The 56041-nt window shown below is 71.8% G+C and carries 54 protein-coding genes (2 of these 54 only partly in view); 22 read left to right on the forward strand and 32 right to left on the reverse strand.

The annotated features are described in order from the left end of the window. A protein-coding gene (locus WFJ17_RS09065) for a glycogen/starch/alpha-glucan phosphorylase (RefSeq protein WP_336648223.1) crosses the window boundary here: on the reverse strand, positions 1–1634 show its 5' portion. It extends 826 nt beyond the left edge of the window; only the first 1634 of its 2460 coding nucleotides appear in the window; it begins with the start codon at positions 1632–1634; the stop codon falls past the left edge of the window. Between the two features lie 104 nt (positions 1635–1738). Between WFJ17_RS09065 and WFJ17_RS09070 the strand changes: the two genes are divergently transcribed. Together WFJ17_RS09070 and WFJ17_RS09075 are read left to right on the forward strand one after the other, a co-directional pair. Continuing rightward, on the forward strand, positions 1739–2593 hold the full coding sequence (locus WFJ17_RS09070) for a MerR family transcriptional regulator (RefSeq protein ID WP_336648224.1): 855 nt from the start codon (positions 1739–1741) through the stop codon (positions 2591–2593). 181 nt (positions 2594–2774) lie between these two features. Then, on the forward strand, positions 2775–4160 hold the full coding sequence (locus tag WFJ17_RS09075) for a flavin monoamine oxidase family protein (protein ID WP_336648225.1): 1386 nt from the start codon (positions 2775–2777) through the stop codon (positions 4158–4160). A gap of 2 nt (positions 4161–4162) precedes the next feature. Here the strand turns inward: WFJ17_RS09075 and WFJ17_RS09080 are convergent, their stop codons facing one another. Then, on the reverse strand, positions 4163–4843 hold the full coding sequence (locus WFJ17_RS09080; protein ID WP_251447514.1) for a Pr6Pr family membrane protein: 681 nt from the start codon (positions 4841–4843) through the stop codon (positions 4163–4165). Between the two features lie 151 nt (positions 4844–4994). On the opposite strand from WFJ17_RS09080, the gene WFJ17_RS09085 reads away from it, so the two are divergent. Together WFJ17_RS09085 and WFJ17_RS09090 are read left to right on the forward strand one after the other, a co-directional pair. After that, on the forward strand, positions 4995–5402 hold the full coding sequence (locus WFJ17_RS09085) for a fluoride efflux transporter FluC (RefSeq protein ID WP_336648226.1): 408 nt from the start codon (positions 4995–4997) through the stop codon (positions 5400–5402). Then, complete coding sequence (locus tag WFJ17_RS09090) at positions 5399–5764, forward strand: fluoride efflux transporter FluC (RefSeq protein WP_251447510.1); 366 nt, start codon at positions 5399–5401, stop codon at positions 5762–5764. Before WFJ17_RS09085 ends, WFJ17_RS09090 begins: the two co-directional genes overlap by 4 nt. Positions 5765–5818: 54 nt before the next feature. Here the strand turns inward: WFJ17_RS09090 and WFJ17_RS09095 are convergent, their stop codons facing one another. Both WFJ17_RS09095 and ddaH read right to left on the reverse strand, forming a co-directional pair. After that, the gene (locus tag WFJ17_RS09095) at positions 5819–6301 is read right to left on the reverse strand and encodes a nucleoside deaminase (protein ID WP_251447508.1); all 483 of its coding nucleotides are present in this window, start codon (positions 6299–6301) and stop codon (positions 5819–5821) included. Between the two features lie 54 nt (positions 6302–6355). Further along, the gene (ddaH, locus tag WFJ17_RS09100) at positions 6356–7117 is read right to left on the reverse strand and encodes a dimethylargininase (protein ID WP_251447506.1); all 762 of its coding nucleotides are present in this window, start codon (positions 7115–7117) and stop codon (positions 6356–6358) included. Between the two features lie 134 nt (positions 7118–7251). On the opposite strand from ddaH, the gene WFJ17_RS09105 reads away from it, so the two are divergent. Then, complete coding sequence (locus WFJ17_RS09105; protein ID WP_336648227.1) at positions 7252–10812, forward strand: efflux RND transporter permease subunit; 3561 nt, start codon at positions 7252–7254, stop codon at positions 10810–10812. 86 nt (positions 10813–10898) lie between these two features. Here the strand turns inward: WFJ17_RS09105 and WFJ17_RS09110 are convergent, their stop codons facing one another. From WFJ17_RS09110 to WFJ17_RS09130, 5 genes are all read right to left on the reverse strand, one after another. Next, positions 10899–12557, reverse strand: a complete 1659-nt coding sequence (locus WFJ17_RS09110) for an HNH endonuclease signature motif containing protein (RefSeq protein WP_336648228.1) — start codon at positions 12555–12557, stop codon at positions 10899–10901. A 90-nt stretch (positions 12558–12647) separates the two neighbouring features. After that, positions 12648–13187, reverse strand: coding sequence for a YaeQ family protein (locus WFJ17_RS09115; RefSeq protein WP_251447500.1), 540 nt, complete (start codon positions 13185–13187; stop codon positions 12648–12650). A 75-nt stretch (positions 13188–13262) separates the two neighbouring features. Next, positions 13263–13757 carry a MogA/MoaB family molybdenum cofactor biosynthesis protein gene (locus tag WFJ17_RS09120; protein WP_336648229.1) on the reverse strand — a complete coding sequence of 165 codons (495 nt, stop codon included), beginning with the start codon at positions 13755–13757 and terminating at the stop codon, positions 13263–13265. Continuing rightward, on the reverse strand, positions 13754–14257 hold the full coding sequence (gene moaC / locus WFJ17_RS09125) for a cyclic pyranopterin monophosphate synthase MoaC (protein WP_336648230.1): 504 nt from the start codon (positions 14255–14257) through the stop codon (positions 13754–13756). The genes WFJ17_RS09120 and moaC overlap by 4 nt, the downstream gene beginning before the upstream one ends. Positions 14258–14265: 8 nt before the next feature. Further along, a complete protein-coding gene (locus WFJ17_RS09130) occupies positions 14266–14523 on the reverse strand; it encodes a MoaD/ThiS family protein (RefSeq protein WP_251447492.1) in 258 nt (85 codons plus the stop codon). 91 nt (positions 14524–14614) lie between these two features. Between WFJ17_RS09130 and WFJ17_RS09135 the strand changes: the two genes are divergently transcribed. Beyond that, complete coding sequence (locus WFJ17_RS09135) at positions 14615–15784, forward strand: ThiF family adenylyltransferase (RefSeq protein ID WP_336648231.1); 1170 nt, start codon at positions 14615–14617, stop codon at positions 15782–15784. After that, complete coding sequence (locus tag WFJ17_RS09140) at positions 15781–16191, forward strand: molybdenum cofactor biosynthesis protein MoaE (RefSeq protein WP_336648232.1); 411 nt, start codon at positions 15781–15783, stop codon at positions 16189–16191. The genes WFJ17_RS09135 and WFJ17_RS09140 overlap by 4 nt, the downstream gene beginning before the upstream one ends. Positions 16192–16344: 153 nt before the next feature. On the opposite strand, the gene moaA is transcribed toward WFJ17_RS09140, so the two are convergent. The 5 genes from moaA to WFJ17_RS09165 all read right to left on the reverse strand — a co-directional run bounded on the left by moaA (position 16345) and on the right by WFJ17_RS09165 (position 20695). Beyond that, entirely contained in the window at positions 16345–17397 is a 1053-nt protein-coding gene (gene moaA / locus WFJ17_RS09145; RefSeq protein ID WP_336648233.1) for a GTP 3',8-cyclase MoaA, read from the reverse strand. 63 nt (positions 17398–17460) lie between these two features. Then, the gene (locus WFJ17_RS09150) at positions 17461–18603 is read right to left on the reverse strand and encodes a sulfate/molybdate ABC transporter ATP-binding protein (protein WP_251447484.1); all 1143 of its coding nucleotides are present in this window, start codon (positions 18601–18603) and stop codon (positions 17461–17463) included. After that, on the reverse strand, positions 18600–19451 hold the full coding sequence (locus WFJ17_RS09155) for an ABC transporter permease (RefSeq protein ID WP_374208791.1): 852 nt from the start codon (positions 19449–19451) through the stop codon (positions 18600–18602). The genes WFJ17_RS09150 and WFJ17_RS09155 overlap by 4 nt, the downstream gene beginning before the upstream one ends. Before the next feature lie 26 nt (positions 19452–19477). Beyond that, entirely contained in the window at positions 19478–20290 is an 813-nt protein-coding gene (gene modA, locus WFJ17_RS09160) for a molybdate ABC transporter substrate-binding protein (RefSeq protein WP_251447464.1), read from the reverse strand. Between the two features lie 6 nt (positions 20291–20296). Beyond that, complete coding sequence (locus WFJ17_RS09165) at positions 20297–20695, reverse strand: TOBE domain-containing protein (protein ID WP_251447462.1); 399 nt, start codon at positions 20693–20695, stop codon at positions 20297–20299. A 244-nt stretch (positions 20696–20939) separates the two neighbouring features. Here WFJ17_RS09165 and WFJ17_RS09170 point away from each other — a divergent pair, with 244 nt between their 5' ends. Further along, positions 20940–21470, forward strand: a complete 531-nt coding sequence (locus tag WFJ17_RS09170) for a nucleoside deaminase (protein ID WP_251447459.1) — start codon at positions 20940–20942, stop codon at positions 21468–21470. A gap of 28 nt (positions 21471–21498) precedes the next feature. Next, positions 21499–23037: an NCS2 family permease gene (locus tag WFJ17_RS09175; RefSeq protein ID WP_251447456.1), complete on the forward strand. Its 1539-nt coding sequence runs from the start codon at positions 21499–21501 to the stop codon at positions 23035–23037. Between the two features lie 228 nt (positions 23038–23265). On the opposite strand, the gene WFJ17_RS09180 is transcribed toward WFJ17_RS09175, so the two are convergent. The 4 genes from WFJ17_RS09180 to WFJ17_RS09195 all read right to left on the reverse strand — a co-directional run bounded on the left by WFJ17_RS09180 (position 23266) and on the right by WFJ17_RS09195 (position 29148). Next, positions 23266–23883, reverse strand: coding sequence for a nucleotidyltransferase family protein (locus tag WFJ17_RS09180; protein ID WP_251447453.1), 618 nt, complete (start codon positions 23881–23883; stop codon positions 23266–23268). Next, on the reverse strand, positions 23880–26822 hold the full coding sequence (locus WFJ17_RS09185) for a molybdopterin-dependent oxidoreductase (RefSeq protein ID WP_442927983.1): 2943 nt from the start codon (positions 26820–26822) through the stop codon (positions 23880–23882). Before WFJ17_RS09185 ends, WFJ17_RS09180 begins: the two co-directional genes overlap by 4 nt. Before the next feature lie 77 nt (positions 26823–26899). Then, on the reverse strand, positions 26900–27862 hold the full coding sequence (locus tag WFJ17_RS09190; RefSeq protein WP_336648235.1) for an FAD binding domain-containing protein: 963 nt from the start codon (positions 27860–27862) through the stop codon (positions 26900–26902). Next, a complete protein-coding gene (locus WFJ17_RS09195) occupies positions 27853–29148 on the reverse strand; it encodes an XdhC family protein (protein WP_336648236.1) in 1296 nt (431 codons plus the stop codon). The genes WFJ17_RS09190 and WFJ17_RS09195 overlap by 10 nt, the downstream gene beginning before the upstream one ends. Positions 29149–29498: 350 nt before the next feature. On the opposite strand from WFJ17_RS09195, the gene WFJ17_RS09200 reads away from it, so the two are divergent. Next, on the forward strand, positions 29499–30002 hold the full coding sequence (locus tag WFJ17_RS09200; protein WP_336648237.1) for a tetratricopeptide repeat protein: 504 nt from the start codon (positions 29499–29501) through the stop codon (positions 30000–30002). Positions 30003–30063: 61 nt separating this feature from the next. Here the strand turns inward: WFJ17_RS09200 and WFJ17_RS09205 are convergent, their stop codons facing one another. The 7 genes from WFJ17_RS09205 to WFJ17_RS09235 form a co-directional block, all read right to left on the reverse strand. Next, positions 30064–30822 (reverse strand): class I SAM-dependent methyltransferase, encoded by a 759-nt coding sequence (locus WFJ17_RS09205; protein WP_336648238.1) that lies wholly within the window; start codon positions 30820–30822, stop codon positions 30064–30066. Between the two features lie 76 nt (positions 30823–30898). Beyond that, positions 30899–31726, reverse strand: a complete 828-nt coding sequence (xdhC, locus tag WFJ17_RS09210; protein WP_251447435.1) for a xanthine dehydrogenase accessory protein XdhC — start codon at positions 31724–31726, stop codon at positions 30899–30901. Between the two features lie 103 nt (positions 31727–31829). Then, a complete protein-coding gene (gene xdhB / locus WFJ17_RS09215) occupies positions 31830–34217 on the reverse strand; it encodes a xanthine dehydrogenase molybdopterin binding subunit (protein WP_336648239.1) in 2388 nt (795 codons plus the stop codon). Then, positions 34214–35698 carry a xanthine dehydrogenase small subunit gene (locus WFJ17_RS09220; RefSeq protein WP_292887759.1) on the reverse strand — a complete coding sequence of 495 codons (1485 nt, stop codon included), beginning with the start codon at positions 35696–35698 and terminating at the stop codon, positions 34214–34216. The genes xdhB and WFJ17_RS09220 overlap by 4 nt, the downstream gene beginning before the upstream one ends. A 266-nt stretch (positions 35699–35964) precedes the next feature. Next, a complete protein-coding gene (locus tag WFJ17_RS09225; RefSeq protein WP_336648240.1) occupies positions 35965–36720 on the reverse strand; it encodes an IclR family transcriptional regulator in 756 nt (251 codons plus the stop codon). 202 nt (positions 36721–36922) lie between these two features. Further along, positions 36923–37171 (reverse strand): hypothetical protein, encoded by a 249-nt coding sequence (locus tag WFJ17_RS09230; RefSeq protein WP_251447428.1) that lies wholly within the window; start codon positions 37169–37171, stop codon positions 36923–36925. A 131-nt stretch (positions 37172–37302) separates the two neighbouring features. Further along, a complete protein-coding gene (locus WFJ17_RS09235; protein ID WP_336648242.1) occupies positions 37303–38205 on the reverse strand; it encodes an aldose 1-epimerase family protein in 903 nt (300 codons plus the stop codon). Positions 38206–38518: 313 nt separating this feature from the next. Between WFJ17_RS09235 and WFJ17_RS09240 the strand changes: the two genes are divergently transcribed. Then, positions 38519–40606, forward strand: coding sequence for a DEAD/DEAH box helicase (locus WFJ17_RS09240; RefSeq protein WP_336648243.1), 2088 nt, complete (start codon positions 38519–38521; stop codon positions 40604–40606). Positions 40607–40682: 76 nt separating this feature from the next. Here WFJ17_RS09240 and WFJ17_RS09245 read toward each other — a convergent pair whose 3' ends face one another. Next, on the reverse strand, positions 40683–41159 hold the full coding sequence (locus WFJ17_RS09245) for a GNAT family N-acetyltransferase (RefSeq protein WP_251447422.1): 477 nt from the start codon (positions 41157–41159) through the stop codon (positions 40683–40685). 231 nt (positions 41160–41390) lie between these two features. On the opposite strand from WFJ17_RS09245, the gene WFJ17_RS09250 reads away from it, so the two are divergent. Continuing rightward, positions 41391–42224, forward strand: coding sequence for a phospholipase (locus WFJ17_RS09250; protein ID WP_251447420.1), 834 nt, complete (start codon positions 41391–41393; stop codon positions 42222–42224). 35 nt (positions 42225–42259) lie between these two features. Here WFJ17_RS09250 and WFJ17_RS09255 read toward each other — a convergent pair whose 3' ends face one another. After that, the gene (locus tag WFJ17_RS09255) at positions 42260–43300 is read right to left on the reverse strand and encodes an Rv2578c family radical SAM protein (RefSeq protein WP_251447417.1); all 1041 of its coding nucleotides are present in this window, start codon (positions 43298–43300) and stop codon (positions 42260–42262) included. Positions 43301–43746: 446 nt separating this feature from the next. Between WFJ17_RS09255 and WFJ17_RS09260 the strand changes: the two genes are divergently transcribed. From WFJ17_RS09260 to WFJ17_RS09300, 9 genes are all read left to right on the forward strand, one after another. After that, entirely contained in the window at positions 43747–44367 is a 621-nt protein-coding gene (locus WFJ17_RS09260) for a M15 family metallopeptidase (RefSeq protein ID WP_336648244.1), read from the forward strand. Between the two features lie 163 nt (positions 44368–44530). Then, positions 44531–45694, forward strand: coding sequence for an acyl-CoA dehydrogenase family protein (locus tag WFJ17_RS09265; RefSeq protein WP_251447412.1), 1164 nt, complete (start codon positions 44531–44533; stop codon positions 45692–45694). 158 nt (positions 45695–45852) lie between these two features. Beyond that, the gene (locus WFJ17_RS09270) at positions 45853–46302 is read left to right on the forward strand and encodes a hypothetical protein (RefSeq protein ID WP_251447409.1); all 450 of its coding nucleotides are present in this window, start codon (positions 45853–45855) and stop codon (positions 46300–46302) included. 59 nt (positions 46303–46361) lie between these two features. Continuing rightward, complete coding sequence (locus WFJ17_RS09275) at positions 46362–46589, forward strand: ribbon-helix-helix domain-containing protein (protein ID WP_251447406.1); 228 nt, start codon at positions 46362–46364, stop codon at positions 46587–46589. Then, positions 46586–46951 carry a type II toxin-antitoxin system PemK/MazF family toxin gene (locus tag WFJ17_RS09280; RefSeq protein WP_336648245.1) on the forward strand — a complete coding sequence of 122 codons (366 nt, stop codon included), beginning with the start codon at positions 46586–46588 and terminating at the stop codon, positions 46949–46951. Before WFJ17_RS09275 ends, WFJ17_RS09280 begins: the two co-directional genes overlap by 4 nt. 222 nt (positions 46952–47173) lie before the next feature. Beyond that, complete coding sequence (locus WFJ17_RS09285; protein ID WP_292887975.1) at positions 47174–47533, forward strand: PadR family transcriptional regulator; 360 nt, start codon at positions 47174–47176, stop codon at positions 47531–47533. 1 nt (position 47534) lies between these two features. Further along, positions 47535–47906, forward strand: a complete 372-nt coding sequence (locus tag WFJ17_RS09290) for a DUF1048 domain-containing protein (RefSeq protein ID WP_251447398.1) — start codon at positions 47535–47537, stop codon at positions 47904–47906. Beyond that, on the forward strand, positions 47903–48700 hold the full coding sequence (locus tag WFJ17_RS09295) for an ABC transporter ATP-binding protein (protein ID WP_336648246.1): 798 nt from the start codon (positions 47903–47905) through the stop codon (positions 48698–48700). Before WFJ17_RS09290 ends, WFJ17_RS09295 begins: the two co-directional genes overlap by 4 nt. After that, positions 48697–49461 carry an ABC transporter permease gene (locus WFJ17_RS09300; protein WP_336648247.1) on the forward strand — a complete coding sequence of 255 codons (765 nt, stop codon included), beginning with the start codon at positions 48697–48699 and terminating at the stop codon, positions 49459–49461. Before WFJ17_RS09295 ends, WFJ17_RS09300 begins: the two co-directional genes overlap by 4 nt. Before the next feature lie 91 nt (positions 49462–49552). On the opposite strand, the gene WFJ17_RS09305 is transcribed toward WFJ17_RS09300, so the two are convergent. The 5 genes from WFJ17_RS09305 to WFJ17_RS09330 all read right to left on the reverse strand — a co-directional run bounded on the left by WFJ17_RS09305 (position 49553) and on the right by WFJ17_RS09330 (position 55133). Beyond that, positions 49553–50428, reverse strand: coding sequence for a siderophore-interacting protein (locus tag WFJ17_RS09305; protein ID WP_336648248.1), 876 nt, complete (start codon positions 50426–50428; stop codon positions 49553–49555). Between the two features lie 21 nt (positions 50429–50449). Beyond that, positions 50450–53182 (reverse strand): ATP-binding cassette domain-containing protein, encoded by a 2733-nt coding sequence (locus tag WFJ17_RS18700; RefSeq protein WP_442927977.1) that lies wholly within the window; start codon positions 53180–53182, stop codon positions 50450–50452. A gap of 76 nt (positions 53183–53258) precedes the next feature. Continuing rightward, positions 53259–53804 carry an ECF transporter S component gene (locus WFJ17_RS09320; RefSeq protein ID WP_251447385.1) on the reverse strand — a complete coding sequence of 182 codons (546 nt, stop codon included), beginning with the start codon at positions 53802–53804 and terminating at the stop codon, positions 53259–53261. Positions 53805–53880: 76 nt separating this feature from the next. Further along, entirely contained in the window at positions 53881–54822 is a 942-nt protein-coding gene (locus WFJ17_RS09325; RefSeq protein WP_336648249.1) for a pirin family protein, read from the reverse strand. Beyond that, on the reverse strand, positions 54819–55133 hold the full coding sequence (locus WFJ17_RS09330) for a GNAT family N-acetyltransferase (RefSeq protein WP_336648250.1): 315 nt from the start codon (positions 55131–55133) through the stop codon (positions 54819–54821). The genes WFJ17_RS09325 and WFJ17_RS09330 overlap by 4 nt, the downstream gene beginning before the upstream one ends. 242 nt (positions 55134–55375) lie before the next feature. On the opposite strand from WFJ17_RS09330, the gene recQ reads away from it, so the two are divergent. Beyond that, positions 55376–56041, forward strand: the 5' portion of a protein-coding gene (gene recQ, locus WFJ17_RS09335) for a DNA helicase RecQ (RefSeq protein WP_251447376.1). It continues 1380 nt past the right edge of the window; the window shows 666 of its 2046 coding nt (coding positions 1–666); the start codon lies at positions 55376–55378; its stop codon lies beyond the right edge, outside the window.

Consider the following 56041-nt stretch of genomic DNA (forward strand, 5'->3'; position numbering starts at 1 on the left):
TCGCCGACCCGCATGCCGTCCCGCGCCTGCAGCACGTCGTTCAGCCGCGCCTTGTTCGCGGCCTTCACGGCGGCGAACGAGGCGCGGAAGCCGGCGTCCTCGGCGAGCGGCTCGAGTGCGCGCAGGCGCTCCAGGTCCGTGATCCAGCCATCTCCGATCGCCTCGGTGATGAGCCCCGACAGCCCGGGATTCGCGAGCCGCAGGAAACGGCGCGGGGTGACGCCGTTGGTGACGTTGGTGAACTTCTGCGGGAAGAACTCGGCGAAGGCGGGGAGCACCTTGTCGCGCAGCAGCTGCGAGTGCAGCTCGGCGACGCCGTTGACCTTCGCACCCGCGACGGTCGCGAGATAGGCCATCCGCACGGCGCGCACCGGGAACTCGGCGATGATCGACATGTCGCGGATCCGCATCTCGTCGTCGCCGAAGCGGGCGCGCACGGCGTCGAGGAACTCCTCGTTGATGCGGTAGACGATCTCCAGATGCCGCGGCAGCAGGCGGCCCAGCAGCTCCACCGGCCAGACCTCGAGCGCCTCGGGCAGCAGGGTGTGGCAGGTGTACGCGAAGCACTGCTGCGCGACCGCCCACGCGGCGTCCCACTCCAGACCGCGCTCGTCGACCAGCACCCGCATCAGCTCGGGGACGGCGATCACCGGATGCGTGTCGTTGAGCTGGAAGATCACCCGCTCGGGCAGCCGCGCGAGGTCGAACCCCTCGGGCAGCCGCGCGAGGAAGTCACGGATCGAGGCGGCCACGAAGAAGTACTGCTGCTGCAGACGCAGCTCCTTCCCCTGCGGGGTGGAGTCCTCGGGATAGAGCACTTTGGAGATGTTCTCCGCGAAGGTCTGCGCGCGCACCGCCTGCTCGTAGTCGCCCGAGTTGAAGATGCGCAGATCGAAGGCGTCGGTCGCCTTGGCGCGCCACAGCCGCAGGGTGTTCACACGGTCGTTCCCGAATCCCGGGACGAGGTAGTCGTAGGGCACGGCGCTGACGTTCCAGCCCGGGATCCACCGGCTCGCGCCCGCCGCATCGGTCTCGGTGCGTCCACCGAACGAGACGGTCTGCGCGGCCTCGGGGCGCGGCTGCTCCCACGGAGCGCCGAGCGTGAGCCAGGCGTCCGGCTGCTCGACCTGCTGGCCGTCCTCGAAGGTCTGCCGGAAGATCCCGTACTCGTAGCGGATCCCGTAGCCGATGCTGGGCACGCCGAGCGTCGCGAGCGAGTCGATGAAGCAGGCGGCCAGGCGGCCCAGGCCGCCGTTGCCGAGCCCGGGCTCGATCTCGTGCCGGCGCAGCTCGTCGAGGTCGATGCCGCAGGCGGCCATCGCCCCCTCCGCCGCCTCCGTCAGACCCCCGGCGAGGAGGTCGTTGTCGAGCTGGTCGCCGAGCAGGTACTCCGCGGAGAGGTAGCAGACCGTCTTCGGCTGCTCCTCGGCCTGGCGGTGCTGGTCGTGCAGCCAGTGCACCATGAGGAAGTCGCGCACGGTCCGGGCGAGCGCGAGGTAGCGGTCGTTGACGCTGGCCTCGTCCAGCGTCACACCGCCGGAGAAGCTCAGGTTGCGCAGGAACTGCGCGCGGAAGCCCTCGACGGTCGCGGGCAGCTCGAGTGCGGGGACGGGCGCGGTGGCGGAGGTGGTCACGGGACGACCGTACCGCAGGGGCTCCGGCCGTCATCCGACCTCTTCTTGACATTGACGCAACGTCAACTTCTACGCTGATCAGAGGACGACGGAAGGAGGATCCCATGGCGCACCGGGACTGGTCGATCCAGGAGATCGCACGGCTGACCGGCACCACGAGCCGCACCCTGCGGCACTACGACGACATCGGCCTGCTGCCCCCGACGCGGATCGCGTCGAACGGCTACCGGCACTACGACGAGGGCGCGCTCGTGCGCCTGCAGCGCATCCTGCTGCTGCGGGAGCTCGGGCTGGGCCTGCCCGCCATCGCCGGCGTCGTCGGCGCGGATCCGATCCCGTCGACGCGGCGGGAGGCCTCCGGCGCATCCCGGGGATCCCGGGGAGCCGAGGCCGAGGCCGCCGCGCTCGACACGCTCCTCGTGCAGCTGCGCACGGAGCAGGCCAGGCTGGCGCGGCAGATCGCGTCGGTCGAGCACACCATCACCACACTGAGAGAAGGAGAGGAACTCATGCCAGAGAACATGTTCGACGGCTTCGATCACACCCGGTACCAGGAAGAGGTCGAGTCCCGCTGGGGCAAGAAGGCCTACGCCGACGGCGACCGCTGGTGGCGCGGGCTGAGCGCCGACGAGAAGGCGGCGTGGAAGCAGCGCGTCGCCGACCTCGGCGCCGACTGGATCGCGCTCGCCGAGGCGGGCGCCGACCCGGCATCGCCCGAGGCTCAGGACGTGGCGCGCCGCCACGTCGAATGGCTCACCGGCGTCCCCGGCACCCCTGCGTACGGCGCCGGGGGAGACCGCAAGGCGTACGTGATCGGCCTGGGTGAGATGTACGTGGCGGATCCGCGCTTCGGCGCGAACTACGCCACCGATGCCGACCGCGCCGGAACGGAGCAGGGCACGGCGGGCGCGGAGTTCGTCCGCGACGCCCTGCGCGTCTACGCCGAGGGGAACCTGTAGCCCCGCAGGAGGGGAGTGTCGCGGTGCGCACGTTCCCGCCGGCGAAAGAAGGAGACGTCGCCTCGATGCCCGTCGAGGCGACGTCTCCCCTCGTCGAGGTGGATCCTGCTCCGCCGGGGCGGGATCCCTCCGGCCCGGATCCGCACGGCGCCTTCGACGCCCGGGATAGGCTGGCACCACGATGGGCATCTCGCGGCGAACCCTGCTCGTCGGCGCCGGAGCCGGTGCCGTCGCAGTGGTCCTCGCGGCCTGCACCCCCGAACCGCAGCCCACGACGTCGCCCACGAGCGCTCCGCCCTCGCCGACTCCGAGCGTGCCGCCCGGCGCCGCACCGGAGCCGACCGCCTGGATGCGCAGCACCTGGTCGACGGACGCGTACTCCCGCGGCGCGATGAGCTATTTGCCGGCCGGGGCGACGCCTCAGCTGCGCAAGGACCTCGCGGAGCCTGTCGGCGACCGGGTGCTCCTGGCCGGCGAGACGACGGACCCGGATCATCCCGGAACGGTTCCGGGGGCGATCGACGCGGGCCGGCGGGCCGCCGCACTGCTCATCGCCGCCTCGGCGAGCGGCGAGCGCGTCGCGGTGGTCGGAGCCGGTGCCGCCGGCGCCGCCGCCGCGCGCGCTCTCACGGACGCGGGGCGCGTGGTGACCGTGTTCGAGGCGCGTGAGCGCACGGGCGGGCGGATCCACTCGGTCGCCGACAAGAAATGGCCGATCCCGGTGCAGTTGGGCGCGTGGCTCTCCGCGGGCGACGATGCGGGGAGCCTGGGCGGCGAACTCGCGGCGCAGGGCGTCCATCAGCTGACGTTCGACACCCCCACGGGCTGGTCGAAGGACGGTGCGGCGCCCGCGATCGACCCGGGGCCGCTGCGGCGCGCGATCGAGCAGGCGGCGAACGCGCCGGCCGACATGCCGGTCGACGCCGCGCTCAAGGCCGCCGGGGCCGATACCGCCGATCCGGCGCTCGCCGCGGCACTCGCCTGGCTGCAGGCGACCACGGGCGTCGACGCGGAGAAGGCATCGAGCTGGTTCCCGCCGGCCTTCGCCCCCGACGCGCTCAAGGGCGCCGACGGCGACGTCGGCGTGCTCGTGAACACGCCTCTGGACGGCATCAAGGTCACGCTCGCGTCGCCGGTGACGCGCATCGCCTACGACGACTCGGGGGTGAGCCTGCGCCTGGGCACCGGGGAGTCGCTGTCGTTCGATCGGGTGATCGTGACGGTGCCCCTCGGCGTGCTGCAGCACCGGGCGATCGAGTTCGCCCCGCCGCTGCCGTTCGCGCACCGGGGTGCGATCGCAGCGCTCGCCTCGGGATACGTGGAGACGGTGTGGGTGCAGTTCGACGAGGCGTTCTGGAACGTCGACGCCGACCTGTGGAACGTGGTGGGTGGCGACGCCCCCCTGCGCACCTGGTTGAACCTCCAGCCGGTGACCGGCAGGCCCGTGCTCGTGGGTCTCGTGGGCGGGCCCGAGGCCGAGGCCTTCGCGAAGCTCGGGGACGGCGAAGCGGAGGCCGTGGTCCGCGAGTCCCTGCGGGTCTTCATGGCGGCGACGCCGACGCCCTGATCTCAGGCCGGATCCGACCGTTCGACATGTGTCCGGTCAGGTCTCGCCAGATCCGTCCGCGCCATGGTGGGCAGCCGGCTCAGCGCGACGAGACCGCACGCGACCGCAGCGAAGATCGCCAGCGCGATCACGCACGTGACGATCATCTCCGGCAGTCCCGACACCTGCCGCGGGTCGAGGAAGTAGTACGGATACCAGCCGACCAGGCTGCCCCGCCAGATCGTGAACACTCCCCAGACGACGGGGTAGAGCAGCACGTACGGCACGATCCGCCACGAGGCCGCCCGTCGTCCGGGGCCGAAGACCCAGGCGACGACGGTCCAGGCCGGCAGCACGAAGTGCAGCACGACGTCCGACCACGGGACCCAGATCGGGATGCCGTGCAGGCCCGCCTGCCAGACGATGAGCGCGAACGCGATGCCCGCCGTGATGGTCCAGCTGAGCACGACCGCGCGGGCGGTGGTGAGCCAGGCGGGATCCTCGGTCGTGCGCAGCGCGACGATCCCCGCGATCAGGGCGAGCACGGCGAACACGATGTTCGACTCGATCGTGAGATACGCGAGGAAGTTCTGGCCGGCGATGGTCTGCGAGCCCAGGCCCCAGAGCAGGCGGTCCACGAGGGCGAGTCCGCACATGGCCGCGGTCAGCAGACGCGACCAGCCGAAGGCCGTCCTCACAGTCACGCGTGCATCGTCCTCCTCGGCCGCATCGGGGGAGCGGATCCGTCGGGAAGGGCCGCCGCCACGCGGCCGAGTCTACGGAATCGACGTGGGAGCGGGGCCATCGTGCGCCGCTCGAAGGGCGCGCCGAGGCGCGAGGTCTAGGCTGGCGGGCGTGAACTCGCCCGTCCCGCTCCGCCTCGCACTCGTCGTGGCGGGGGGTGTGATCGGCACGGCCGCGCGTCTGGGGCTCGGGCTCGCCCTGCCCGCTCCGAGCGGCCACGGGCTGGCCGCGGTGCCGTGGGCCACGCTCATCGCCAACGTGGTCGGCGCCTTCCTCATCGGCGTGCTCGCCGCGCGGCTGCCCTCCTCCAGCGCCGTGCGCGTCTTCCTCGGAACCGGCGTGCTGGGCGGATTCACCACCTACAGCGCCTTCGCCGTGGGCAGCGTCACCCTGTGGCACGCGCAGCCCGCGCTGGCGGCGGCCTACGCCGTCGGCAGCGTCGTGCTCGGCGTCGCCGCGGCGGCGCTCGGGCTCGACCTCGCCCGTCCCCGCTCCACGCACACGCAGGCGCACGGATGAGTCCCCTCGTCTTCCTGTTCGCCGCGCTCGCCGGGGGCCTGGGTGCGGCGCTCCGCTATCTCGTCGACCTCGGGGTCGCGCGGCTCGCCGGCACCCGGTATCCGTGGGGCGTGCTCGTGATCAACCTCACCGGCTCCTTCGCGCTCGGCGTGATCACCGGCGGGTTCCCGGGCGCCGCGTTCATCGTGGGCGCGGGTCTGCTCGGCGGGTACACCACCTTCAGCACGGCGATGCTGGACACGGTCGCGCTCTGGCGGGACGGATCCTCCCGGGCGGCCGCCTTCAACGCCGCCGGCATGCTTCTGCTGGGGATCCTCGCCGCCGTCGGCGGGCTCGCCCTCGGCGCGGCGCTCGCGGGCTGACCGCGGGAGAGCGACGGCAGCGATCGTCGCGAAGAGGGACGGCGGCGCCGGCGCTCAGCCCCGGGAGCGGAGGTCGTGCGGATCGACGCCGATGTCCTCGGCCCACAGCTCGGGACGCTCGCTCATCATCCGTTCCATGAGCGCGATGCAGTCGGCGTCATCGGCGACCACGAGCTCCTTCCCGTGCGAGCGCAGCCACGCCTCGGACTCCTGGAAGCTGCGGTTCTCGCCGATCACGATGCGCGGGATCTCGTAGAGCATCGCCGTGCCGGCGCACATGTAGCAGGGGGAGAGGGTCGTGTAGAGCACGCTCTCCCGGTAGACCCGGGCGGGCAGCCGGCCGGCGTTCTCCAGGCAGTCGGTCTCGCCGTGCCGGATCACGCTGCCCAGCTGCACGCGACGGTTGCGGCCCACGGCCAGCACCTCGCCGTCGTGCACGAGCACGGCGCCGATCGGGATGCCGCCCTCGTCCCACCCGATCCGGGCCTGGTCGACGGCGAGGTCCAGGAAGCGACGGTCCTGCGCGTTCAGCTGCATGCCGTCATCGTAGTCACGCGGGCCGGTCGGGCGGATCCGCCGTCCCGCGCCGGTTCAGTCGCGCACCCGCACCGAAAGGCAGGTCACGCAGCCCTCGAGCTTCTCGAACTCGCTGATCGGCGTCTCGATCACGGTGAGCCCGCGGTCGCGGAACAGCTGAGCGCTCTGCGGGGCGTCCGACGACATCAGCACGGTGTCCTCGTCGAGGACGACGACGGCGGTGCCGTGCTCCTCGGGCACGGCGAGGAACTGCGGGTAGATCGAAGGGTCGTCGACGAGCGGCGGGTAGCCGATCACGGTCCCGTCGGGGAGCGCCGTGACCCCACTCTTCAGGTGCAGCACCTTGGTGACCTCGACGGGGACGACCGTCCAGCCGCGGGGCGCGAGCAGCGCGTCCATCTGGCGGATGCCCTCGGGGTTCGTGCGCAGGGTCTGCCCGACGTAGACGGTGCGGCCGACCTTGAGCACGTCGCCACCGTCGAGCGTGCCCGGTGCCTCGATCGCGGCGAAGCCGATCCCGGCCTTCTCGAGGGCCGCGCGGGTCGTGTCGATCTCGCCGCGCCGCGAGTCCGCGCCGGGGCGGGTGAGCAGGGCGAGGTCGCCGAACATGACCACGGTGTCCTCGACGAACACCCCGTCGGCGTGCGCGTCGTCGGGCTCGATGTCGATCACGTCCCAGCCGAGGGAGCGGTACACGTCGACGTACGCCTCCCACTGACGCTGCGCGAGGGCCGGATCCACCGGGACGCGCTCGAGATGGGTGAGCTCGCCCTCGGCGAGGCGGGGCGACGGGCGACGGACGAGAAGGCGCGACATCGTCCCAGCGTAGACGCCGGGGGCGGGTGCCCGCCTTCGATACACGAACGCATCTAGACTCGTCACGTATCCGGGCCCGCCCGTGCCGCCGCGTGCGCGCCGGAGGTCCGCGTGCACCGATCGAGAGGTCTGACGTGTCCACACTCGCCGTCCTGAGCCTGCGCAACCGCGCCCTCATCGCCCTCATCACGATCGTGGCCGCCGTGTTCGGCGGGCTCGCCCTGACGAACCTCAAGCAGGAGCTGATCCCGTCGATCGAGTTCCCGCAGCTCGCGATCGTCGCCAGCTACCCCGGCGCCTCGCCCGAGGTCGTCGAGCACGACGTGTCGACCCCGATCGAGACGGCGATCCAGGGCGTGCCGGGCCTGGACACCTCGACCGCGACGAGCACGACGAACTCCTCCGTGATCCAGGCGTCCTTCACCTACGGGACGAACCTGGCGACGGCCGAGCAGAAGATCAACCAGGCGATCGGCCGGATCAAGTCCCAGCTGCCCGACGGGGTGGATCCGCAGGTCATCACGGCGTCGATCGACGACTTCCCCGTGATCCAGGTCGCGGTCACCGGCTTCTCCGACGCGGAGGCGGCGCAGCAGCGCCTCACCACCACGATCATCCCGAAGATCGAGCGGCTCAAGGGCGTGAACGCGGCCTCGCTCGTCGGCGGCCAGGGCAAGCGCCTCACGATCACGCCCGACACCACCGCGCTGCTCGCGGCGGGGCTCTCCTCGAGCGCGATCAAGGACGCGCTGCAGCAGAACGGCACGCTGTTCCCGGGCGGATCCATCACCGAGGACGACAACACGCTCACGGTGCAGACCGGCGAGAAGCTCACCAGCGTCGAGCAGGTGCAGGCGATCCCGCTGATCGGCGCGACGGCGCCCGGCACCACGGTCGGATCCGTCGCGAAGGTCGAGATCGACGGGGATCCGGTCACCTCGCTCTCCCGGGTGGACGGCAAGACCGCTCTGACGATCGCGGTGACCAAGCTCCCGTCGGCGAACACGGTCGACGTGTCCAAGGCCGTCACCGCGCTCATCCCGCAGCTCAAGAAGGACCTGCCCGGCGCGACGTTCACGACCGTGTTCGATCAGGCGCCGTTCATCCAGCAGTCGATCGAGTCGCTCGCGCAGGAGGGCCTGCTGGGCCTCCTCTTCGCGGTGGTCATCATCCTCATCTTCCTGCTCTCGGTGCGCTCGACCCTGGTCACCGCGATCTCGATCCCGACCAGCGTGCTCATCACGTTCATCGGCATCCAGGCCTTCGGGTACTCGCTCAACATCCTCACGCTCGGCGCGCTCACGATCGCGATCGGCCGCGTCGTCGACGACTCGATCGTCGTGATCGAGAACATCAAGCGGCACTACGTGCAGGGCGCGGACAAGAAGACCGCGATCCTCAGCGCCGTCCGCGAGGTCGCGATGGCCGTCACCGCCTCGACGATCACCACGGTCGCGGTGTTCCTGCCGATCGCCTTCGTCGGCGACATGACGGGCGAGCTGTTCCGTCCGTTCGCGCTCACCGTGACGATCGCGATGGCGGCGTCGCTGCTCGTCGCGCTCACGATCGTGCCGGTGCTCGCCTACTGGTTCCTGCGTCCCGGCAAGCCGCTGCTCGGCCCCGACGGGCACGCGATCGACCCCGAGCACGAGGACGCCCCGCCGACCCGTCTGCAGCGCGCCTATCTCCCGATCCTGCGCTGGACCCTGCGGCACTCCTGGACCACGCTCGTGCTCGCCGTCGTGGTGCTCATCGGCACGATGGCCGCGGCTCCGCTCATGAAGGTGAACTTCCTCGGGTCGAGCGGGCAGAACACCTTCACGATGACGCAGTCCCTGGGCCAGGCGCCGAGCCTCGACGCCGAGGACAAGGCCGCGCAGAAGGTCGAGGAGGCGATCAAGGACATCCACGGCATCAAGACCGTGCAGGTCTCGATCGGCTCGAGCGGATCCGCTCTGCGGGACGCGTTCTCCGGCGGCGGATCCGGCATCACCTACTCGATCACGACGGATCCTTCGGCGAACCAGGAGACGGTGCAGGCCGACGTCCGCGCCGCCGTCAAGAAGCTCGACGGCGTGGGGGACATCACGATCGCCGCCTCGGAGGGCTTCGGATCCAGCGACATCCAGGTGAAGATCACGGCGCCGGACGACAAGACGCTCGCGACGGCGACCGACGCCCTGGTGAAGGAGCTCAAGGGCTCGTCCGGCGTGAACCAGGTCACGAGCAACCTCTCGGCCTCGCTCCCGTTCATCTCTGTGGAGGTCGACCGCGCGGCCGCCGCGCAGCACGGTCTCAGCGAGGTCGCGGTCGGCGGCATCGTCTCGCAGGCGATGCGTCCGCAGCAGATCGGATCCGTGGAGATCGACGGCTCCTCGCTCACCGTGTACCTGCAGAGCGCGAACCCGCCGAGCACGGTCGACGAGCTCAAGGCGCTGACGATCCCGAGTCGCACCGGCCTGCTCCGGCTCGACCAGATCGCGACCGTGCAGCAGAGCGAGAGCCCGGCGTCGGTCACGACCCAGCGCGGGCAGCGCACCGCGACCGTCTCGGTGTCGCCTGCGGGCAACGATCTCGCGAGCGCCTCGGCCTCGGTGTCGAAGGGGATCGCGAACGCGAAGCTCCCGGCGGGGGCCGACGCGTCGCTCGGCGGTGTGGTGACGCAGCAGCAGGACGCGTTCGGTCAGCTCGGGCTCGCGATGCTCGCGGCGATCCTCATCGTCTACATCGTGATGGTCGCGACGTTCAAGTCGCTGCGTCAGCCGATCCTGCTGCTGAGCTCGGTGCCGTTCGCGGCGACGGGCGCGATCCTGCTGCAGATCGCCACCGGCGTGCCCCTGGGCGTGGCGTCCCTCATCGGCGTTCTCATGCTCATCGGCATCGTGGTGACGAACGCGATCGTGCTCGTCGACCTGGTGAACCAGTACCGCGAGAAGGGCATGAACGCGCACGACGCCACCATCGCGGGCGGATCCCGGCGTCTGCGGCCGATCCTGATGACGGCGCTCGCGACGATCTTCGCGCTGACCCCGATGGCCCTCGGCATCACGGGCCATGGCGGCTTCATCTCGCAGCCGCTCGCGATCGTCGTGATCGGCGGCCTCGTGTCGTCGACCGTGCTGACCCTGCTCGTGCTGCCGACGCTCTACAACCTCGTCGAGGGCGCGAAGGAGCGGCGGGCCGCCCGGCGTGCGGCGAAGCGCGGAGAGGGTCCGGATGCGGCGGGCGGCTCGGGCGCCGGCGGGACGCCCGAGGCGCCGGGTGGTCCTGCGGCCGCTGCGGCCGGTGCGGCAGCGCTTCCGGGGGCGGATCCGGTGGATTCGGCGGCTGCGGAGTCCGGCGCCGTCGATGCGGCGGCCGCGGCTCCGTCGGGAGCGCAGCCTGATCCGGAACCCTCGGATCGCGGGCTCTCGGATCGCGGGCCATCGGATCTCGGGCTCTCGGATCGCGGGCCTGCGGATCTCGGGCCCTCGGATGTCGGGCCCTCGGATGTCGGGCCCGCGGATCCGGGACTCACCGGGTCGGCATCCGTCGGGGCCGAGTCTGTCGAGACGGCTTCCGAACCGTCGACGTCCACGAGCAAGCTCGCGGCGATCGCCGCTGCATATGTGGATGGCACGGACGCGCCGGCGCACCACCCGACCCGCCGTGAGCTGCGTGAGAGCGGTCAGCCGGACGGTTCATCGGGTCGATGACGGGTCATTGACGGGTATTGACCGAAGGCATCGCTGGCGGCTGAGGCGACACGCGGCGCCCTGGAGGAGACGGCCTGCGCGGGGCGTCAGGCCACCCGGCGGAACCGTTGCGGCGGCGGGTCGATGCCCCGGAAGAGATACCGCAGGGCCGGCCGCTGCGGCAGCGGGATCTGCTCGCCGTCGCGGCGATGCAGCACGAACTCCTGTTTCCCGTTCCGGGTGATCCGCCATCGTCCGTGGTGCAGGTTCATGTGGTGGAACCGGCAGAGCAGGATCCCCCGGTCGACATCGGTGTTCCCGAGGTCTCGGTGCCATTCGTCGATGTGGTGCGCTTCGCAATACGATGCGGGTGTGTCGCAGCCGGACCAGCGGCAGCCGCCGTCCCGGATGGCGAGTCCGATCCGCTGCCGTGACGTGAACAGGCGCGATTCGCGCCCGACGTCGAGCGGGTTTCCGCACGAATCCACCGTCACCGCGACCGACCCCGCTTCGCACCGTCGCCGCTCGGCGACTCCGGAGGGCGGCGCGGTCAGACCGTCCTCGGTCATGACCACCGCACCGGCGGCGCCGTCGACGTCCACGGTCTGCACGAGTCGGAGTCCGGGCTGCCTGGTGCCGAGCACCGCCTTCGCTTCGGCGAGGACCCCGGCACGGACCAGATCCAGGAACAGGTCGTACACGAGCTGGTCGTTACGACGAGGATCGGCGGTCAGTTCAGCGGCCGCGGCCTTCTCCTCGGGATCGACGAAGCGGGGCCCGCCGCGGCGTGGGCGCATGGCGGCCGCGACGATCGCGTCGAAGAACGCGCCGCCTTCGTCGTCGAAAGAGATCGACGCCCGCCTCGCGCCGTCCTGATCCGTCCAGGTCCGCAGTGCTCGCCGCTCGTACCTGGCCAGGAATCGCGCCTCGGCACCTTCAGGATCCAGGATGTCGCGGATCGCGCGAGCGGCGCCCGCCAGCTGCTCCGGCGAATCGTGTCCCGCAGCGGCGATGAGCTGCTCCGCCGCCGTCGCCCATGCCTGGCATGCGGCGTCGTCCCCGGCGCCTTCGCCTCGGCCGACGTCCGCGGCGTCTTCGCCTCGGCCGACGTCGACAGGGCCTCCCCGCGCGTCCGCAGGCGCACCTCCGGGGGCCGCGCGCGGTGCGGGCGGCTCGCCGAGCCCGCGTCGGATCGCATCGTGCTGCGCCGTCGTGATCGCACCCGACAGCACAGCCAGGCCCAGAGCGGCATGCCACGGCATGCCGCGCCCCGGCGGCGCACCCGCACAGACGGAAGCACCCTCCTCGGCTCCCCGCCCGTCGGCTCCCCGCCCGCCGACCGCCGCGTCGCCGACCGCCGCGCCGCCCGGATCCGTCCCGCGCCCCGTCTCGTCGGCGCCGAGCCGGACCGCGTCCGCCTGCGCGATCTCGCGCAGCGCCTCGCCCCCCCTCACCTGCCGGGCCGCCTCCGCCTGGGAAGACCCGGTCAGGTCCTGCACGAGCGCGATGGCGTTGCGATGACCGCGCGACTGCGCGAGCCCGCCGTGCCCGGCATCCCGGGGTGAACGCGCCGCAAGCGTTCCGGCTCCGACCGCGCGGAGCCGTTCGCTGAACCGCGCGAGCGCATCCGCGGCCGTGATCGCCCGCACGCAGTGGTCATCGTCGAGACGGTCCATCGCCGACACGAGATCCGCCGGCTCGAGCGCGTCACCGAGCAGCCCGCGCAGCAGAGCCAGCTGCGTGTCCGCCTCGGTGAAAAGTCCCATGCCTGATTCTCTCGGCCGTCACCATCGTTGCGAGAGGCGTTCGAGGATCTGTGCACAACTTCCCGATGCCGTGGCCTGTGCAGGCCGGGGTCAGCCGAGTTCGTGCTCGTGCACGGTCGTCGTGAGCGTCGTGCCGTTGAGGTCGAGGTAGAGCACCTGCTCGGTGACGGTCATGGTCACCGTGTTGCGGCGTTCCAGCAGCGGTACCGCCGAGTCGATGAACCCCGGGTCGAAGCTGTAGACCCGGATCTCGTCCGCCCGGTGGATCCGCTTGCCCTCCCACGGCGCCATGACCTTGGCCGGGTCGCGGTGGGTGTAGACGACGGTGCGCTCGGCCAGCCGGGATCCGTAGTGCAGACGCTCGGCGTCAGGTGCGCCGACCTCGATCCAGCCGGTGGTGCGCCCGGTCAGGTCGCGCACCACCACCGCGGGCTCCTCCGTGCTGGAGAGCCCCTCGCTGAACGTGATCCCCTCGGTGAACTCCAGGCCGTACGCGAGCAGCCGGGTCAGCATGTACGCGTCGGTCTCGGAGGGGTGCCGCGCGACGCGCAGCGAGTAGTCCTCGTACACGCCGCGGTCGGTGTCCGCCAGCTGCACGTCGAAGGTGTGGATCGTCGCCCCGATAGCCATAGGGGTCAACTTTACGGGGTGAGGAGGCCGCGTCCCCGTGTGGTCGCCACAGCGGAGAAGATCGCCTCGCCGATGTCAGCGGTGGTCGCCGCGGCCGCTCAGCTGGGCGAGGAGGTGATCGAGGATCGGATCCAGCACCGCGAGGCCGTCGCGCACCCCGCCGCGCGACCCGGGCAGGTTCATCACGACGGTGCGCCCGGCGACCCCGGCCACCCCGCGGGTGAGCAGGGCCATCGGGGTCGCGACGAGGCCGCGGCGGCGCAGCTCCTCCATGAGCCCCGGGATCTCCCGGTCGAGCAGGGCGGCGGTCGCCTCGGGGGTGCGGTCGTCGGGGGAGAGCCCGGTGCCTCCCGTCGTGAGCAGCAGGTCCGGAGCGCCGGCGAGCGCGGTGGCGAGGGCTTCCGCGATGCCGGCGTCGGCGACGACGACCGGGTCGCCGACCGCGAACCCGCGCTCGGCCAGCCATGCGCGGATGACGGGCCCGGTCTCGTCGGCATAGACGCCCGCCGAGGCGCGGGTCGACGCCACGAGCACGGTCGCGGATCGGGCGGACGCGGGCGCTTCGGTCATTCCGCGGTCCAGTCGCCGCTCTTGCCGCCGGACTTCGCGAGCACGCGGATGTCGCCGATCACGGCGTGCTTGTCGACGGCCTTGATCATGTCGTAGAGGGTGAGCGCGGCCACGCTCGCGGCCGTGAGCGCCTCCATCTCGACCCCGGTGACGCCCTTCGTGACGGCGGTGGCGATGATGCGCACGCGGTCCCCTTCCGGCACGAGGTCGATCTCGACCCGGCTCAGCGGCAGCGGGTGGCAGAGCGGGATGAGGGCCGACGTCTGCTTGGCGCCCATGATCCCGGCGACGCGCGCGGTGCCGAGCGCCTCGCCCTTGGGGAGCGACCCGTCGGCGATCCGGGCGACCACCGCGGCGGTCGTCTGCAGCACGGCCTGCGCGTGCGCCTCGCGGCGGGTCACGGCCTTGTCGGTCACATCCACCATGTGCGCGGACCCATCGGCCCGCAGGTGCGTCAGCTCGCTCATCACGTCTCCATACTCGGGCACGCCCGTGCTCATGCGGATGCTCAGCCGCCGGCGAAGGGCGGCAGGATGTCGACGGTCTCGCCGAGAGTCCGGGAGTCGTCGCGGCTGACGGTGCCGTCGACGAGGAAGGATCCGGACTTCAGCACCTTCGCCATCGGGGCGCCGTAGCGCGCGAGCAGCTCGGCGCGCAGGGCGCCCACCGTCGACGCGGCATCCGGGTCGTCGAGGGTCAGTCTTTCCTGATCGCGTCCGGCGGCCTCGGCTGCTGCGGCGAAGTACCGCACGGTGATGGTGGCCATGTCCTCAATCTAACCCGTATCGCGGAAAACTGGATCCGCATCATGGAAAGTAGACCGTCCCGCGAGGAGTTCCCCGCGTACACTCGATCCTATGATCGCGCTCGTCGAGCCGGGGCCGGAACTGCCGCCCGAACACATCGTCCGGTACAGCCGCCAGCTCATGCTGCCCGGCTTCGGCGAGACGGCGCAGCGGCGCCTCCGTGCGGCCCGGGTGCTGGTGATCGGGGCGGGCGGCCTCGGCAGCGCGCTCGTCCCCGCGCTCGCCGGCAGCGGCGTCGGCACGATCGGAGTGATCGACGACGACGTCGTGGAGCTGTCCAATCTGCACCGCCAGCTCAGCCACGGCATGGACGACATCGGCCGGTCCAAGGTCGGGTCCCTCGCCGACACCGTGCGCGACATCGATCCCGGGATCCTGGTGCGCCCGTACCGCGAACGCGCGACCGCCGAGACGCTGCCAGGGATCCTCGCCGAGTACGACCTCCTCGTCGACGGCAGCGACAACTTCCCGACCCGCTACCTCGCGGACGACGCCGCGCGCCTCGCGGGCAAGCCCCTGGTGTGGGGATCCATCCTGCGCTTCCAGGGTCAGGTCGGCGTCGCCGTGCCCGAGGTCGGCTTCCGCGATCTCTTCCCCGTGCCGCCGGCCGCGGACGAGGTGCTGTCCTGCGAGCTCGGCGGCGTGCTCGCGAGCCTGTGCACCGCGATCGGATCCTTCATGGCGACCGAGGTCGTGAAGCTCGTCACGGGCATCGGCGAGCCCCTCGTCGGCCGCGTGATGTTCTACGACGCGCTCACCGCGCGCACCAGGGAGATCGGGTTCCAGCGGGCCGAGGACGCGCCGGCGGTGAGCGAGCTCGTCGACTACGAGCTGTTCTGCGGCACCGGTCCCGCGGAGGACTCCGCGGCACTGTCGGCGGCGGAGGTGCTGCGACTGCGGCGCGAGGGAGGGGTGCGGCTGCTCGACGTGCGCGAGCCGCACGAGACGCTCGTGCAGGGGATCCCCGACGCCGGCGTGCTGCCGCTCGGAGCGCTCGAGGAAGGCGCCGCGGTCCCCGCGTTCCTCGCCTCGGGCGACGGCCCGCTCGTCGTGTTCTGCGAGAAGGATCCGCGCTCGCGGCGGGCGGTGCGGGTGCTGCGCGAGCGCGGCGTCGAGGCGCACTACCTCGCGGGCGGGATCAGGGCGTTCGCCGCCGTCGGAGGCGAGACCGAGGGCCCCGGTGCAGCACCGGCGCCGAACGATCGGAAGGATTCGGAGTGAGCGAACGCGCGGTCATCAGCGATCAGCCGCTGAACGAGGAGGCCATCCGCGCGGCGGTGGGCGATGCGGCTCACGGAGCGACGGTGATGTTCTGCGGCGTCGTCCGCGACCACGACGGGGGGCAGGCGGTGCGCTCGCTCGACTATCGGGCGCACCCGGACGCAGAACGATTCCTCGCGGAGATCGTCGAGCGCGTGGGGGCGGAGACGGGGCTGCTCGTCGCGGCCGCCCACCGCGTCGGCGACCTGCGGATCGGCGACGTCGCGCTGTTCGCGGCCGCCTCCGCGGGCCACCGCAAGGAGGCGTTCGAGGCCTGCGAGCGCCTGGTCGAGGAGATCAAGCGGGGCGTGCCCATCTGGAAGCGCCAGCACTACGCGGACGGCGTCTCGGAGTGGGTCGGGCTCTGAGCCGCCGGTAGCTCTGCCCGAACTCGCCCTTGCGTCGACGCCCCCTCGGGTGGCCGACGCCCCCTAGTGGGGACGTATCGCAGCGGAGGCGTGGATCGCCGGAGGGGGCGCCGACGCAGAGAGATGTTCTCGGGCCGCGCGGCGTGGCGCCGGTCAGCCGCCGATGTAGCTCATCTCGATGCGGTGCTGGTCGGCCCGCAGCTCGGGGGTCAGGCTCGAGCGGATTTCCGAGTACCGGTCGTCGCGCACGCCCCAGATGCGGGCGAGCGTCGCGGTGAGCTCGGCATCGTCGGCGCCCCCGCGCAGCAGCGCGCGCAGGTCGTGGCCCTCGGTCGCGAACAGGCACGTGAACAGGCGCCCCTCCGTGGAGAGCCGCGCGCGGTTGCAGGTGCCGCAGAACGCGTTCGTCACCGAGGAGATCACGCCGATCTCGCCGGATCCGTCGACGTACCGCCAGCGCTTCGCGGTCTCGCCCGGGGCGGCGGGGGAGACGGGCTCGAGCGGGAAGCGCGCATCGATCGCCTGGACGATCTCGGCTGAGGGGACGACCTCGTCCAGACTCCAGCCGTTCGTCGCGCCGACGTCCATGTACTCGATGAAGCGCAGCACGTGCCCCGTGCCGCGGAAGTGCTCCGCGAGGCTCAGGATCTCGCCGTCGTTGAGCCCGCGCTTCACCACGGTGTTGAGCTTCACGGGCATGCCCGCCGCCTGCGCCGCATCGATGCCCTGCAGCACGCGCGCGACGGGGAACTCCACGTCGTTCATCCGCCGGAACAGCCCGTCGTCGAGGGAGTCGATCGAGACGGTGACCCGGTCGACGCCGGCTTCCCTGAGCGCCTCCGCCTTCACGGCCAGGGCGGATCCGTTGGTGGTCAGGGCGATCTCGGGCTTGGCCCCGTCGAGCGTGTGCAGGGCCGCGAGCCGGGCGACGAGGTCTTCGATCCCCCGGCGCAGCAGCGGCTCGCCGCCGGTGAGGCGCAGTTTGCGCACGCCGTTGGCCAGCGCGGCACGGGCGATCCGCTCGATCTCCTCGAAGCTGAGCAGTTCATGCCGTTCGAGGAATGCATAGTCGCGGCCGAACACCTCCCGCGGCATGCAATAGACGCAGCGGAAGTTGCAGCGGTCGGTCACGGAGATCCGGAGGTCGCGCAGCGGCCGATCCCGGGCGTCGAGGACGCCGGACGACGGCAGCTGCGTGGGGGACATCGGTCGCCCTCCTTCCGAGGGGCAACCGTAGCACCGGCGCGACGGTACGGGATCCGTTCGGCGTCAGCGACCGGCGGAAGCGGCGGAGCGGAGCGAGACGTCGGCCTCGTCGATGCGGAACGCGAGACGCTGACCCTGTCGCAGCCCGAGCGCGACCGCGTGCGTCGACGGGCAGTCCACGGCGATGCCGGGATGCTCGACGGTGTGCAGGCGGATCCCGCCGGGGATCGGATCCCGTTGCGCGACGCGTCCGGCCCACCGGTTCGGACCGGAGGCGACCGTCTCCAGGGCCTCGGCATCCGCGCGCACGGATCCCGGTGCGAACACGGCGCTGGCGGGCTCTCCCGCCCCGACGGCGTCGCCGTGGCCGCGCAGCACGAGCCCTCCCGACGTCCGCACCGCGCCGTCGCCGGTGCCGACCGCCTCGACGCGGTTCACGCCGGCGAGCGCGGCGACGAACTCCGAGCGCGGGTGGCCGAGCACTTCGGCCGTCGGACCCGACTGCACGATCGCGCCGTCGTGCATGACGATCGTGCGCGCGGCGAGGATGAGCGCGTCCATCGGGTCGTGCGTGACGAGCACGATCGGGATCGCGCGGCGTCCCGAGCCCCGCTCCGCGTCCGCGGCCCCGTCGTACCGACCGTCGACCGTGCCCTGCTGTGCGGCGATGAGGCGCCGCGCCTGTGCGGCCGACGGGGCGTCGAGGGCTGCGAACGGCTCGTCCAGCAGCAGGGCGTCGGGCTCGGCGGCGAGGGCCCGGGCGATCGCCGCCCGCTGCTGCTGCCCGCCGGAGAGCTCCGCGGGTCTCCGGCCTGCGAGGCCGCCGAGCCCCACCTCCTCGAGGCGCTGCTCGGCGCGGCGACGGGCCTCGACGCGTCCGACGCCCTGCGCCCGAGGGCCGAACGCCACGTTCTCCCGCACCGACAGGTGGGGGAACAGCAGGGGGCGCTGCCCGAGCAGCGCGATCCTCCGGCGTGCGGGCGGCACATGCACCGCGCGCGTCCGCGGCGAGCCCGCCGGCTCGTCCAGCACGCGTCCGGCGACCTCCACCGAGCCGTGCAGGGGCAGGATCCCGGCGATGGCGTTCAGCAGCGTCGACTTCCCGGATCCGTTGGGGCCGATCACAGCGAGGATCTCGCCCGGGAGCGCCTCGAAGGCGGCGGAGAGGGCGAACCCGCCGCGTCGGGCCTGCAGGTCGACCCTCATCGCACGGCCCCCGGGCGCCAGCCGCGCACCAGCACCAGGGCGGCGACGGCGACGAGGATGAGCATGAGTGAGAGTGCGATCGCGGTGTCCTCCTCGACGCCGGCGCCGTTGAACGCCGTGTAGATCGCGAGCGGCATCGTGCGGGTGACGCCGGCCGCGTTGCCCGCGAACAGCGCCGTCGCGCCGAACTCGCCCAGCGCCCGGGCGAAGCACAGCACGGTGCCGGCCACGAGCCCGGGCGCCGCGAGCGGCAGGGTCACCCGGCGGAACACGGTAAACCGGCCGGCGCCGAGGCCTGCGGCGACGCGCTCGTGCTCGGTGCCGATCGCGCGCAGCGCCCCCTCGATCGAGATCACGAGGAACGGCAGCGCCACGAACGCCTGCGCGATCACGACCGCGGCGGTCGTGAAGGGGATCCGGATGCCGGCGAGGGCGAGGGCGCCGCCGAGCAGGCCGTTGCGTCCGAGCAGCGCGAGCAGGGCGATACCCCCGACGAGCGGCGGCAGCACGAGGGGGAGGGTGGTCAGGGTGCGCAGCACCGCGGCGAGCCACGCGGGGCTGCGTGCCATCGCGACGGCGAGCGGCACGCCGAGGACCGCACAGATCGCCGTCGCGACGGTGGCGGTCGCGAGCGACAGCCCGAGCGCCTGCAGCGCCGCGGGGGAGGTCATGGCCGCGGGCACGGTGGCCCAGTCCAGGCGCGTCAGCAGGGCGACGAACGGCAGCACCAGCAGCAGCACGGCGACCACGGCGGGCACGAGGAGCCAGGCCGGGAGGTGCTCGCCGCGCGGACGCGGGGAGGGGATCCCGCCGAGGGCGGTCGCCGTCGTCGTCGACGAGGCGGCCACGTCGGACGGGATCCTCCCCCGCGCGCTCATTCCCCGCCGAATCCGAGGTCGGCGAGGATCTTCTGGCCCTTGTCCGAGAGCACGAACTTCTGGAAGGCCGCGGCCGCCTCCGGGTTCTTCGAGCCCTTCAGCACCGTGATCGGGTACTTGTTGATCGCCTTGTCGGCACCGGCGATCACGATGCCGTCCACGGCGGGGCCGGCGGCCTTGACGTCGGTCGTGTAGACGAGCCCGGCGTCGGCCTCCCCGGCCTTGACCTTCGCGAGGACGGCGGTCACGTTCTGCTCCTCGCTGACCGGGGTCACGGCGACGCCGGCCGCGTCGAGCAGGGTCTTGGCCGCGTTCCCGCAGGGCACGGCGGGGGCGCACAGCACGAGCTTGATCCCCGGGTCCGCGAGGGACGAGAGATCCTTCACCTTCAGCGGGTTGCCCGGGGCGACCGCGATCTGCAGCACGTTCGTGGTGAACACGGGGGCGTCTCCGGCGAGCGAGGCCTGCGTCACCTTGTCCATGTTCTTCTGGTCTGCGGAGGCGAACACGTCGACCGGCGCTCCCTCGATGATCTGGGTGGCGAGGGTGGACGACCCGTCGTAGGTGATCGGGTTCACGTGCACCTTGGGGTTCGCGGCCTCGAACTCGGTGGTGATCTGGTCGAACGCCTTGTTGAGCGAGGCCGCGGCGAACACGGTCAGCTCACCGCTCACGGCCGGTGCCGCGGTGGTCGCGGTCGGCGTGGGGGTCGACGCGGGGGCGGAGCCCGTCGAACAGGCGGTGAGGGCCAGTGCCGCGGCGAGCACGGTGGCGGCGATCGCGGGGAGGCGGAGGCGGGTCGGGTTCATTCCGGATCAGGCCCTTTCGGCTTCGATGATCATCATGGTGGCCTTGGTGACGGCGACGGCCTTGCTCCCGACCTCGAGCCCGAGCTCGACGGCGGCCTCGGCGCTCATCAGCGACACGATGCGGTGCGGGCCGCTCTGCAGCTCGACCTGCGCCATCAGCCCCTCCACGCGCACGGCGGTCACGAGGCCGACGAAGCGGTTGCGCGCGCTGCGCACCAGATCGTCGCCGGGATCCGGTTCGTTCGCGAGCGCCTTCGCGCGCTCGGCGAGCTCGGCGCCGGGCACGACCTGGTGTCCTGTGCCGTCCGTGGAGAGCGTGAGGATCCCGTCGGCGGCCCAGCGGCGCACGGTGTCATCGCTGACTCCCAGGAGGCTCGCGGCCTCGCGGATCCGAAAATGCGTCATGAGGATGACCATAGCGCCGCAGATGCGGAGGATCAAACAGATATACCGCGATGCGGAATGTGGATTCCGAAAAGTTGTGGACGGCGTGGGCGAACACTGTTACTGTCGACCCCAGCCCGAGGCCGCAACAGCCGTCTCGGGTGGGATGACAACCTAGCGGTTCGACGTACTTATCTCGAGGAAGGGCCCGAAGAGGGGCCCGACCGGAAGCCGTATCACTGCGACGACAGCAAGGAAGCTCTCCATGAACAGCACCCCTGTGCCTTCTCACAGCAGTGTGCCCTCGTCCGCCGCTGCGACGACGCCCGCCGAGTATCTCGCTCAGGCCGTCGCCCTCGCCACGGACAACGTCCGAAACGCTGGAGGTCCGTTCGGCGCCCTCGTCGTCTCGGCCGACGGCCGGGTCTTCGAGGGCGTCAACCGGGTCACCGCGAATCTCGATCCCTCGGCGCACGCCGAGGTGACCGCGATCCGCAATGCGTGCCAGCAGCTCGGCACGTTCGACCTCTCTGGCGCCACCCTCTACACGAGCTGCGAGCCGTGCCCGATGTGCCTCGCCACGTCGCTGTGGGCGCGCATCGACCGCGTCTACTTCGCGGCGAACCGCGACGACGCCGCCGATGCGGGCTTCGACGACGCGGTGTTCTACCGCTATTTCGAGGGAGGGCCCGAGGACAGGGCGATCATGCCCGTGAGCGACATCGCCCTGCCCGCTGAGGAGCGCGTCGCGCCCTTCACGGAGTGGAGCCTCACCACCACCCGCATCGAGTACTGACCCGAACCGAAGAAACCAGGAGCAGACAATGACGTCACCCACTCCCTCCCCCGACACCGAGGGCACGCCCGTCTCCTCAGGCGGCTCGCCGTTCTCCCGCACCGCGGAAGACCTGCCGCCCCTGAAGACGGGCACCAGCACCACCGTCGACGCCGAACCGAAGAACGCCTTCGACCGGTTCTTCGAGATCACCCGCCGCGGCTCGACCGTCGCCAGGGAGATCCGCGGCGGCATCGTGACCTTCGTCACGATGGCGTACATCGTGATCCTCAACCCGCTGATCCTCGGCGGCACGAAGGACGTCGCCGATCACGCGCTGCAAGCCGCGCAGATCGGCGCCGCGACCGGCCTCACCGCCGGCGTGATGACGATCCTGTTCGGCGTGATCGCCCGGCTGCCGTTCGCGCTCGCCGCGGGTCTGGGGATCAACTCCTTCCTCGCCGTGTCGGTCGTCGGCCAGGTCACGTGGCAGGAGGCCATGGGCCTCGTCGTCATCAACGGCGTGCTGATCGTGCTGTTCGGCGCCACCGGGATCCGGACCGCGATCTTCAAGGCCGTGCCGCAGGCGCTCAAGGCGGCGATCACCGTCGGCATCGGCCTGTTCATCGCCTTCATCGGCTTCGTCGACTCCGGCTTCGTGAACCGCACCCCGGCAGGACCTCCGGTGCAGCTCGGCGAGGGCGGATCGATCACCTCGGTGCCCACCCTCATCTTCCTGCTCGGCGTCGTCGTCATCGCGATCCTCGTGGCCCGCAAGGTGCCGGGCGGGATCCTGATCGGCATCGTCGCGACCACGATCATCGCGATCATCGCGCAGGCCGTGCTGCAGCTGGGTCCGTCCTTCAAGGACCCGAACGGATGGCACATGACCATCCCGCAGCTGCCCAGCACGTGGGTGACCGTCCCCGACTTCGGCCTCGTCGGCCAGTTCGACCTGTTCGGCGCCTTCGGACGCATCGGCGCGCTTTCTGCCACGATGCTCGTGTTCACCCTGGTGTTCTCGAACTTCTTCGACGCGATGGGCACCATGACGGGCCTCGCGAAGAACGCGGGCCTCGCGTACAAGGACGGCACGTTCCCGCGGCTGCGCTCCGCGTTCATCGTCGAGGGCTTCGGCGCGGTCGCCGGTGGTGCGACGTCGACCTCGTCGAACACCGTCTACGTCGACAGCGCCTCGGGCATCGGCGAGGGCGCCCGCACGGGGCTCGCCTCGCTCGTCGTGGGCGCGCTGTTCCTGCTGTCGATGTTCGTCACGCCGCTCACGCTGGTCGTGCCGATCGAGGTCGGATCCGCGGCGCTCGTCGTCGTCGGTGCGATGATGATGGCCCAGATCCGCGAGATCAAGTTCGACAAGTTCGCCGTCGCGCTGCCGGCCTTCCTCACGATCGTGACGATGCCGTTGACCTACTCGATCGCCAACGGCATCGGCGTCGGCTTCATCTCCTGGGCGCTGGTCAACGCGGCGTCCGGGCGGGCGCGCAAGGTGCACTGGCTGATGTGGGTTGTCGCCGCCGGCTTCGCGCTCTACTTCGTGCGCGGTCCGGTGGAGGCTCTGCTGCCGCACTGACGCCCGACGTCCGGGGCCCCGATCCGCATCCGCGGGTCGGGGCCTTCGGCGCGTGGTCACGGCGCTCGGTGCGCCGTTGTGCAGGGCGTCGGGTGCGGTATGCAGGACGACGGACTGTGTTTCGGAGGGCGGCGCCCGTGATTCCGCGGCAAGGCGTCGACGAGGATGTCGGCGGCCCTGCACAACGGCGGGGCGGCCCTGCACAACGGCGTCGATCGCTGCGCAACGTCAGCGCGGGATGCGCAGCTCGGGCCAGGCGGCGAGGTCGGCGGGCTCGTCGATGTCGTCGCCTCGGCCCAGGTCGCCGCACTCCACGTCGTCGACGAGGTGCCGGTTGCGCGCGATCCAGGTGCGCGCGGCCGCATCCCCGGTGGCGAGGGCGGCGGCGGAGCACAGGTCGGCGGTGTCGAACACGACGGGGTTGCCGGGACTCCCGCTCCACATCGCACGGGTCACGCGTCCCGGCTCGTGTGCGGCGAGCAGGCGGCGGATCACGGCGGCATCGACGCCCGGCTGGTCCACGAGCAGCACCACCACGGCGTCCGGCGGGGTATCGGCGACCACGAGGGGCAGCACGGCGGCGCGCAGCGAGGCGGACATCCCGAGGTGCGCGTCGTGCACCTCGACCGCGCTCGCCGCGGGGCAGCGGGCCCGCAGCCAGCTCTGCACCGTGCCGCGGGCGGGGCCCACCGTCACGGCGACGGTGCAGCCGGCCTCCACCGCGGCACGGGCGGCGCGCGTGACGAGCACCTCGCCGTTCCACGGCAGCAGCGCCTTGGGCCCGCGGCCGAGCCGGGTCCCGCTGCCCGCGGCCAGCACGATCGCGTGCGGGTGCCGGCGGCTCATTCCGCGAGCCCTCGCGGAGCCGTCTCCTCGGTCGTCGAGCGAGCGGAGCGAGACGAGACGCGGTGCTCTCGCAGAGACCGCGTCTCGTCGCGGTCGCCTTCGGAGTCCTCGCTCGACGACCCTTCGGCATCGCGCTCCAGGATCGCGGCGTGGATCCGGTCCCGCGTGAACGGCGTCTCGGTCATCCGGATCCCCGTCGCGTCGCGGATCGCCGCGGCGAGCGCCGGGGCGATCGGGTTGAACGGCGACTCGCTCATCGACTTCGCGCCGAGCGGTCCGAGCACGTCCGAGGTCTGCGCGAAGTGCACCTCCGAGCGCGGGATGTCGGCGAACGTCGGCACGTGATACTGCCGCAGGATGTCCGTGGTCACCCTGCCGGACTCGTCCACCCGCACGATCTCGTGCAGCGCCGCCCCGATGCCCTGGGCGATCCCGCCCTCGACCTGACCGCGGCACTGCTCCGGGTTGACCACGACCCCGGCGTCGGCGGCGTGGATCGACCTCAGGATCCGCAACTCTCCCGTGCCCTCGTCGATCGCGACGCGGAAGCCCTGCACGTTGAAGGCGACCGAGCGCGGCGTGCCTCCCCAGTACCCCTTCTCCTCGAGCGGCTCTCCGCGCCGGGCCGCATCGTCGGCGAGGTCGGCGAGCGTCACCGACTGCTCGCCGCGGATCACGCGCCCGTCGATGAGCACGCACTCGCCGACGGGCGCGTCGAGCAGCTCCGCCGCGCGGGTCAGGATCCGCTCCGCCAGCGCGGTCGCGGCGGCGTGCGTGGCGCGGCCGGCGACGACGGTGCCCGTGGAGCCGAAGGCCCCGGTGTCATGCGGCACGAGATCGGAGTCGGACTGGCGCAGCCGGACGGTGCGGGTCGTGGTCCGCAGCACGGTCGCGGCGATCTGCTGGTGCACCGTGGACGTGCCGTTGCCGAACTCCGCCGTGCCCACGTCCAGGCCGAACGCCCCGTCGGCCTCGAGCCGGATCCTCGCGTGCGCGTGGTGCCCTCGCGGCGGGACCGTCGCGATCATCGCGACCGCGGATCCCTCCCCGAGCCGCCAGCCCGGCGCGAGTGCGGCCCGGTCGCCCTCGCGGTCCCGCGCCAGGCCGTCGCGCACGAGCCGGACGCACTCGTCGAGGCCGTAGCTGCCGATGATGAGATCCGGCTCCTCGTGCGCGGCGATCATCGCGTCGTCCTGCCCGATGAGGTTCGCGGCGCGGAACGCGAGCGGATCCGCGCCCAGCCGTCGGGCGAGCTCGTCGACGGTGGACTCGATCGCGAAGATCATCTGGCTCAGGCCGTAGCCGCGGAACGCGCCCGAGGGCACGGTGTTCGTGTAGACCACGTCGGCGTCGATCTTCTTCGCCGCGGCGCGGTACACGGCGATGGACTCGCCCACGCCGTGGAACATCACCCCGGGTCCGTGGTTGCCGTAGGCGCCGGTGTTGGAGCGCACGTCGACGCCGATGCCGGTGATCCGGCCGTCGGCGGTCGCGCCCATCCGCACCCGGATGCGGAACGGGTGCCGCACGCTCGTCGCGGTCAGCACCTCCTTGCGGGAGAACTCGACGCGCACCGGACGGCCCGTCGCCATCGTCGCGAGCAGGGCCAGATCCTCGGTGAACACCTCCTGCTTGCCGCCGAAGCCGCCGCCGACGCGGGCGGAGTAGACGCGCAGCAGCTCCTTGTCGATGCCGAAGATCCGGGCCAGGGTGCGCCGCGCGAGGAACGGCACCTGGGTGCTGCTGCGCACCACCCACCGGCCGTCCGGATCCTGCCAGGCGAGGGATCCGTGGGTCTCGAGCGCCGTGTGCGAGACGCGGTGGGTGTGGAACGTGCGCTCCTCCACCACGTCGCTCGCCGCGAGCGCCGCGGCGAGGTCTCCGACCTCGGAGCTCATCTCCATCACGATGTTGGCCTCTGCGCGGGCGACGCCCTCGGGGTCGGGCACGGATCCGCCCGCGGCCTGCGCCCGCTGACCTGCGGCGGAGGCCGCGCCGTGCAGTGCGAGGGTGCCGGGGTGATCGGCGAGCTCCGGATCCGTGTTCGCGGGCAGGACCTCGTAGTCCACGACGACGAGACGAGCGGCGCGGTCAGCCGCACGCTGCGACTCGGCGACCACCAGCGCGACGCGCTGACCCACGAAGCGCACGTACTCGTCGAACACCCGGGTGTCGGAGGGGTCGTCGGCCTCGATCTCGTGCTGCGCCGTCGAGAACGCGGTCGTGGGGGCGTCCTCGCGGCTGAGCACGCGGACGGCCCCTGGCTCCTCCAGCGCGCGGGTCGCGTCGACGCGCACGACCCGGGCGTGCGCGTGCGGGCTGCGCACCACGGCCGCGTACAGCAGCGGGGCGGGGAGCTCGTCGGGGTCGATGTCCATCGTGTAGCGGACGGTGCCGGTCACCACCCCGGTCGCTGCGGGGGCGCCCGTCGCGCGGCCGACGCCGCCGGCGCGGTCGTCGATGTTCACGGTGCCGCGCACCGCGTCCTCGATCGCGCGGTAGCCGGTGCAGCGGCAGATGTTGCCCTTGAGCGTGCGGCCGAGGTCCTCTTCGGCGCCCTCCGGCATCGAGGCGACGGTGCACACCATGCCCGCCGTGCAGAACCCGCACTGGAACCCGGCGGCGCGCCGGAACCGCTCCTGCACCGGATGCGGATCCTCGGGGGTGCCGAGTCCCTGGACCGTCACGATGTCGCGGCCGGCGGCGCGGTGCGCGGGGTACACGCAGCTGTGCACGGCGTCGCCGTCGACGATCACGGTGCAGGCGCCGCAGTCGCCGCCGTCGCAGCCCTTCTTCACTCCGGAGGAGCCCTGGCCGCGCAGCCAAGTGCGCAGGCACTGCCCGGGCTCGGGGGCCACGGCGACCGTGCGTCCGTCGACGGTCGCGGTCGGCCCGCCGGCGGGAGGCTCGTGCGAGAAACAACCGTCTGCGTGAGACATCACCGCAGCCGTGGCGTCTCGTGCAGGATCCGGCGTCTCGCGCGGTGAGCGGTAGCCGGTCCCGATGTTCTCGGCGGTCATCGTGCCGTCCTCTCGATGCGCAGGTCGCCGGTGACCCGCCCGATCGCGTCGTCGACGCCGGTCGCGAGCCCCGGCAGCAGCTCGGCGAGGATCTCGTCGCCGAGGCGGTGCGTCATGCGGCGCCGCCAGGCGGGCTCGCCGTGGATGTCGTCGTACCAGCCGCGGGTGCGTCCGACCGCGGCGTCGACGGCCGCACGCCAGGCGGCGCCGTCCGCGGGGACGACCGTCCCGCCCTCGCCCGGATCCGCGGCGACGTCGAGCACGATCGGGTGGAACGTCGAGGCGGTCACCGTGAGGCGCAGTGCGGACGCGGACGTGCGGCGCGCGATCAGCAGGGCCGCGGAGCGCCCGCGCTCGGTCAGCGAGATGCGACGGAACGCGGGCTCCTGCGCCAGCACGCTCCCCGGCACGACGAAGCTGCGGACCAGCTCGCCGTCCGCCAGGCGGGTGCGCGCGGGGCCCACGACGAGCTCGGCGACCGGGGTGCGGCGGGTGGTGCCGTCGGGGCGCAAGATCACCGCTGTCGCATCCCAGGCGCTGAGCAGCGAGATCATGGGACCGGCGGGCAGCGCCGTGGCGACGTTGCCGCCGACGGTCGAGACGTTCCAGATCTTCCAGGAGGCGACGAACGCGTCGCAGGCCGGGGGGATGAGACCCAGCCCGGGCAGGCTCGCGCGGGGCATGCCGCCGGGGAAGGGGTCATCGGCGAGGGCGCGCAGCTCGGCGATCCGGCAGGTGGCGGCGATCTCGAGCGCGGGCTCCTCCCCGGGCCCCGTCCCGTGCCAGGTCAGCGGGGTCCATCCCGCTCCGGTGATGTCGAGCAGGCGGGTCGGGGCGCCGCGGGTGATGTCGGTGCCGTAGGAGTAGATCACCGTGCCGCCGGCGAGCCATGAGTCGCCCGGCCGCCATCGTCGGGGATCGGCGCACATCAGCACCTCGTCGACGCTCGTCACATCCATGCGGCGTCCCCCGTGATCGCGGTCGCAGCGGCGTGTGCAGGGACGGCGGCGCAGCTGCGCCCCGCCGGAGTCCGGTCCCGCGATGCCGGACGCCGTGCGGTGCGCCGGGAGTCGTGCACGTCGCCCGCGGTGTCGCGCAGCCGTACGGGAGAGATCGCGGACGCAACCGTCGCGGATCCGGATCCGGACCCCGATCCGGATCCGGCCCCCGCGGCCGATTCGACGAGGATCAGCTCGGCGAGGATCGAGATCGCCACCTCGGCCGGGGTGCGCGCGCCGAGGTCGAGGCCGATCGGGGAGTGCAGCCGCTCGAGGTGCGCCGCGGTGAGGCCGCCGGCCCGCAGCTCCTGCACCCGCTTCTCGTGCGTGACGCGAGATCCCATCGCCCCGACGTAGGCGACGTCGCGCCGCAGGACCGCGTCGAGCACCGGCAGGTCGAAGCGCGGGTCGTGGGTCAGCACGACGATCGCGGTGCGCGCGTCGATGCGGCCGGCGGCGATCTCCTGCGCCAGATGCTCGGCGGGATGCGCGAGCACCACCTCGTGCGCACCGGGGTGGCGGTCGCGGGTCGCGAACACCGGGCGCGCATCGCAGACGGTGACCCTCCGGCCGAGCGCCGCCGCGGCCTGTGCGAGTGCCGCCGAGAAGTCGTTCGCCCCGTAGATGATGAGCCGTGCGGAGGTCGCGGTCGACTCGACGAGCAGGCGCCGCACGACGGGGCACTCGGGCGTGGACCGGTCGGTCACGTCGACCACGTGGGCGCCGCCGCTGCGCAGGGCGGCGCGGATCCGGTCGGCGGCGTGCCCGGCGGCACGGGCGACCTCCGCCGGCAGCTCGTCGCCGTCGAAGGCCGCGCAGAGCGGGTCGGGGCGCTGTGCGATCCCGAGCCCTTCGGCGGTGAGCAGGGCGCCGGCGGTGGTGTCGTGCAGCGGGAGGTCGCGCACCAGATGCGCGCGCGCGTCGACGCCGCCGAAGGCGCGCAGCGGCTGCACGAGCACGCGCACGTCGCCGCCGCACATCAGCCCGATCGAGAGGCCGTCGTCGTCGGCGTAGCCGAAGGAATGCAGCTCGGTCGCGCCGGAGTCCAGGCAGGACAGGGCGGCGTCCACGACGGCGCCCTCGACGCAGCCCCCGGAGACGGATCCGATCGTGCGGCCGTCGTCGCGCACCGCCATCGAGGTGCCGGCCGGACGCGGGACGGATCCGGAGACCTCGACAATCGTCGCGATCGCCCAGCGGCCGGGGTCGGCGAAGCACTCCGCGTATTCGGGGATGCGGTCCAGCATGGGGCACCTTCCTCATCCAGGTGCCGGCCATCGGCGCCTGATCAGGGCGGTGCATCGGGACTCTGCGGGAGGAACCTATCTGGCGAGGAGGAACCCCGGGTCACAATCCACGGCGTCACCGCCTGGGATGCCCGGTAGATGGTTCACTGTCGTAACCCGCCTAGGCCTGGGACGATTCTACGGCCGTCCTCCGCGGAGAGCAAGAGGAAGATCCGCATAACGGATTTTGGTTTCCGTCATGCGGATTACTGACCGTCCGCACGGCGAGCGATTCCCGGCGTCCAGACAGGGCGGAGGGTCGGATCCGCGCTCCTCCGCTCTGCACGGTTAGCGTGGACCCGGGAGGACCCATGAACACCGATTCCGAGCTCCACGCCCGGCTGGACGAGATCTTCGCCGCGCGCGACCGCGCGCGGATGGCGCCGACGATCGCGGCGTTCCTCGAAGTGCTCGCCGAGCACCCCGACGATCCGGCGGTGCTCTACGAGGTCGGCGGCGCCTATGACACCGACGGTCAGGAGGAGACCGCGCTCGGCTATTACCGCCGTGCGATGGCGGGAGGCCTGGACGGGCGTCGGCTGCGGCAGTGCTACCTGCAGTCCGGCAGCACGCTGCGCAACCTCGGACGTCTCGACGAGAGCCTCGCCGCGTTCGACGAGGGCATCGCGCGGTTCCCCGAATCGGAGTCGCTCGGCCTCTTCCGCGCCCTCACCCTGCACGCGATGGGGCGGCCGAGCGCCGCGCTCGGAGCCGTGTTCACCGTGATCGCGGACCGGTTCCCGACCGCGGAGGTGCAGCGCTACGAAGCCGCGCTCCGTGGCAACGCGGCGTATCTCGCGACCCTGGACGACTGACCCGCACCGCGCCGAGCGCCGGTTTCGCCCGGCGGCCGCCCCGCCCGCCGCCGGGCTCGCCTCAGACCCGCCGCCCGCTGATGCTGAGGGCGCAGCCGAAGAAATGCCGACGCACCTCCACCTCGAGTCCGGGCTCGGCTCGGAAGGCCTCGACCGCCCGGGATCCGTCGCCGAAGCCGGCGAGGTAGCGGTGCAGCATCCGGTACTCGGTCGGATCCGTGAGCAGCAGCAGACCGGCGAGCGGCACGATCCAGCGCAGGTAGGCGCGGTATGCGGTGCGCAGCGGACCGCAGCCCGGTTCGGTGATGTCGATGAAGGCGAAGGATCCGCCTGGGCGCAGGGTCCGGACGACCTCGGCGGCGAGGCGCTCCAGCTGCCCGGCGTCGAAGGTCTTCAGGCCGTACGCGCTGACCACGACGTCGAAGGAGGCGTCCTGCGACGTCCCCGCGAGCGCATCCTCCTGGCGCAGCCGCACCCGTCCGCCGAATCGTGCCCGGTTGCGGATGCGCGCCTGTGCCGTCATCTGCGCGGAGAAGTCGACGGCGGTGATCTCGGCCCGGGGGAGGCGGCGCTCGATCTCGGCCCAGGTCTCGCCCCGTCCGCTCATGAGGTCGAGCACGCGTCGCGGCGACCCGCTGGCCCGCACCAGAGAGAGCAGCTGGCGCCGCCACAGCGCCGAGAACCCGAGCGACAGGACGAGGTTCATCCGGTCGTATGACGACGCCATGCGGTCGAAGAGCCGGCGCACGTCCGCGGGCTCGTAGAGCGGGTCGGCCGCGCGGCAGAGGGCGAGGGGCGGGCGGCGCAGGAGGTCGGTCATGGGGCGACTCTAGCGGGTGAACTGAACATGTTCAATAAAGCCTCGCGCGTGCACGCGCGACCCGCCGGGCCTGCGGCTACTCCGCGACGGCCGCCTCGTCGATGAGCTGCAGGATCCGGGCCGCGACGCTCACCGCAATGACGGCCGGCTGCTTGCCAGACACCTCGGGGATCCCGATCGGCGTCGTCACGCGCGCCAGGTCGGCGTCGGTCTGGCCGAGCTCGCGCAGCTTCTTCTGGAAGCGCGCCCACTTCGACGCGGAACCGATCAGCCCGATGGATCCGACCTGATCCGAGCGCAGCGCCTGGTCGACGACCGCCAGGTCCTCGACATGGTCGTGGGTCATGACCAGCACGTGCGCGCCGGGGGTGAGGCCGGCGAGCGCCGCTTCGGGGACGGGGGCGTGCACGACCCGCACGCGGGCGACCGCGTCGCCGAGCACGCCACTGCGCCCCGGAGCGCCGATCCGCTCCTCGGCGAGCATCTCGGCGCGCGAGTCCACGAGGACGAGCTCCAGCTCGTGCCGGGCGAGGATGCGGGCCAGTTCGAGGCCGACGTGGCCGAGCCCGAACACGGCGACCGAGGGGGTGACCCGGATCGGCTCCAGCAGCATCGTGACCTCTCCTCCGCAGCACTGCACGCCGTACTCGGTGACGGCCTTGTCGCTGAGCGTGAGCGCGAGCAGCTCGGGCTCGGCGGAACCGCCGGCGAGCATCCGGCGCGCCTGCTCGATCGCGGTCTGCTCCAGGTTGCCGCCCCCGACCGTGCCGTGCACGGCGTCGGGGGAGACGACCATCTTCGCCCCGCCGTTGCGCGGGGCGTGGCCGCGCACCGTCGCGAGAGTCACGATCACGGCGGGGATCCGCCGCGATCGCAGCTCCTGCAGCGCGTCCAGCCAGTCCATGGTGTTCCTTGTTCTTCCGAGTCGTCCCCCTCAGCACGACCTATCGCCCGTGCTGAGGGGGACGACTCGGAGGTGGGAGAGGTGGGAGAGGGGGGAGAGGACGTCAGTCGCCGGCGGCGGTCACGAGGGAGCGGTCCGCGGCGGGCGCCGGTGCGGCCTCGACGCCCGCGTCCTGCGCGGCGCGGACGGCCCAGAACACGGCTTCGGGCGTCGCCGGCGACGCGAGCTCGACCGAGTGCCCCTCGGGCCCGAAGGCGGCGACCGCGTCCCGGAGCGCCTCGCGGGCGCTGAACGCGAGCATGAACGGCGGCTCGCCCACGGCCTTGGATCCGTAGACCGCGCCCTCCTCGCGCGCGTTCTCGAACAGCCGCACGTGGAACTCCTCCGGCATCTCGGAGAAGCTCGGCAGCTTGTACGTCGAGGCGGACTGCGTCTGCAGCCGGCCGCGGTGCGGTCCGTCGCTCTCGTCCCAGCGCAGCTCCTCGAGCGTCAGCCAGCCCACGCCCTGCACGTACGCGCCCTCGATCTGACCGATGTCGAGCATCGGGGAGAGCGAGTCGCCCACATCGTGGATGATGTCGACCCGGCGCACCCGGTAGGCGCCGGTGAACTCGTCCACCTCGACCTCCGTCGCGGCCGCGCCGTAGGCGAAGTACTTGAACGGGGATCCCTGCATGATCTCCGGGTTCCAGTGCAGGCCCTCGGTGCGGTAGTAGCCCGCGGCGAACAGCTGCACGCGCTGGAAGTACGCGGCCTTGACGACCTCGCCCCAGGAGACGCGGTTCACCGGAGCGCCGAGCGCCGTCACGAAGCCGCCGCCGAAGCGCACGTCGCGCTCGTCGACGCCGAGCATGCGCCCCGCGACCTTGGCGAGCCGGTCGCGGATCTGCTCGCAGGCGTTCTTCACCGCGCCGCCGTTGAGGTCGGCGCCCGAGGACGCCGCCGTGGCGGAGGTGTTCGGCACCTTGTCGGTACGGGTCGGGGCGAGGCGCACCCGGTGCAGCTCGACGCCGAGCGCCGTCGCCGCGACCTGCAGCATCTTCGTGTGCAGGCCCTGGCCCATCTCGGTGCCGCCGTGGTTGACGAGGATCGAGCCGTCCTTGTAGACGTGCACGAGCGCACCGGCCTGGTTGAACGCGGCGAAGTTGAACGAGATGCCGAACTTGATCGGCGTCATCGACAGGGCCCGCTTGACGTGCGGACTGGTCTCGTTGAACCGCGCGATCTCCTCGCGTCGGGCGGCCACCTCGGCCTCGTCCGAGAGCTGGCCCCAGATCGTCTCCAGCCGGCCCGCGTCCTTCACGAGCTGCCCGTACGGGGTCGTCTGGCCCGGCTGGTAGAAGTTGCGCCGGCGCAGTTCGAGCGGATCGATCCCGAGCGTCGGGGCGACCCGACCCAGGATGTCCTCGATGAGGAAGACGCCCTGCGGCCCGCCGAACCCGCGGTAGGCGGTGTTCGAGGTCTTGTTGGTCTTCACGATCTGCCCGTAGGCGTGCACGTTGGGGATCCAGTAGGAGTTGTCCAGGTGGCAGAGCGCACGGCCCAGCACCGGCTCGGACAGGTCGATCGACCAGCCGCCGTCGCAGGTGAGGGTGGTGTCGAGCGCCTGCAGCAGCCCGTTCTCGTCGAAGCCGACCTTCCATGCGATGTGGAAAGGGTGCCGCTTCCCGGTCATCGTGATGTCCTGCGTGCGGTTCAGGCGCAGCCGCACCGGGCGGCCGGTGAGCTTGGCGCCGAGGGCCGCGATCGCCGCGAATCCGTGCGGCTGCATCTCCTTGCCGCCGAAGCCGCCGCCCATGCGCAGGCACTGCACGGTGATCTCGTTCGCCGGGATCCCGAGCACGTGCGAGACCAGATCCTGGGTCTCGGTCGGGTGCTGGGTGGAGCACTGGATGAAGTACTGCCCCTCCGAGTCGCGGATCGCGAACGACGCGTGCGTCTCGAGGTAGAAGTGCTCCTGGCCGCCGAACTCGGTCACGCCCTCGAAGACGTGCGCCGAGGCCGCGAGACCCGCCGTGGCGTCGCCGCGCTGCACCGTGCGCGGGGTGCCCTGGAACGACTGCGCGTCGAGCGCGTCCTGCACCGTGATGAGCGAGGGCAGCGGCTCGTACTCGACCGTCACGCGCTCGGCGCCGAGCCGGGCGGCCTCCTGCGTCTCGCCGAGCACCCAGACCAGGGCATGGCCGTAGAACATGGCCTCGCTCGGGAACAGGGGCTCGTCGTTGCGGATCCCGGCGTCGTTGAGGCCGGGGACGTCGTCCGCCGTGAGCACGCGCACGACGCCGGGCACCTCGTAGGCGCCGGACACGTCGACGGTGACCTTCGCGTGCGCGTTCGTGGACTGCACCGGCCAGGCGGTGAGCACGCCCGCGGTCTGCTCCGCGATGTCGTCGGTGTACATCGCCGCGCCCGTGACGTGCAGGGCGGCGCTCTCGTGGGCGGCGCGCAGGCCGACGACGGGGTTCTCCGGGCGGTCGGCGAGAGTGCTCATGCCGACACCTCCTTCGATGCGAGAGTGGTCTGACTGTAGAGCTTGAGCAGCGCGGTGCCGAGCATGTGCGAGCGGTACGCGCTGCTGGCGCGGTGATCGGACATCGGCGTGCCCTCGCCGCGGAGCACCTCGGAGGCGGCCTTCACCGTGGCGATGTCCCAGGGTCTGCCGATCAGGGCCTCCTCGGTGGCGCGGGCGCGCAGCGGGGTGGCGGCGACGCCGCCGAGGCCGATCGTGGCGCCGGTCACGACCCCGCCGTCGATGTCGAGCGCGAACGCGACGGCGACGCTGGAGATGTCGTCGAAGCGGCGCTTCGCGATCTTCTGGAAGGCGGTCGTGGTCGCCAGCGGCAGCGGGATCCGGATCGCCTTGATGAGCTCGTCGGGCTGCTTGACGGTCTGCCGGTAGCCGGTGAAGTAGTCGGCCAGGTCGACCTCGCGCTCGCCGGCGACCGAGGCGAGCACGACGCTCGCGCGCAGCGCGAGCAGGGCCGGCGGGGTGTCGCCGATCGGGGAACCGGTGCCGAGGTTGCCGCCCAGCGTGCCGCGATTGCGGATGAGGCGCGAGGCGAACTGCGGGAGCAGCTGCGCGAGCAGCGGGACGCGTCCGTCCAGCCGCTTCTCGATGTCGGAGAGCGGGAGTGCGGCGCCGATCTCGACGTAGCCGTCCGCGCCGGAGGCGACGTCGTCCCCGACGGTCAGGGTGCGCAGCTCCGGCAGCTGCTCGATCGCGACGACGAGCGGGGCGCGACGGCCGCGGATGTTGACCTCGACGCCCCAGTCGGTGGATCCGGCCACCAGCAGCGCATCCTCCTCGTCGTGCAGGATCCGCAGCGCCTCGGCCAGAGTCGCGGGACGGACGAAGCGCGCTCCGTCGACCTCGGCATCGGTCGCGACAGGCTGCGGCGCGGGCTGGGCGAGCCGCTGCTGCAGCGGGTCGTCGGCCTCGGGCGACCCGAGCGTGTAGGCGGCGTCGCGGATGGGGCGGTAGCCCGTGCAGCGGCACAGGTTGCCGCTCAGCGCGTGCAGGTCGAAGCCGTTCGGCCCGTGCTCGGGGTCGTGGACGGGGCACGACTCGTCGGCCGCGTCGGCCGCGTGCCGGTCGGCGCGGTAGTACTCGCCCGCCATGCTGCAGGCGAAGCCGGGCGTGCAGTAGCCGCACTGCGATCCGCCCGCCTCGGCGAGCTTGGACTGCACGGGGTGCAGGTCGTCGGGGGAGCCCAGGCCCTCGGCGGTGACGACCTCCTGGCCGTCGAGTGCGTACACGGGCACGAGGCAGGCGTTGACCGGGGTCCACGCCGTGCCGCCGTCGGCGGTGGGCGTGGCGAGCAGCATCGCGCAGGCGCCGCATTCGCCCTCCGCGCAGCCCTCCTTGCTCCCGGAGAGACCGGTGTCGCGCAGCCAGTCCAGGGCGGTCGCATGCGCCGGGGTCCCTGCGAGCGGGCGCAGTTGTCCGTTGACGGTGACGGCGATGTCGGTCATGCGAATCTCCTCGATTCCGGCGACAGTGTGCGAAGCGGCTCGGGCCGTGCCTCTGTGAGACGGAGCCTAGGCCCGGGGGCCTCCGCGTGGGGGTCTTTCTCCTGTTGAGAGGAGCGCAACGCTGTGTGGTCAGGCGTCGTCGCCTTGGCCTTACCGCCAGTAGATTCGCGCTGTTTCCGGTATACGGAAACCGTGTTCCGAAAACATCGCCAGCCTAGGCCGACGGACACGGGTCCGTCAAGGGTGGACGGCCGAGCGCGTCGTGCTCAGTGCGCGTTCGTCGCGCTCGAGATGTCCGCCACGACCTCGCGCAGCACCGGGATCGCCTGGTCCGCGAAGTCCTCGCCGACGCGCGACACGGGGCCGGAGATCGAGACCGCGGTCAGCACCGGCATGCTCGGCACGGCCATGGCGAAGCAGCGCACGCCGATCTCGTGCTCGCCGTCGTCGACGGCGTATCCGCGTTCGCGGCTGAGGGCGAGATCCGCGAGCAGGGCATCGATGGTGTCGAGCGAGCGCTCGGTCGAGTGCGGCATGCCGGCGCGGCCGATGATCTCGCGCACCTGGTCGTCGTCGAGCTGGGCGAGGATCGCCTTGCCGACGCTCGTGGAGTGCAGCGGGGCGCGTCCGCCCACCTCGGTGAACATGCGCATGGCGTGCGGCGACGGCGCCTGCGAGACGTACACGACGCTGTCGCCGTCGATCGTGGCGAGGTTCGCGGTCTCGCCGAGCCGTGCCACGAGCGACTTCAGCTGCGGCATGGCGAGCTGGCCGAACTGCCGGTTCGCGACCTCTCCCAACCGCACGAGCTTCGGACCGAGCGCGTATCGCCGATTGGCGAGCTGGCGCGCATAGCCCTCGGAGACGAGCGTGCGCAGCAGGCGGTGGATCGTGGGCAGCGGCAGCTCGGCCGCCGTGGCCAGCTGGCTGATGGTGGCGTCACCGCCCGCATCCGCGATGAGCTCGAGCAGGTCGAACACACGGGAGACCGACTTGACGCGCTCCGGACTCTCGGTGGCCATGCGGATCCTCTCGCCTCGCGATCACCGGCGCAGGATATCCGCATGCCGGAAGATGATTCCCGAGCAGAGTATCCCACGCCGGCAGAGACCGGGCCCGGCCTTCGTTCATCGAGGCGTGCGGCCACCGGTCGAAGTCATCGACGGAGTCGCCCGCACGCGCCCATCGCCGTGCACGGTGGACGGCCGTGCGATGAGGGACGGACTATTGGTCGTGGCGAGTGTATTTCCCCGGGCGATCGTGGACGGAGTGTCCCGGCGGAGGAGCCTGGTCCGCGTGATCGGCGTCGGTGTATGCGCCCTTGGTCTCGAGGTCCGGCCCCGTATCCTCGGTCCGCGTGTACCGGCCGCGCAGGGATCTGCGCGACGTCGGCTTGCCGTCGATGTCGGTGTACTGTCCCTCGTCTTCGTCAGCGGGTTCGCCCGTGCGGCCCGTTGCGACTTCCTCGTTCATGCTTCCTCCTCGGAGGACGGCTCGTCGCCCTGGGAGAAGCGTACGTCCGCGATCGCCGGGACGTCAGGGTCGCGGGCGAATGTCCATGTCGCTCTCAGCCGGGGGAGGGCTCTGCCGCAGACGCCGTCGGCTCAGACGGCGAGCGTCACGCCCCACTGCACGGTCCAGGTCTCGCCCGGATCCAGGTGGCGGAGTCCGCGGCCGGAGTTGAACGCCTCGGCGGGCGCCGACATGGGCTCGAGGGCGACCACGAGCTCCTGACCGGGGTAGCTCGTGCTCGTGTACGCCTGGAGGTAGTCCAGTCCCGTGCCCTGCCAGAGCGTCACGACGCGACCGTCCGGAGCGGTGAGGGTGCTGTGCACGCGCCCGTCGTCCTCGCGGCGGAGCGTGGCGAAGCCCGTGTCGAGCTGCACGTCGGCGAGGCGCCGGGGCGTGCGCAGATCGGTGCCGTCGGAGACCGGCGACTCGCCGATCGGCAGCAGGCGGTCGTCCGTCTCGAAGAAGGTCTCGGCGGGGATGTGCAGCAGCAGCTGCTTCGGATCCGTGCCCGAGACGGTGAGGAAGGGATGCGTGCCGAGCGCGACGGGGGCCGGATCCCCGGAGCGGTTCACGATCGTGTGCTCCGCGGTGATTCCGTCGGGCCCGAGCGTGTAGCGCACGCTCGTCTCCAGCAGATAGGGGTAGCCGATCTGCGGCACCACGTCCGCGCGCAGCAGCACGCTCGCGTCGCTCTGCCCCGCGATCTCGTAGGCGGTGTAGCGCAGCAGCCCGTGGATCGCGTTGTTCAGCTTCGGTTCGGTGATCGCCAGCGCCCTGGTCTCGTCGCCGTCGATCCAGATCCCGTCGCGGATCCGGTTCGGCCAGGGCACGAGGACGACGCCCGCGCAGGACGGGGCGGGACTGTCGTCGAGGTAGGGCGGCACGACGGTGGTGCCGCCGACGACGAGGTGGCGCAGCGAGGCGCCGACCTGCGAGATCTGCGCGTGGACGCCCTCCGCGTCGAGGTGGATCTGGACGCCGGTCGGAGTGGTCATGCCGCCATCGTAGGACCGGCGGGTGTCGTGGCGCCCGTCGGTGTCGGCGATCTTCCGGGACGGAGGGGGCTCCCAGGCGGCTCGGCTAGGATGGGGGCGTCGGCTTCGGGCGACCGTGACCTCCGGGATCCCCGGCGGGCGCGGTGCTGCGATTGTGTGTGAGCCCAGGGGCCGATGGTGAGTTCGGCGGACGTCGTCGAGCGCTTCATCCATCACATGAATGGCCCCCGGCCGACGACTGCCCGGGTATCCCCGCGCCCCACGAGGGCGGCGGGGCGCTGTTCTCGTGCGAGAACCAGACAAGGACATACCCGTGCCCAAGAACCACAAGCCCAAGGGCGGACGCCCGGCGGCGAACTTCGAGCCCCGCTACGCGAAGAAGACCTCCTTCCACGATCGCCACAACCAAGGGCGTCCGTCGCGCGACGGCGACTCCGGCCGCGGCGGCTACGACCGCGACGCCCGTCCGGCCCGCGATGACCGCCGCGTGGACTCGCGTCCCGGCAGCCGCTCCCCGAACCACCGCGGCTACCGGCCCGAGCCCGCCGCCGGCGAGCGCGCCCCGAAGCAGCGCTGGTCCGCGCAGGAGCGCGCCGGCCGCGACGAGTCGCGCGCGATCCGCAACCGTGCCGAGTCCGGCCGCATCGACGCCCCGCACCGCCGGGACGAGCGTCCCCGTTTCGACCGGGACGAGCGTCCGCGCCGCGACGACCGTGCGCGTTACGAGGACCGTGCCGGCCGGACCGAACGTCCCCGTTTCGACCGGAACGAGCGTCCGCAGCGCGACGACCGTCCGCGTTACGAGGACCGTGCCGGTCGGAACGAGCGCCCGCGTTACGACCGGAATGACCGGCCGCAGCGCGACGACCGTCCCCGTCATGACCGGAACGATCGTCCGCAGCGCGACGACCGACCGCGTTACGAGGACCGTGCCGTCCGGACCGACCGTCCGCGTTACGACCGGGACGACCGTCCCCGCCGCGACGACCGGAACGAGCGTCCGCGCTTCGAGCGGAACGAGCGTCCGCGTTTCGACCGGGACGACCGTCCCCGCCGCGACGACCGGCGCACGGCGCGTCCGGCGCGCGACGACTGGAATCGCGGCACGGACCGCGCGCCGAAGCAGGAGCAGCTGGAAGACGTCGTGCACGAGCGCCTCGAGGCGCAGACGGTGCAGGCGGCGGAGGTCGCGGACGTGACGTTCGCCGACCTCGGACTCGGATCCAACATCGTCGAGATCCTCGCGAACATGGGCGCCGAGACGCCGTTCCCGATCCAGGCCGCGTCGGTGCCCGCCGTGCTCGAGGGCCGCGACGTGCTCGCCCGCGGGCGCACCGGATCCGGCAAGACCATCGCCTTCGGCGCCCCCCTCGTCGAGAGCATCCTGCAGTCGCAGAAGGGCAAGAAGCGCGAGTTCGGCCGCGCGCCGCGGGCGATCATCCTCGCCCCCACGCGTGAGCTGGCGCTGCAGATCGATCGCACGGTGCAGCCGATCGCGCGCAGCGTGGGGCTGTTCACCACGCAGGTCTACGGCGGCGTGCCGCAGGCCCGCCAGGTCGGCGCGCTCAAGAAGGGCGTCGACATCGTCATCGGCACCCCCGGCCGCATCGAGGACCTCATCAACCAGGGCAAGCTCGACCTCTCCGACGTGCGGATCGCCGTGCTCGACGAGGCCGACCACATGTGCGAGCTCGGGTTCGTCGAGCCCGTGCAGCGGATCCTGCGCCACACGGGCACCGCGCTTCCCGGCGGGGCCTCCAGCCAGAAGCTGCTCTTCTCGGCGACGCTCGACCGCGAGGTCGCCGCCCTCGTCGACGAGTTCCTCGTGGATCCGGCCGTGTTCGAGGTCGCCGGCGAGACCCAGGACTCCGGCACGATCGAGCACCGGGTGCTCGTCATCGAGCACCGGGACAAGCCCGAGATCCTCGCCTCCCTCGTCGATCGTGACGGGCGCACCCTCGTCTTCTCGCGCACCCGCGCCTTCGCCGAGCAGCTCGCGGAGCAGTTCGAGGACGCCGGGATCCCGGCGGTCTCGCTGCACGGCGATCTGAACCAGGCCAAGCGCACCCGCAACCTGCAGAAGCTCACCTCCGGACGGGTGAACGTGCTCGTCGCGACGGACGTCGCCGCGCGCGGCATCCACGTCGACGACATCGACCTCGTCGTGCAGGCCGATGCCCCCGACGAGTACAAGACGTACCTGCACCGCGCGGGCCGCACCGGGCGCGCCGGCAACGCGGGCCGCGTCGTGACGCTGATCACCCGTCAGCGCCGCCGCCGCATGACCGAGCTGCTCGACCGCGCCGAGATCGACGCGCCGTTCGAAGAGGCCCGCCTCGGTGACGACCTCATCGAGGAGATCGCCGGTCGCGTGCCGACCGCGGCCGATCTCACCTCCTGATCGCGACGCACCCCGAGCGACACGAAGGGCCGAGGGGCGAGGATCCTGGATCCTCGCCCATCGGCCCTTCGTCGTCTCAGAGGTCCAGGACCCAGTCGTTGCTGAGGAGCACGCCGCCGCGGAACGGGAACGGCGTGGTGCCGCGCAGGACGAAGCCCGCGCGACGGCAGAGCGCATTGGACGGCGCGTTGTCGACGGACGGATAGGCATGGAGCTCGTCATGTCGTCCGTCGGCACGGACCACGCCGATGAGCTCGTCAAGCGCCAGCCCCGCGTAGCCGTGGCCCTGGTGTTGCGGAAGAACTCCCCATCCGGTCTCCCAGGCGACCTTCTCGCCCTCGTGGATCTCCCAGTAGCCGATCGATCCGACGGGCTCCGACCCGTCGACGATCACGAGCATCCGCCCCGGCAGGTCCTCCTTCAGGTAGCGGAGATGTCGCTGCTCCAGCTCCTCCGCGCTCTCGGTCGTGACGAGATGCGCCGTCATCTCCGGGGTGTTGAAGGCATCGAGCAGCGGTCGGTCTCCGGGCTGCCAGGGGCGGAGGTTCACCATGGGGCGACGGTATCGGCCGGCACCGACATCGGGTCGAGACGGCCGCAACAGGGCCCCGACGACCGCGTGGATCCGAACCTGGGAATTCGAGCAAAATATCTTGCTACATCTCGGGATCCTCGGTGGGCTCCCAGGAACAGTGATGCAGGATCGTTACCTTGTACGCCCGACCCGAGGGCGTTGCGCCGCTACCCGAGCGGCCCCGAGGACTTCAAGGATCGTTACTTCGTCATGTCGAGAAACCCGTTCTTCCGCTCTGCCCGTCGCAAGACCGTCACCATCGTCGGCGCCGCCGCCGTGCTCGGAGCCCTCGCCGTCGGCGGGGCCGTGCTCGTCGCGCCGACCGTCGCCGCCGCCGCTCCGGCGATCGCCCAGGTCGACGACGTGACCGCCTACAACCAGCGCTCGCAGGTGCGCGCCGCGCTCGACACCGCGAAGACCGCGATGAGCGATGCCGCCGCCGTGAACGCCGACGTGAAGGCGTCGGGGCTCGATCTCGGGCAGGGGCGCAAGATCGTCGACGTGACCGGGCTCCGCTCGGCGCACGAGGTGCTGTCCGACGCGGCGTCCGACAAGGCCGCCGTGCACACCGACCTCGCCGTCGCCGTCGCCGACTACTCGGAGAAGGTCGAAGCGCAGGTGACCGAGGTGCGCGGCAACCTGAACAACGCCGTCGCGCAGAAGCAGGCGGCGGACGCGGCCGCGGCCCAGGCCGCCGCGGAGGCCCAGGCGGCCGCGGAGGCGCAGGCTGCCGCGAACACCCCGGACGGCGCCCGCGCCACCGCGCAGCAGCTGATGGCCAGCGAGTACGGCTGGGGTGATGACCAGTTCCAGTGCCTGAACTCGCTGTGGAACAAGGAGTCGGGCTGGGATTACCAGGCCTACAACCCGTCCGGTGCGACCGGCATCCCGCAGGCGCTGCCGGGCGACAAGATGGCGACCATCGCCGACGACTGGGCCACCAACGCGACCACGCAGATCAAGTGGGGCCTCGGCTACATCTCCAGCGTGTACGGCAGCCCCTGCTCGGCCTGGGGTCACTCGCAGGCCACGAACTGGTACTGAGCCCGGATCCGGCTCCGCGGCGGAGGCCGCGGACGTCAGAACAGGGTCGCCGACGGCTCCGGTGCGCGCACGGCGCGCACCGGAGCCGTTCCGCGTGCGCGGGCGGGACGGTCCTCGGAATGCAGCGCCTCGAGACCGTGCAGTCGGATCAGCGGCTTGACGCGCCGGCCGAGCCACTGCCGGTAGTCCTTCGGGGCCTCGGCGGCCGCACCCGGGTACAGTGCCCGATACGACGACAGCAGGTCGGGCCGATGCTCGGAGAGCCACTGGAGGAACCACGGCTTCACGCCGGGCCGCAGGTGCAGCGCTCCGTAGATCACGTGATCGGCGCCCGCCTCCTTGATCCGTCGCAGCGCATCGTCGATCGCGGCCACCGAATCGGTGAGATGCGGCAGGATCGGCATCAGGAACACCCCCACCCGGAATCCGGCGTCGCTGAGGGCCCGCACTGTGTCGAGTCGCGCCTGGGTCGACGGCGCCCCGTGCTCGATCGCCTCGCGCAGCGTCTCGTCGAACATCGCGATCGACAGCTGCACGTCGACCGGCACGCGGGTCGCGGCTTCGACGAGCACGGGGATGTCGCGGCGGATCAGCGTGCCCTTGGTGAGCACCGAGAACGGCGTACCGGAGTCCGCGAGCGCGCGGATGATCCCCGGCATGAGCCGGTACCGCCCCTCCGCGCGCTGATACGGATCCGTGTTGGTCCCGAGGGCCACCGTCTCGTGCCTCCAGGATCCCCGGCGCAGCTCCTTCTCGAGCGTCTCGACCACATTCACCTTGACGACGATCTGCGAGTCGAAGTCGCGCCCCGCATCCAGATCCAGGTAGGTGTGCGTCCCCCGGGCGAAGCAGTAGACGCAGGCATGACTGCAGCCGCGATACGGGTTGACCGTCCAGGAGAAGGGCATCTTCGACGGACCGGGCACGTGGTTCAGCGCCGACTTCGCCAGCACCTCGTGGAAGGTCATCCCCGCGAACTCCGGCGTCGTCACCGTCCGCAGGAATCCGGTGCGGTTCTCCATGCCCGGCAGCGCCTGCGCGTCGGTGTCGTCGATCCTCTGCCCCTGCCATCTCATGACGATATTCGAACATAAGAACGATAGTGGGTCAAGGCCGATGGGGAGAAAGATTCGAGGATGGGAGATCTTCAGGTCGGGCGGTGAGAATGGAGCCGTGGCATACCCGAGGCACCCGACACGCTCTCGCGGCATGCATTCGCGCGTGGTGCTGCTGTTGTTCGTCACGATCGGATTGGCTGTCGCGCTGATCGGCGCGCTCTGGTCGCTCGCCGACGGCTCGGCGCAGAACGGTCCCGCCGGCGCGGCCGAGGATCCGGATCCGGTCGCCGCGGCGGCGGGGATCGAGATGCCCGCGGCCGCGACGAGCCTGCCCGCGGTGCGGCTGCGCGCCGTCGCCGTCGCGGACCCGTGCGGGCAGGCCTCGGTGCAGCAGGCGCTGGCCTCGGGCGGGGATGACGCGGTGGTGTCGGCGTTCGGCGGGGGGTGCCGCGTTCCGCGCCGCCGTGGCGACGGGGAACGCGCCGTGCATCGACCTGTCCGATCCGCACCGCGACTGGGTCGTGGTGAACAAGGCGCGCCCCCTGAACCCGGTGACGTTCGCGCCGTCCTCGTTCGGGGACGTCGCGCTGTCGGTGGACGGCGCCGGCTCCCTCCGCGCGGACACGGCCCAGGCGCTCGACCAGCTGTCCGCCGCCGCGGATGCCGCGGGCGTCGGGACGATCGCGCTCGCCAGCGGTTACCGCTCCTACGACACCCAGGTGCAGACCTACTCCGGGCAGATCGCGCAGTACGGACAGGCGCAGGGGGACGCGCTCTCCGCCCGTCCCGGACACAGCGAGCATCAGACCGGGCTCGCCGCGGACGTCGTCTCCTGCGCGGGCGGCTGCGGCAGCATCGACTCGTTCGGCGGCACCGACGCCGGTGCCTGGGTCGCGCAGAACGCCTGGCAGTACGGCTTCATCGTCCGCTACGGGGCCGGACAGACGGGGGTCACCGGCTACGACCCCGAGCCCTGGCACCTGCGCTACCTCGGCGTGCCGCTCGCGACGGCCTATCACGACGGCGGCTACGCCACCCTCGAGCAGTTCTTCGGGCTCCCCGCGGCCCCGGCGTACCCCGGCTGACCGGCCGCGCGGGGCCGCCCGGTCCGGGGTATGGACCCATCGCACAAACGTGACACGGAGTCTCACGCGGGGTGGGATGCATTCCCACAATCGACGCCGGGATCCGCGGGATCCCGCATAGGATCGCCAGTGCGAAGACGCATCAACGATCTGGAGGAGCGCGATGGAACGCGACATCTACGACGAGGATCACGAGGCTTTCCGGGGTCTCGTCAAGGACTTCATCGGCCGCCACGTCACGAACGAGGCCATCGACCGCTGGGAGGCGGCCGGCGAGATCGATCGCGCGACCATGCTCGCGGCGGGCGAGGCCGGCCTGATCGGGCTCTCCGTGCCCGAGGAGTTCGGCGGGGCCGGCATGCTGCAGGACTACCGCTTCCGCACCATCGTGATGGAGGAGGTCATCGCCGCAGGTGCGGGGTCGCTGGCCGGTGCCTTCGGGATCCAGGACGACCTGGCCGTCCCCTACCTCGTGCACATGGGCACCCCCGAGCAGAAGGCGAAGTGGCTGCCCCGCATGGCGACCGGCGAGGTGCTCGGCGCCCTCGCGATGACGGACCCCGGCGCCGGCTCCGACCTGCGCGGCATCAAGACCAACGCGAAGAAGGTCGACGGCGGCTACATCCTCAACGGCGCGAAGACGTTCATCTCCTCGGGCACCACGGCGGACATCGTGGTGACCTTCGTCAAGACGGGGGAGGGCAACCGGCCCGACGCGTTCAGCCTGCTGATCGTCGAGAAGGGCATGGAGGGCTTCGACCAGGGCAAGAAGCTCAGCAAGATGGGCTTCCACGGGTGGGACACCGCCGAGCTCAGCTTCACCGACGTCTTCATCCCCGACGAGAACCTCATCAGCGGCAAGGAGGGTCAGGGGTTCATCCAGCTCATGATGAACCTCCCGCTCGAGCGCTTGTCGATCGGCGTCGCCGCGGCGGCCGCGGCCGAGGCGGCGACGAACTGGACCATCGCCTACACGAAGGACCGCGAGGCGTTCGGAGAGCGCATCGCCGACTTCCAGAACACCCGCTTCCGCCTCGCCGACATGGTCACCACCACCGAGGTGATGTGGGCGTACGTCGACCGCGCGCTGCTCGCCTACAAGGACAGCAAGCTGTCGGCCGAGGACGCCGCGAAGGTCAAGTTCTGGACGACGGAGCGCGAGTGGGAGGTGCTCGACACCGGCGTGCAGCTCCACGGCGGCTACGGCTACATCATGGAGTACCCGATCGCGAAGGCCTTCACCGACGCCCGGGTGCACCGCATCTACGGCGGCACCAACGAGATCATGCGCGACCTCGTCGGACGCCAGATCGCGGGCAAGCGCTGAACGCCTCCTGAGCGCAGAAGGGCCCTCGGATCCACGGATCCGGGGGCCCTTCTCGTCGCCGTGCCGGATCGTCCTCCACAATCGCGGATCCGGAGCAGTTCTCCACCGATCCCGTGGGCGGCCGGCCGGACGCTTCGCCGGGCCGCCAGGCTGAGCGCATGAATCCCGACGCTCTGCGCGATCTCGCGCTCGATGACGATGACGACCTCCGCGACGCGGTGGAGCTGCTGCTCCACCGCGCGAACCAGCGGCAGCTGTGGCTGCTCTTCATCGACGGCCGGGGGCGGCTCGGTGAGCCGCTCATGCCGATGGCCGACTATCCCTCCGACCCGCTCGAGGTGGTGCCGATCGACGATCTCGGCGACGTGGCACAGGCGCAGGCCCTCGCGCACCGGATCGGAATGCTCCGTGAGATCACCGGCAATGCCGCCGTGGTGCTCGTGTGGGAGCGGGTCGGCGATGCGCGGGTGGGCGGAGAGGAGGACGATGTGCGTCTCTGGGCCCGGGCGATGCGGCGGCAGGCGTCGTCGCTCGGCGTTCCGCTGCGGGCGCAGTTCCTGCTGCACGCGTACGGTGTGCGCCAGCTCCACGCCGACGACTGGGCCTGAGCATGCCGGTGTCGCCGCAGGGGTAGGAAGAGAACTCCTACTTTGGTAGTATCCCGGGTGTGGCGCACGTGAAGGTCAGTCTCAGCCTGAGCGAGGAGGACCTCGCCTTCCTCGACGCGGAGACGCGCGACGGGCGTTACGCCTCCCGCTCGGCCGCCACCCAGGAGGCGGTACGCCTGCTGCGGGAGAGTCGTCTCGCCGATGCCTATGCCGCCGCTTATGCCGAGGGCTACGACCGGGAGTGGGACGGAGCCGTCGGGGACGGGCTCGCGCCCGCGTCCGCGTGAACGAGGGCTGGGCGCTTCGGCGCGGACAGATCGTGCTGGTCTCTCTCGATCCGGCGGTGGGTTCGGAGGCGAGGAAGACTCGTCCGGCCGTGATCGTGACCAACAACACGGCCAACGCGGTCGCCGGACGCAGCATCCGAGCGACCATCACGGTCGTGCCCCTGACGTCGAACACGGACCGGATCCTGCCTTTCCAGGTGCTGCTCCCTGCGGAGGCGACCGGGCTCGATCGCGATGCCAAAGCCCAGGCCGAGCAGGTCCGCACGATCGCCGTGGAGCGCGTCGTGCGGCCGGTCGGCGCAGTCCCCGCGGAGCTCATGGGTGCACTCGACGAGGCGCTCCGCGTTCACTTGGCGCTCTAGGTCCTGCAAGCGCGGAGCTCCGGGCGACGTGACGCCCGGCGGCGTCCTGCGGTGTCGTCCGGCGCCCTCGGATCCACGGATCCGAGGGCGTTCTCCGTGCGCGGCCGCCTGCGGGAAACCCGGCGGGAAGAACTTCGGTATTCAGTGTTGCTATGTACCGGTACTCAGTGTTACTGTCTACCAGTAGTCAACATCACTGAGTAGATGAAGGAGGCGATCGCGATGGCGAGTCAGATGACCGAGATGCTCAAGGGCACCCTCGAGGGGATCGTCCTGGCGATCCTGGCCGAGCGATCGGCCTATGGATACGAGATCACCACGCGGCTGCGGGACGGAGGCTTCTCCGACATCGCGGAGGGCACCGTCTACGCGCTGCTGGTGCGCATCGAGCAGAGGGGCCTCGTGGACGTCGAGAAGGTCCCGTCCGAGAAGGGGCCGCCGCGCAAGGTGTACTCGCTCAACACGCAGGGGCGGGATCAGCTCGCCGAGTTCTGGAGGACCTGGAGCTTCCTCGCAGAGCACATCGAACAGCTCCGCCGCACCGACAGCACCCGCACGACCGACATGAATGAAGGAGCCTGACATGGCCGCCAAGTGGATCGAAGCCCTCACCGGGTCCCTCGAGCAGAAGAAGCAGTACAAGCAGGACAAGGCCCGCATCGAGGCCCTTCCGTCCCCCTATGCGGAGGCCGCCACCGCGATGCACCGCTATCTCATGTACGCCGGCGGGATCACCGACGGCGACACCATGGTGCAGATGTACACCGACATGGCCGATCTCTGGGAGCGCGCCGCCGTCGACCGCACCCCGGTGCGCGACATCGTCGGCGATGACCCGGTCGACTTCGCCGAGACGTTCGCCAAGGCGTACGCCGGCCGCGAGTGGATCGACAAGGAGCGCGCCCGGTTCGCGAAGGCGATCGACGACGCCGAAGGAAAGGGGAACCGATCATGACCACCCTCGCCGCCCCCGCGATCCGCGTGCGGGGCGTCACCAAGGCGTTCAAAGACCTGCAGGTCCTCCGCGGCGTCGACTTCGAGGTCGAGCGGGGCAGCATCTTCGCCCTGCTCGGCTCGAACGGCGCCGGCAAGACCACGCTGGTGCGGATCCTGTCGACGCTGCTCAAGGCCGACGGGGGATCCGCGACCGTGCACGGCAACGACGTCGCCGCGGCGCCGAACGCAGTGCGCGAGGCGATCAGCCTCACCGGGCAGTTCGCCGCCGTCGACGAGATCCTCACCGGCCGGGAGAACCTCGTGCTCGTCGCGAAGCTGCGTCACCTGAAGGATCCCGGATCCGTCGCCGACGCCCTGCTCGCCCGGTTCTCGCTCACCGACGCCGGAGGGCGCCGCGCCGGCACCTACTCCGGCGGCATGCGTCGCCGGCTCGACATCGCGATGAGCCTGATCGGCGATCCGCCGATCATCTTCCTCGACGAGCCGACCACCGGCCTCGACCCGCAGGCGCGGATCGAGGTGTGGGACACCGTGAAGGAGCTCGCGCACGGCGGCACCACGGTGCTGCTCACCACGCAGTACCTCGACGAGGCGGAGCAGCTGGCCGACCGGATCGCGATCCTGCACGAGGGCACCATCATCCAGAACGGCACCCTCGCGGAACTGAAGAAGCTGCTGCCGCAGACGACCGTCGAGTACGTCGAGAAGCAGCCCACCCTCGAGGAGGTCTTCCTCGCCCTCGTCGGCCCGTCGGCGGCCGGCAGCCAGACCGAGAAGGAGGCATCGAAATGACCAGTCACGTCCTCAGCGACACCGGCACGCTCACCGGCCGTTCGCTCAAGCACATCCTGCGCAGTCCGGACACGATCATCACCACGGCGGTGACCCCGATCGCGCTCATGCTGCTGTTCGTCTACGTGCTCGGCGGGGCGATCCACACCGGATCCGACCAGTCGTACATCGACTACATGCTGCCCGGCATCCTGCTCATCACGATCGCCTCGGGCATCGCGTACACCTCGTACCGGCTGTTCCTGGACCTGCAGGGCGGGATCTTCGAGCGGTTCCAGTCCATGCCGATCGCGCGATCGAGCGTGCTCTGGGCGCACGTGCTCACCTCGCTCGTCGCGAACATCGTCTCGGTGGCGATCGTGGTCGGCGTCGCGTTCGCGATGGGCTTCCGCACCGGGGCCTCGGTCGGGGCGTGGCTCGCCGTGGCCGGGATCCTCATCCTGTTCACCCTGTCGCTGACCTGGCTCGCCGTGATCGCGGGCCTGAGCGCCAAGACCGTGGACGGTGCGAGCGCGTTCAGCTACCCGCTGATCTTCCTGCCGTTCATCAGCTCGGCGTTCGTGCCGACCTCGTCGATGCCCGGGCCCGTGGCCTGGTTCGCGGAGTACCAGCCCGTGACCTCGATCGTGAACACCATCCGCGCGCTGTTCGACGGCCGGCCCGTGGGATCCAGCATCGGGATCGCACTCGCCTGGATGGTCGGGATCCTGGTCGTCGCCTATGCCGCCGCGATCGTCATCTACCGGAAGAGGATCAGCTGAGCCGTGCTGCGACCGGCTGATCCGAACCGGATCGAACCGCCTTCGGCGCCCCGTGCGCCCGGAGGCGGTTCGAGGCGGTTCGGGCGCCATCTCAGTTCAGCGGTACCGCGGCGGCCTCGCGTGCGGCGCGAGAGGCGGGCGAGGCGGATCCGATCCGCCAGTACCCGCAGAAGCTCACCTGCTCCTTGTCGACGCCGCGCTCGCCGACGAGCAGCTTGCGCGCACCGGAGGCCAGCGCCTGCTCGCCGGCGGCATAGGCGTGGAACGGTGCGTCCGGCAGCGACAGGTCGCGCAGGGCGGCGAGGACGCGCGATCCCGGCCGGTGCGCCGCGGTGCGCACGATCCGGTGCACCGCGATGCCGGCGGGATGCGGAAAGTCGAGCGCGTCCTCGGCGGTCGGCGCCTCGAGCAGCACGGATCCCGTCGCGTGCGCGGGAAGGGAGGCGCAGATCGATGCGATCGCGGGGAGGGCCGTCTCGTCGCCGACGAGCACGACCCGGTCGGTCCCCCGCGCGGGGTTGAAGGTGAGTCCCTCGTCGATGACGAGCACGGGCTCGCCGGGGCTGCAGGTCTCCGCCCAGCGGGACGCCGGGCCCGCGGTCCCCTCGGCGGCGGAGCCGTGCAGCACGAAGTCGACGTCGAGCTCGGCGCCGGCGGCGGCCGTCGCGGGCCGGAACGCGCGCACGCTGTAGTTGCGCATGACCGGGCGCTCGCCGTCGGGGATGCGCAGGAACTTCAGGTAGCCGAGCGTGCTGTTCGCCTTCGCCGGCACGCGGCCGAGCCCCGCGTCGCCGCCGACGGGCAGGAAAAGCCGGAACCACTGGTCGTAGCCCATCGGCGTGAACCGCTCGATCTCACCGCCGCCGAAGGTGACGCGGATCCAGTGCGGCGCGAGCCGCTCCGTCCGCAGCACGGTGAGGGGCACGAGCCCGGCCGAGGCCGGCTTGACCATCTTGCTGTACGCCATCGGGAACCTTTCGGGGTCGGGTCAGAGCCGCCAGGGGAAGAACAGGGCGAAGATCGTCGCGGATGCGGCGAGCATCAGGACGAGGAAGACGATGTCGCGCCCGCCGAACGGCACCTCGTGCCGTTCGGTGCGGGTCGGATAGGCGCCGAAGGCCCGCGCGTCCATGGCGAGCGCCACGCGCTCGGCATGCCGGATCGCGCTCGCCAGCAGAGGCACGATGTACCCCCAGCCGCGTGCGATCCGAGCGAACGGGCCCCGTCCGCCGTGGGTTCCGCGCACCCGATGCGCCGCGCGGATGACGCCGAGCTCATAGCCGAACCGCGGCACGAACCGGTACGCCGCGAGCGCCGTGTAGCCGATCCGGTAGGGCACCCGCAGCTGCTGCACCCCCGCGCGCGCGAGGTCGGGGCCGGTGGTCGTGAGACCCGGGATGAGCGCCAGTCCGAGGATCGCCGCGAGCCGCAGGCCCGTCGCGAGCCCCGATTCCAGGGCGCCGGCATGCAGCGCCCAGCCGCCGATCCGCAGCACCTCCGGGGTCGCGGCGACCCGCGCCGGATCCGTCCACAGCGCCATGGCGGCTGCGAGCACGAGGACGCCCGCGGGGACCGCCGCCAGCAGCAGCGCCCAGACGCGTCCGGTGAGGCGGGCGCCGGTGAGGACGACGGCATAGGAGAGCGCGAGGAACGCCGTCGGCGTCGCCAGGTCGCGCACGAACAGCAGCACCACCATCGCGGGCACCACGGCGCCGAGCTTGGCGAGCGGGTTCAGGCGGTGCAGCCAGGCGTGCGGAGGATGCGGCGCGGCGTAGGGATCGAGGTGAGGGTCGTCGTCGGTGCGCGCGGCGGCCGGGTTCTCCGCCGGGGTGCCGGGAGGGCGCGCGACGGCGCCGGCTGCCGTGCTCGGGGCGTCGTCGTCCGCCGGGTTTGCGCCGGCGTCGCCGCCGGCTGCCGTGCTCGGGCCGTCGTCGCCGGACGGGGTGCGCGGCGGTGCCGCGTCGTCGGAGAGCAGGGTCCGCAGGGCGGGCGGGATCGCCGCATAGGCCGCGGGGAGGGGGATGCCGCCATCGCGCACCAGTGCCGGCGTCGCGCCCGCGGCGACGACGGATCCGCCCTCGACGAGCACGGTGTGCGTCGTGTGCCGCACGACGAGATCGAGGTCATGCGTGACGAGGAGGATCGTCGTGCCCTCGGCGCGCAGCTCGCGGAACAGGGCGAGCAACTCGTCGGTGCGACGGAGGTCCTGGCCGAAGGTCGGCTCGTCGAGCACCAGGATCCTCGGGCGGGCGATGAGCGCGGTGCCCACGGAGAGACGGCGCTTCTCGCCGCCGGAGAGCAGGTAGGGGTGCGTCCCGGCCTGGTCGGCGAGGCCGAATCGGTCGAGCATCGCCTGCACGCGTTCGGCGATCTCGGCCGGCGGCGTGTGCTGCAGTCGAAGCCCGTGCGCGAGCTCGTCGAACACGGTGTGCGCGATGAACTGGTGCTCCGGGTTCTGGAACACGAAGCCGCGGTGGGCGGCGAGGGCGCGCGGCGACGCCGTCGCCGGATCGATCCCGTCGAGGAGGACGCGACCGCGCGGCGGGGACACGACGCCGGCCAGCGCCTGCACGAGCGTGGTCTTGCCCGCGCCGTTCGGTCCGATGACGGCCGTGATCGAGGCGCGGGCGATGTCGAGGTCGACGCCGTGCAGGACCGGGACGCCGCCGCGCACCACCTCGAGGCCGCGCGCTGTGATGATCGGCTCGGTGGTGGTCGTGGTGGAGGCGGTGGTGGTGGCGTCGAACTCCGTCGATCCGGGGTCTTTCGCGGGCGATGCGCCGATCGTCTGCGGGATCGACGGAGGTTCGGACAGCGGCGCATCCGGGTCCCGGCCGGACAGCGGCGCACCCGCATCCCGGTCGCGCAGCGCGTCCTCGAGTTCCGCGGCGGTGAGCGGGAGCGGGTCGAGGGGATCCGCCCGCAGCCCCGGTACCCGGGCGTTCAGCCTTCGTGCGGCGAGGGCGGCGGTGGGCAGGCGCACCCCGAGCCCGATCAGGTCGTCGGCGTGCGCGCGGAGCACCTCCGCGGCGGGGCCGTCGAAGGCCTGCCGGCCTTCGTGGTCGAGCACGAGAGCCCGGGTCGCCAGGGGCAGCACCCCGTCGAGATCGTGCTCGACGAGGACGATCGCCCGGTCGGGGCCGGCGATGTCGGCGAGCGCGGCGTGCACCTCGGCGGCGCCCTCCGGATCGAGGTTCGCCGTGGGCTCGTCGAGGATCAGCACGGGCGCGGCGGTGGCGAGGGCGGCGGCGATCGCGAGGCGCTGCTTCCCGCCGCCGGACAGCCGGTCGGGATTCTCGTGCCTGCGCTCCCACAGGCCCATCCGGCGCAGGGCCCGCTCCGCCCGATCGAGCACCTCTGCGACCGGCAGGCAGAGGTTCTCCAGGGCGAACGCGACCTCGTCGAGCAGGGATCCGGTGACGATCTGCGCATCCGGATCCTGGAAGACGATGCTGACGTCGCGGCTCAGCACGGCGACCGGGGTCGTCGCGGTGTCGTGGCCCCGGATCGCGACGGATCCGATGACCCCGGCCTCGAGCGAGTGGGGGATCAGGCCGCCGAGCGCGAGCGCGAGAGTCGACTTGCCCGATCCGGAGGGGCCGAGGAGCAGCACGACCTCGCCGGCGCGCACGTCGAAGGACAGGTTCCGCACGGCGGGGTCGTCCGCACCGCGATGCGTGATCGTGAGATCGCGCACGCGCAGGAGCGGGGCGGGGGGCATGGGGCTCCGATCGGGAAGCTTGCTTAGGCAAGCCTAACCTAGGCGACGCAGGCGTCGCAGACGATCGGATGCGCGCTCAGTGCGGGGCGACGCCGGCGCGGCGCAGCGAGATCCCGATCCGCAGCCCGATCGCGGTCCAGGCGATCGGGCCGAGCACCGCCAGGGGGAGGTAGATGATCCGCGCCCAGAGCGGCAGCTTGTCGAGGTCCACGGCGAAGAACACCACGACCGCGATGATCACGCCGATGATCGCGGCAGAGACGAAGAACCGCCACGCACCCCAGGCGCGGTACCGCGTGAGGGCCGCGACGCCCTCCTGGATGAGGCCGAACAGCAGGGCGGTGCCGAGGAAGCGCGGGAACCAGATCGGATTGAAGGCGCTCGCCACCAGCGCGGCGAGCACGTGGGTGAGCAGCGCGACCAGGGGTCGGCGCAGCACCTCCTGCGCGATGATGCCCGGCAGCACATGCGAGCCCAGCACCAGCCCGTAGGCGAAGGGCGCGCCCGCGATCACGGGGATCGTGACCCACCCGGCCGCCGCGCCGAGGAGTCCCGTGGCGACCCCGATGGCGGCGCAGACGAGCAGGATCCGCGTGGGCAGCGGGGAGCGGGCGGCGGGCACCCGTCCAGCGTACCGGCGGCGTCGGACAGGGCGGCCGGGAGAAACCGGCCCCGGGTCGCACCCGTCCCCGGAGGGTTCAGATCCGCCGGCGTCGCGGCATGAGACGCACCGGCGGGATCGGCGGTGCGGGGATCCGCTCGTCGCCGTGCCCGACGACGTGGCCGAACCGGTCGGATCCGGCCTCCCAGTCCTCGCGCGCCTGCGCGATCTCCTCGTGACTGCGGGCGGCGAAGTTCCACCACATCACGAGATCCTGCTCGAAGGGCTCGCCGCCGAGGAGGAAGAGCAGCGCCCCGCCCTCGCTCGTCACGGTGACGGAGGCGCGGGAGTCGCCGAGGAACAGCACGTCGTCGACGTCGAGCGCGGTCTCCGCGAGCTCGGCTCCCGAGACGCGGGCGTCGCCCGTGACGAGCAGCAGTCCGTGCTCCCAGGCCGGGTCGAAGGGCAGCGCGACGGTCGTGCCGGGTGCCACGCGGATCTCCGCGCCGACGATGGGCGTGTGGGCGGTCGCCGGGGAGGAGACACCGGCATAGGAGCCCATGACCACGGTGACCTGGGCGTCGGATCCGCTCTCCGCGCGCAGGGCGAGCCCCGGCAGGGACAGATGCTGCTCGAACCCGGGAGTCCCGGTCGCGGCGCCGTCCGGCAGCACCACCCAGAGTTGCAGGGCGTCGAGCGGCCCCGCCTCCTCGCCCACCGAGTACTCGGAGTGGGCGATGCCGTTCCCGGCGGTCATCAGGTTCAGCTGCCCGCGGCGCAGGACCACGTCGCTGTCGATCGTGTCGCGGTGCCGGATCTCGCCGACCAGCGGCCAGGTCACCGTCTGCAGGCCGATGTGCGGATGGGGCTCGACGCGCATGCGCACCTCGGCCGGGCCGAAGCGGTCGAGGAAGCACCAGGCGCCGATGGTCGGCACATCCTTGCTCGGCAGCACCCGCAGCACGTTCATCGCCCGCACGCCGCCGAGGGGCACCTCGCGCGCCTCGAGCAGCGCGGCGCGGGGGCCGTGCAGGCTCATGCCGGGTCCTCGGCGGACGGCTCGGCGGGGAAGCGCACCGTGGCGCCCGGCACCTCGTGCGTGCGCAGGTACTTGTTGATGTACGGGCAGTACGGCACGATCGTGTCGCCGGTGGCGGCCGCGTCGGTGAGCGCCCCTGCGGCGAGCTTCGACGCGAGGCCCTGTCCCTGGAACGCCGGATCCACCTCGGTGTGGGTGAACAGGATCATCCCCGGGCGGCGCTGGAACTCGGCGAATCCGGCGAGCTCGCCGTCGCTGGTGATCTCATAGCGGGACTCTGCCTCGTTCAGGGTCACGGCGGTCTCGGGCATGACGCTCCTTCGTCGATGGCGGCGGTTCGCGTCCAACCTACGCCCGGACGGAGGCGCCGGGGCCGGGACGAACCCGGCTCCGTGCCCCCGGGGGCGCTCGCACAATTCAGGCTGGTCCGCGGCGGAAGGACGGAAAGTCCCCGGTTCCGTCCGCTTCTGCGCCCTCCAGCCTGAATCAGGATGGGCGAGGCGCCCTGTGGACAACGGCCTCGGGTGTCGGCCCGCCTCGTTACGCTGGAGGCATGCCCCAGAACGATCCGCGAGACCCCTATGCGGATCTGCCGTGGTCCGACGCGCCGCTCGACGACCCGTACGCCGACCTGCCCTACGCGGATGAGCCGTGGGAGGCTGCGCCCCCGCCCGAGGAGGGCGAGTGGGCGGGATCCCCGGGGGCGGTCCCGCAGAGCAGCTTCCCGGTTCCCGCCGCCCTTCGGGAGCCTCCGGCGCCGGCGGCTCCCGCGCCCAGCCGGTTCCCCACGCCGCTCGCCGCGCTCGCCACGGTCTACGGTTACGACGCGTTCCGCGGCGACCAGGCCGCGATCATCGACCAGGTGGTCGCCGGCGGCGACGCGGTCGTGCTCATGCCGACCGGAGGCGGCAAGAGCCTCTGCTACCAGATCCCCGCGCTCGTCCGCGAGGGCACCGGTCTCGTCGTCAGCCCGCTCATCGCGCTCATGCACGATCAGGTCGACGCCCTGCGCGCCAACGGCGTGCGCGCCGAGTACCTGAACTCCACGCAGACGGCGGCCGAGCGCGCCGAGGTCGAGCGGGCGTACCTCGCCGGCGAGGTCGACCTCCTCTACGTCGCCCCCGAGCGGCTCTCGAACGCGCAGACCCTGGGGCTCCTGCAGCGCGGATCCCTCAGCGTCATCGCGATCGACGAGGCGCACTGCGTGTCGCAGTGGGGT

It is taken from the genome of Microbacterium sp. MMO-10 (assembly GCF_037148715.1).
GTDB lineage: Bacteria > Actinomycetota > Actinomycetes > Actinomycetales > Microbacteriaceae > Microbacterium.

Coding starts and splice junctions, on each gene's coding strand:
- WFJ17_RS09290 (WP_251447398.1), top strand. CDS start 47,535: ATGGCCGCCAAGTGGATCGAAGCCCTCACCGGGTCCCTCGAGCAGAAG.
- WFJ17_RS09300 (WP_336648247.1), top strand. CDS start 48,697: ATGACCAGTCACGTCCTCAGCGACACCGGCACGCTCACCGGCCGTTCG.
- WFJ17_RS09070 (WP_336648224.1), top strand. CDS start 1,739: ATGGCGCACCGGGACTGGTCGATCCAGGAGATCGCACGGCTGACCGGC.
- WFJ17_RS09175 (WP_251447456.1), top strand. CDS start 21,499: ATGACGTCACCCACTCCCTCCCCCGACACCGAGGGCACGCCCGTCTCC.
- ddaH (WP_251447506.1), bottom strand. CDS start 7,117: ATGTCGCGCCTTCTCGTCCGTCGCCCGTCGCCCCGCCTCGCCGAGGGC.
- WFJ17_RS09295 (WP_336648246.1), top strand. CDS start 47,903: ATGACCACCCTCGCCGCCCCCGCGATCCGCGTGCGGGGCGTCACCAAG.
- WFJ17_RS09265 (WP_251447412.1), top strand. CDS start 44,531: ATGGAACGCGACATCTACGACGAGGATCACGAGGCTTTCCGGGGTCTC.
- xdhB (WP_336648239.1), bottom strand. CDS start 34,217: ATGAGCACTCTCGCCGACCGCCCGGAGAACCCCGTCGTCGGCCTGCGC.
- WFJ17_RS09180 (WP_251447453.1), bottom strand. CDS start 23,883: ATGAGCCGCCGGCACCCGCACGCGATCGTGCTGGCCGCGGGCAGCGGG.
- WFJ17_RS09285 (WP_292887975.1), top strand. CDS start 47,174: ATGGCGAGTCAGATGACCGAGATGCTCAAGGGCACCCTCGAGGGGATC.
- WFJ17_RS09135 (WP_336648231.1), top strand. CDS start 14,615: ATGATCGCGCTCGTCGAGCCGGGGCCGGAACTGCCGCCCGAACACATC.
- WFJ17_RS09250 (WP_251447420.1), top strand. CDS start 41,391: ATGTCGAGAAACCCGTTCTTCCGCTCTGCCCGTCGCAAGACCGTCACC.
- WFJ17_RS09245 (WP_251447422.1), bottom strand. CDS start 41,159: ATGGTGAACCTCCGCCCCTGGCAGCCCGGAGACCGACCGCTGCTCGAT.
- WFJ17_RS09170 (WP_251447459.1), top strand. CDS start 20,940: ATGAACAGCACCCCTGTGCCTTCTCACAGCAGTGTGCCCTCGTCCGCC.
- WFJ17_RS09195 (WP_336648236.1), bottom strand. CDS start 29,148: ATGCTGGACCGCATCCCCGAATACGCGGAGTGCTTCGCCGACCCCGGC.
- WFJ17_RS18700 (WP_442927977.1), bottom strand. CDS start 53,182: ATGCCCCCCGCCCCGCTCCTGCGCGTGCGCGATCTCACGATCACGCAT.
- WFJ17_RS09235 (WP_336648242.1), bottom strand. CDS start 38,205: ATGACCACTCCGACCGGCGTCCAGATCCACCTCGACGCGGAGGGCGTC.
- WFJ17_RS09095 (WP_251447508.1), bottom strand. CDS start 6,301: ATGCAGCTGAACGCGCAGGACCGTCGCTTCCTGGACCTCGCCGTCGAC.
- WFJ17_RS09185 (WP_442927983.1), bottom strand. CDS start 26,822: ATGTCTCACGCAGACGGTTGTTTCTCGCACGAGCCTCCCGCCGGCGGG.
- WFJ17_RS09255 (WP_251447417.1), bottom strand. CDS start 43,300: ATGAGATGGCAGGGGCAGAGGATCGACGACACCGACGCGCAGGCGCTG.
- WFJ17_RS09090 (WP_251447510.1), top strand. CDS start 5,399: ATGAGTCCCCTCGTCTTCCTGTTCGCCGCGCTCGCCGGGGGCCTGGGT.
- WFJ17_RS09075 (WP_336648225.1), top strand. CDS start 2,775: ATGGGCATCTCGCGGCGAACCCTGCTCGTCGGCGCCGGAGCCGGTGCC.
- WFJ17_RS09150 (WP_251447484.1), bottom strand. CDS start 18,603: ATGAGGGTCGACCTGCAGGCCCGACGCGGCGGGTTCGCCCTCTCCGCC.
- WFJ17_RS09205 (WP_336648238.1), bottom strand. CDS start 30,822: ATGACCGACCTCCTGCGCCGCCCGCCCCTCGCCCTCTGCCGCGCGGCC.
- WFJ17_RS09305 (WP_336648248.1), bottom strand. CDS start 50,428: ATGGCGTACAGCAAGATGGTCAAGCCGGCCTCGGCCGGGCTCGTGCCC.
- WFJ17_RS09325 (WP_336648249.1), bottom strand. CDS start 54,822: ATGAGCCTGCACGGCCCCCGCGCCGCGCTGCTCGAGGCGCGCGAGGTG.
- WFJ17_RS09330 (WP_336648250.1), bottom strand. CDS start 55,133: ATGCCCGAGACCGCCGTGACCCTGAACGAGGCAGAGTCCCGCTATGAG.
- WFJ17_RS09165 (WP_251447462.1), bottom strand. CDS start 20,695: ATGACGCATTTTCGGATCCGCGAGGCCGCGAGCCTCCTGGGAGTCAGC.
- WFJ17_RS09200 (WP_336648237.1), top strand. CDS start 29,499: ATGAACACCGATTCCGAGCTCCACGCCCGGCTGGACGAGATCTTCGCC.
- WFJ17_RS09225 (WP_336648240.1), bottom strand. CDS start 36,720: ATGGCCACCGAGAGTCCGGAGCGCGTCAAGTCGGTCTCCCGTGTGTTC.
- moaA (WP_336648233.1), bottom strand. CDS start 17,397: ATGTCCCCCACGCAGCTGCCGTCGTCCGGCGTCCTCGACGCCCGGGAT.
- WFJ17_RS09120 (WP_336648229.1), bottom strand. CDS start 13,757: ATGACCGAAGCGCCCGCGTCCGCCCGATCCGCGACCGTGCTCGTGGCG.
- WFJ17_RS09115 (WP_251447500.1), bottom strand. CDS start 13,187: ATGGCTATCGGGGCGACGATCCACACCTTCGACGTGCAGCTGGCGGAC.
- moaC (WP_336648230.1), bottom strand. CDS start 14,257: ATGAGCACGGGCGTGCCCGAGTATGGAGACGTGATGAGCGAGCTGACG.
- modA (WP_251447464.1), bottom strand. CDS start 20,290: ATGAACCCGACCCGCCTCCGCCTCCCCGCGATCGCCGCCACCGTGCTC.
- WFJ17_RS09110 (WP_336648228.1), bottom strand. CDS start 12,557: ATGGGACTTTTCACCGAGGCGGACACGCAGCTGGCTCTGCTGCGCGGG.
- xdhC (WP_251447435.1), bottom strand. CDS start 31,726: ATGGACTGGCTGGACGCGCTGCAGGAGCTGCGATCGCGGCGGATCCCC.
- WFJ17_RS09230 (WP_251447428.1), bottom strand. CDS start 37,171: ATGAACGAGGAAGTCGCAACGGGCCGCACGGGCGAACCCGCTGACGAA.
- WFJ17_RS09220 (WP_292887759.1), bottom strand. CDS start 35,698: ATGACCGACATCGCCGTCACCGTCAACGGACAACTGCGCCCGCTCGCA.
- WFJ17_RS09190 (WP_336648235.1), bottom strand. CDS start 27,862: ATGGATGTGACGAGCGTCGACGAGGTGCTGATGTGCGCCGATCCCCGA.
- WFJ17_RS09130 (WP_251447492.1), bottom strand. CDS start 14,523: ATGGCCACCATCACCGTGCGGTACTTCGCCGCAGCAGCCGAGGCCGCC.
- WFJ17_RS09270 (WP_251447409.1), top strand. CDS start 45,853: ATGAATCCCGACGCTCTGCGCGATCTCGCGCTCGATGACGATGACGAC.